General features: G+C 71.4%; 53 protein-coding genes (2 of these 53 only partly in view). 46 read left to right on the top strand and 7 right to left on the bottom strand.

Going from position 1 to position 57,671, the window contains the following annotated elements; all coding sequences use genetic code 11:
• From secD to NUT86_RS08100, 4 genes are all read left to right on the top strand, one after another.
• Positions 1-7, top strand: the end of a protein-coding gene (gene secD, locus NUT86_RS08115) for a protein translocase subunit SecD (protein ID WP_274734405.1). The gene continues 1,778 nt to the left of window position 1, outside the view; only the last 7 of its 1,785 coding nucleotides appear in the window; the start codon falls outside the window, past its left edge; its stop codon occupies positions 5-7.
• A 1-nt stretch (position 8) separates the two neighbouring features.
• Positions 9-1,124, top strand: coding sequence for a protein translocase subunit SecF (gene secF / locus NUT86_RS08110; protein ID WP_159489761.1), 1,116 nt, complete (start codon positions 9-11; stop codon positions 1,122-1,124).
• Positions 1,121-1,669, top strand: coding sequence for an adenine phosphoribosyltransferase (locus tag NUT86_RS08105; protein WP_274734402.1), 549 nt, complete (start codon positions 1,121-1,123; stop codon positions 1,667-1,669). Before secF ends, NUT86_RS08105 begins: the two co-directional genes overlap by 4 nt.
• 172 nt (positions 1,670-1,841) lie before the next feature.
• Positions 1,842-4,472 (top strand): RelA/SpoT family protein, encoded by a 2,631-nt coding sequence (locus NUT86_RS08100; RefSeq protein WP_018087629.1) that lies wholly within the window; start codon positions 1,842-1,844, stop codon positions 4,470-4,472.
• 86 nt (positions 4,473-4,558) lie between these two features.
• On the opposite strand, the gene NUT86_RS08095 is transcribed toward NUT86_RS08100, so the two are convergent.
• Entirely contained in the window at positions 4,559-5,788 is a 1,230-nt protein-coding gene (locus NUT86_RS08095) for a DUF349 domain-containing protein (protein WP_148589582.1), read from the bottom strand.
• Between the two features lie 251 nt (positions 5,789-6,039).
• Positions 6,040-6,870, bottom strand: coding sequence for a peptidylprolyl isomerase (locus NUT86_RS08090; RefSeq protein WP_159489757.1), 831 nt, complete (start codon positions 6,868-6,870; stop codon positions 6,040-6,042).
• Positions 6,871-7,033: 163 nt separating this feature from the next.
• On the opposite strand from NUT86_RS08090, the gene NUT86_RS08085 reads away from it, so the two are divergent.
• From NUT86_RS08085 to NUT86_RS08070, 4 genes are all read left to right on the top strand, one after another.
• Positions 7,034-7,747 (top strand): MBL fold metallo-hydrolase, encoded by a 714-nt coding sequence (locus NUT86_RS08085; protein WP_159489755.1) that lies wholly within the window; start codon positions 7,034-7,036, stop codon positions 7,745-7,747.
• 11 nt (positions 7,748-7,758) lie between these two features.
• On the top strand, positions 7,759-9,021 hold the full coding sequence (gene hisS, locus NUT86_RS08080; protein ID WP_093644759.1) for a histidine--tRNA ligase: 1,263 nt from the start codon (positions 7,759-7,761) through the stop codon (positions 9,019-9,021).
• A gap of 360 nt (positions 9,022-9,381) precedes the next feature.
• Positions 9,382-10,023 (top strand): vitamin K epoxide reductase family protein, encoded by a 642-nt coding sequence (locus NUT86_RS08075; protein WP_274734395.1) that lies wholly within the window; start codon positions 9,382-9,384, stop codon positions 10,021-10,023.
• Positions 10,024-10,107: 84 nt separating this feature from the next.
• Positions 10,108-11,478 carry a replication-associated recombination protein A gene (locus NUT86_RS08070; protein WP_037740679.1) on the top strand — a complete coding sequence of 457 codons (1,371 nt, stop codon included), beginning with the start codon at positions 10,108-10,110 and terminating at the stop codon, positions 11,476-11,478.
• Between the two features lie 75 nt (positions 11,479-11,553).
• On the opposite strand, the gene NUT86_RS08065 is transcribed toward NUT86_RS08070, so the two are convergent.
• Positions 11,554-12,306, bottom strand: coding sequence for a DUF2470 domain-containing protein (locus NUT86_RS08065; protein WP_274740411.1), 753 nt, complete (start codon positions 12,304-12,306; stop codon positions 11,554-11,556).
• Between the two features lie 182 nt (positions 12,307-12,488).
• Between NUT86_RS08065 and rpsD the strand changes: the two genes are divergently transcribed.
• Positions 12,489-13,100 carry a 30S ribosomal protein S4 gene (rpsD, locus tag NUT86_RS08060; RefSeq protein ID WP_018087621.1) on the top strand — a complete coding sequence of 204 codons (612 nt, stop codon included), beginning with the start codon at positions 12,489-12,491 and terminating at the stop codon, positions 13,098-13,100.
• 26 nt (positions 13,101-13,126) lie between these two features.
• On the opposite strand, the gene NUT86_RS08055 is transcribed toward rpsD, so the two are convergent.
• A complete protein-coding gene (locus NUT86_RS08055; protein WP_159489751.1) occupies positions 13,127-15,325 on the bottom strand; it encodes an ATP-binding protein in 2,199 nt (732 codons plus the stop codon).
• 179 nt (positions 15,326-15,504) lie between these two features.
• Between NUT86_RS08055 and NUT86_RS08050 the strand changes: the two genes are divergently transcribed.
• The 14 genes from NUT86_RS08050 to nusB all read left to right on the top strand — a co-directional run bounded on the left by NUT86_RS08050 (position 15,505) and on the right by nusB (position 28,895).
• Positions 15,505-15,939 carry a DUF948 domain-containing protein gene (locus NUT86_RS08050; protein ID WP_174876461.1) on the top strand — a complete coding sequence of 145 codons (435 nt, stop codon included), beginning with the start codon at positions 15,505-15,507 and terminating at the stop codon, positions 15,937-15,939.
• Between the two features lie 8 nt (positions 15,940-15,947).
• Positions 15,948-16,292, top strand: a complete 345-nt coding sequence (locus NUT86_RS08045; RefSeq protein ID WP_018087618.1) for a DUF6167 family protein — start codon at positions 15,948-15,950, stop codon at positions 16,290-16,292.
• Positions 16,292-18,961, top strand: a complete 2,670-nt coding sequence (alaS, locus tag NUT86_RS08040; RefSeq protein ID WP_018087617.1) for an alanine--tRNA ligase — start codon at positions 16,292-16,294, stop codon at positions 18,959-18,961. Before NUT86_RS08045 ends, alaS begins: the two co-directional genes overlap by 1 nt.
• Before the next feature lie 14 nt (positions 18,962-18,975).
• Positions 18,976-19,440 (top strand): Holliday junction resolvase RuvX, encoded by a 465-nt coding sequence (gene ruvX / locus NUT86_RS08035; protein WP_018087616.1) that lies wholly within the window; start codon positions 18,976-18,978, stop codon positions 19,438-19,440.
• 127 nt (positions 19,441-19,567) lie between these two features.
• Complete coding sequence (gene mltG, locus NUT86_RS08030) at positions 19,568-21,235, top strand: endolytic transglycosylase MltG (RefSeq protein ID WP_274734391.1); 1,668 nt, start codon at positions 19,568-19,570, stop codon at positions 21,233-21,235.
• Positions 21,232-22,059, top strand: coding sequence for a shikimate dehydrogenase (locus NUT86_RS08025; RefSeq protein ID WP_274734389.1), 828 nt, complete (start codon positions 21,232-21,234; stop codon positions 22,057-22,059). Before mltG ends, NUT86_RS08025 begins: the two co-directional genes overlap by 4 nt.
• Positions 22,060-22,207: 148 nt before the next feature.
• Positions 22,208-23,392 (top strand): chorismate synthase, encoded by a 1,185-nt coding sequence (aroC, locus tag NUT86_RS08020; protein WP_274734387.1) that lies wholly within the window; start codon positions 22,208-22,210, stop codon positions 23,390-23,392.
• A complete protein-coding gene (locus NUT86_RS08015) occupies positions 23,389-23,946 on the top strand; it encodes a shikimate kinase (protein ID WP_266447333.1) in 558 nt (185 codons plus the stop codon). The genes aroC and NUT86_RS08015 overlap by 4 nt, the downstream gene beginning before the upstream one ends.
• Entirely contained in the window at positions 23,943-25,034 is a 1,092-nt protein-coding gene (gene aroB / locus NUT86_RS08010) for a 3-dehydroquinate synthase (protein WP_018087611.1), read from the top strand. The genes NUT86_RS08015 and aroB overlap by 4 nt, the downstream gene beginning before the upstream one ends.
• 26 nt (positions 25,035-25,060) lie before the next feature.
• On the top strand, positions 25,061-25,510 hold the full coding sequence (aroQ, locus tag NUT86_RS08005; protein WP_018087610.1) for a type II 3-dehydroquinate dehydratase: 450 nt from the start codon (positions 25,061-25,063) through the stop codon (positions 25,508-25,510).
• A 260-nt stretch (positions 25,511-25,770) separates the two neighbouring features.
• On the top strand, positions 25,771-26,646 hold the full coding sequence (locus tag NUT86_RS08000; RefSeq protein WP_093644740.1) for a Pro-rich N-terminal domain-containing protein: 876 nt from the start codon (positions 25,771-25,773) through the stop codon (positions 26,644-26,646).
• Between the two features lie 73 nt (positions 26,647-26,719).
• On the top strand, positions 26,720-27,826 hold the full coding sequence (locus NUT86_RS07995; protein ID WP_148589804.1) for an aminopeptidase P family protein: 1,107 nt from the start codon (positions 26,720-26,722) through the stop codon (positions 27,824-27,826).
• 65 nt (positions 27,827-27,891) lie between these two features.
• Positions 27,892-28,458: an elongation factor P gene (gene efp / locus NUT86_RS07990; protein WP_127149914.1), complete on the top strand. Its 567-nt coding sequence runs from the start codon at positions 27,892-27,894 to the stop codon at positions 28,456-28,458.
• 2 nt (positions 28,459-28,460) lie between these two features.
• Positions 28,461-28,895, top strand: coding sequence for a transcription antitermination factor NusB (gene nusB, locus NUT86_RS07985; RefSeq protein ID WP_018087606.1), 435 nt, complete (start codon positions 28,461-28,463; stop codon positions 28,893-28,895).
• Between the two features lie 195 nt (positions 28,896-29,090).
• On the opposite strand, the gene bldD is transcribed toward nusB, so the two are convergent.
• Positions 29,091-29,591 (bottom strand): transcriptional regulator BldD, encoded by a 501-nt coding sequence (bldD, locus tag NUT86_RS07980; RefSeq protein ID WP_018087605.1) that lies wholly within the window; start codon positions 29,589-29,591, stop codon positions 29,091-29,093.
• 221 nt (positions 29,592-29,812) lie between these two features.
• On the opposite strand from bldD, the gene pyrR reads away from it, so the two are divergent.
• The 14 genes from pyrR (at position 29,813) to NUT86_RS07910 (ending at position 46,518) form a co-directional block, all read left to right on the top strand.
• Positions 29,813-30,403 carry a bifunctional pyr operon transcriptional regulator/uracil phosphoribosyltransferase PyrR gene (gene pyrR / locus NUT86_RS07975; RefSeq protein ID WP_018087604.1) on the top strand — a complete coding sequence of 197 codons (591 nt, stop codon included), beginning with the start codon at positions 29,813-29,815 and terminating at the stop codon, positions 30,401-30,403.
• 93 nt (positions 30,404-30,496) lie between these two features.
• Positions 30,497-31,492 (top strand): aspartate carbamoyltransferase catalytic subunit, encoded by a 996-nt coding sequence (locus NUT86_RS07970; protein WP_093644734.1) that lies wholly within the window; start codon positions 30,497-30,499, stop codon positions 31,490-31,492.
• Positions 31,493-31,494: 2 nt separating this feature from the next.
• On the top strand, positions 31,495-32,781 hold the full coding sequence (locus NUT86_RS07965) for a dihydroorotase (RefSeq protein WP_109888497.1): 1,287 nt from the start codon (positions 31,495-31,497) through the stop codon (positions 32,779-32,781).
• The gene (locus NUT86_RS07960; protein WP_159489743.1) at positions 32,778-33,458 is read left to right on the top strand and encodes a PH-like domain-containing protein; all 681 of its coding nucleotides are present in this window, start codon (positions 32,778-32,780) and stop codon (positions 33,456-33,458) included. Before NUT86_RS07965 ends, NUT86_RS07960 begins: the two co-directional genes overlap by 4 nt.
• The gene (carA, locus tag NUT86_RS07955) at positions 33,455-34,597 is read left to right on the top strand and encodes a glutamine-hydrolyzing carbamoyl-phosphate synthase small subunit (RefSeq protein ID WP_018087600.1); all 1,143 of its coding nucleotides are present in this window, start codon (positions 33,455-33,457) and stop codon (positions 34,595-34,597) included. Before NUT86_RS07960 ends, carA begins: the two co-directional genes overlap by 4 nt.
• A complete protein-coding gene (gene carB, locus NUT86_RS07950) occupies positions 34,590-37,901 on the top strand; it encodes a carbamoyl-phosphate synthase large subunit (RefSeq protein WP_266447315.1) in 3,312 nt (1,103 codons plus the stop codon). The genes carA and carB overlap by 8 nt, the downstream gene beginning before the upstream one ends.
• 85 nt (positions 37,902-37,986) lie before the next feature.
• On the top strand, positions 37,987-39,096 hold the full coding sequence (locus NUT86_RS07945) for a quinone-dependent dihydroorotate dehydrogenase (protein WP_159489739.1): 1,110 nt from the start codon (positions 37,987-37,989) through the stop codon (positions 39,094-39,096).
• Complete coding sequence (pyrF, locus tag NUT86_RS07940) at positions 39,093-39,926, top strand: orotidine-5'-phosphate decarboxylase (RefSeq protein WP_274734385.1); 834 nt, start codon at positions 39,093-39,095, stop codon at positions 39,924-39,926. Before NUT86_RS07945 ends, pyrF begins: the two co-directional genes overlap by 4 nt.
• A gap of 215 nt (positions 39,927-40,141) precedes the next feature.
• Positions 40,142-40,465 (top strand): integration host factor, encoded by a 324-nt coding sequence (locus NUT86_RS07935; protein WP_006607450.1) that lies wholly within the window; start codon positions 40,142-40,144, stop codon positions 40,463-40,465.
• A 38-nt stretch (positions 40,466-40,503) separates the two neighbouring features.
• The gene (gene gmk / locus NUT86_RS07930; protein ID WP_274734380.1) at positions 40,504-41,124 is read left to right on the top strand and encodes a guanylate kinase; all 621 of its coding nucleotides are present in this window, start codon (positions 40,504-40,506) and stop codon (positions 41,122-41,124) included.
• Positions 41,125-41,195: 71 nt separating this feature from the next.
• Complete coding sequence (rpoZ, locus tag NUT86_RS07925) at positions 41,196-41,468, top strand: DNA-directed RNA polymerase subunit omega (RefSeq protein ID WP_005319902.1); 273 nt, start codon at positions 41,196-41,198, stop codon at positions 41,466-41,468.
• Positions 41,469-41,568: 100 nt separating this feature from the next.
• Complete coding sequence (coaBC, locus tag NUT86_RS07920; protein WP_093644724.1) at positions 41,569-42,804, top strand: bifunctional phosphopantothenoylcysteine decarboxylase/phosphopantothenate--cysteine ligase CoaBC; 1,236 nt, start codon at positions 41,569-41,571, stop codon at positions 42,802-42,804.
• A gap of 253 nt (positions 42,805-43,057) precedes the next feature.
• Complete coding sequence (metK, locus tag NUT86_RS07915; protein ID WP_018087594.1) at positions 43,058-44,266, top strand: methionine adenosyltransferase; 1,209 nt, start codon at positions 43,058-43,060, stop codon at positions 44,264-44,266.
• A gap of 113 nt (positions 44,267-44,379) precedes the next feature.
• A complete protein-coding gene (locus tag NUT86_RS07910; protein ID WP_159489735.1) occupies positions 44,380-46,518 on the top strand; it encodes a primosomal protein N' in 2,139 nt (712 codons plus the stop codon).
• Positions 46,519-46,847: 329 nt separating this feature from the next.
• Here NUT86_RS07910 and NUT86_RS07905 read toward each other — a convergent pair whose 3' ends face one another.
• Positions 46,848-47,402: a hypothetical protein gene (locus NUT86_RS07905; protein ID WP_018087592.1), complete on the bottom strand. Its 555-nt coding sequence runs from the start codon at positions 47,400-47,402 to the stop codon at positions 46,848-46,850.
• A 248-nt stretch (positions 47,403-47,650) separates the two neighbouring features.
• Between NUT86_RS07905 and fmt the strand changes: the two genes are divergently transcribed.
• The 9 genes from fmt to NUT86_RS07860 all read left to right on the top strand — a co-directional run bounded on the left by fmt (position 47,651) and on the right by NUT86_RS07860 (position 57,278).
• Complete coding sequence (gene fmt, locus NUT86_RS07900; RefSeq protein WP_018087591.1) at positions 47,651-48,589, top strand: methionyl-tRNA formyltransferase; 939 nt, start codon at positions 47,651-47,653, stop codon at positions 48,587-48,589.
• Between the two features lie 129 nt (positions 48,590-48,718).
• Positions 48,719-50,152 (top strand): RsmB/NOP family class I SAM-dependent RNA methyltransferase, encoded by a 1,434-nt coding sequence (locus NUT86_RS07895; protein ID WP_018087590.1) that lies wholly within the window; start codon positions 48,719-48,721, stop codon positions 50,150-50,152.
• A 214-nt stretch (positions 50,153-50,366) separates the two neighbouring features.
• Positions 50,367-51,050: a ribulose-phosphate 3-epimerase gene (rpe, locus tag NUT86_RS07890; protein WP_018087589.1), complete on the top strand. Its 684-nt coding sequence runs from the start codon at positions 50,367-50,369 to the stop codon at positions 51,048-51,050.
• Between the two features lie 220 nt (positions 51,051-51,270).
• Positions 51,271-52,287, top strand: a complete 1,017-nt coding sequence (locus tag NUT86_RS07885; RefSeq protein WP_018087588.1) for a sugar-binding transcriptional regulator — start codon at positions 51,271-51,273, stop codon at positions 52,285-52,287.
• Positions 52,288-52,408: 121 nt separating this feature from the next.
• Positions 52,409-52,876 carry a ribonuclease domain-containing protein gene (locus NUT86_RS07880; RefSeq protein WP_159489733.1) on the top strand — a complete coding sequence of 156 codons (468 nt, stop codon included), beginning with the start codon at positions 52,409-52,411 and terminating at the stop codon, positions 52,874-52,876.
• The gene (locus NUT86_RS07875; protein ID WP_026169275.1) at positions 52,873-53,316 is read left to right on the top strand and encodes a barstar family protein; all 444 of its coding nucleotides are present in this window, start codon (positions 52,873-52,875) and stop codon (positions 53,314-53,316) included. The genes NUT86_RS07880 and NUT86_RS07875 overlap by 4 nt, the downstream gene beginning before the upstream one ends.
• A gap of 177 nt (positions 53,317-53,493) precedes the next feature.
• A complete protein-coding gene (locus NUT86_RS07870) occupies positions 53,494-54,957 on the top strand; it encodes a GuaB1 family IMP dehydrogenase-related protein (protein ID WP_274734359.1) in 1,464 nt (487 codons plus the stop codon).
• Between the two features lie 382 nt (positions 54,958-55,339).
• A complete protein-coding gene (locus NUT86_RS07865) occupies positions 55,340-56,812 on the top strand; it encodes an amino acid permease (RefSeq protein WP_274740408.1) in 1,473 nt (490 codons plus the stop codon).
• Positions 56,813-56,822: 10 nt separating this feature from the next.
• Positions 56,823-57,278, top strand: a complete 456-nt coding sequence (locus NUT86_RS07860; RefSeq protein ID WP_018087583.1) for an Lrp/AsnC family transcriptional regulator — start codon at positions 56,823-56,825, stop codon at positions 57,276-57,278.
• 5 nt (positions 57,279-57,283) lie between these two features.
• On the opposite strand, the gene NUT86_RS07855 is transcribed toward NUT86_RS07860, so the two are convergent.
• Positions 57,284-57,671 carry the 3' portion of a nuclear transport factor 2 family protein gene (locus NUT86_RS07855; RefSeq protein WP_274734356.1) on the bottom strand. It continues 86 nt past the right edge of the window, so the window shows 388 of its 474 coding nt (coding positions 87-474); its start codon lies beyond the right edge, outside the window — the gene reads right to left on this strand; the stop codon is at positions 57,284-57,286.

The raw sequence follows: 57,671 nt of genomic DNA, 5'->3' as shown, positions 1-57,671 counted from the left end.
GGCGTGAGATGTCCAAGCTCGGAAACATCGGCGCCCGGCTCTACCGCGGCGAGGTCGGCTACGACTTCATCGGCAAGCGGAAGATCTGGTACGGCATCTCGATCCTCATCACCATCACGGCCATCGTCGGCCTGGCGGTGCGCGGCCTGAACATGGGCATCGAGTTCTCCGGCGGCGCGGTCTTCACCACGCCGCCGACCTCCGTGTCCGCCCCGAAGGCCCAGCACGAGGCCGAGTCGGCGTCGGGCGGCCACCAGGCCGTGGTGCAGAAGCTCGGCAGCGGCGCACTGCGCATCCAGATCAGCGGTCTGGACACCAAGCAGGCGGTGCCGGTGCAGGAGGAGCTCGCCAAGGACCTGAACATCCCGGTCCAGGACGTCAACACCCAGCTGGTCGGCCCGAGCTGGGGTGAGGAGATCGCCAACAAGGCCTGGCTGGGCCTGGGGATCTTCATGGTCCTCGTGGTGATCTATCTGGCGATCGCCTTCGAGTGGCGGATGGCGCTCGCCGCCCTGATCGCGCTGATCCACGACCTCACGATCACGGTCGGTGTCTACGCCCTGGTCGGCTTCGAGGTCACCCCCGGCACGGTCATCGGTCTGCTGACGATCCTCGGTTACTCCCTGTACGACACGGTCGTCGTCTTCGACAGCCTCAAGGAAGCCTCCAAGGACCTCACCAAGCAGACCCGCTTCACGTACGGCGAGATCGCCAACCGCTCGATCAACAGCACCCTGGTGCGCTCCATCAACACCACGGTCGTGGCGCTGCTCCCGGTCGCCGGTCTGCTGTTCGTCGGCGGCGGTTTCCTGGGCGCGGGCATGCTCAACGACATCTCGCTGGCCCTGTTCGTCGGCCTCGCCGCCGGTGCGTACTCGTCGATCTTCATCGCGACCCCGCTGGTCGCCGATCTGAAGGGCCGCGAGCCGCAGATAAAGGCACTGGCCAAGCGGGTGAAGGCGAAGCGTGCCGCGGCCGCGGCCAAGGACGCGGGCCAGGAGGACACCGAGGAGCCTGCCCCCGCCACGGCGGACGCCGAGGACGGCACCGCGGTCGTCGGGCCGCGCCAGCAGCCCGCCTCCCGTAACCGCGGACGCGGCCGCCCGTCGGGCAAGCGCCGGTGAGCGCCCCCGCGGAATTGCGTGAGCTCCTGCTCAGCCGGATCATGGACATCCCGGACCACCCGCAGCCGGGTGTGGTGTTCAAGGACATCACCCCGCTGCTGGCGGACCCGGCGGCCTTCGGCGCGCTGACCGAGGCGTTCGCCGAGCTGTGCGGGCGGCACCGGGTGGACAAGATCGTGGGTCTGGAGGCGCGCGGGTTCATACTCGCCGCTCCGGTCGCGGTCCGGACCGGCGTCGGCTTCGTCCCCGTCCGCAAGGCGGGCAAGCTGCCCGGCACCACGCTCGGGCAGGCCTACGAGCTGGAGTACGGCACGGCCGAGATCGAGATCCACGCCGATGCGCTGGCCCCGGGCGACCGGGTGCTGGTGATCGACGACGTCCTCGCCACCGGCGGCACCGCCGACGCCTCGCTGCAGCTCATCCGCCGCGCGGGCGCCGAGGTCGCGGGCCTGGCCGTGCTGCTGGAGCTCGGCTTCCTCGCCGGGCGGCAGCGCCTGGAGCCGGGCCTGAAGGGCGCTCCGCTGGAGGCCCTGATCACGGTCTGAGGCGGTTGCGCACAGCACCCCGGCAGCGGGGGCATCCGGAAGAATCCGGGTGCCCCCGCTGCTGTGTCATGTACGGAACCCTGGCCGCGGGGGAGCTGCGGCGCCGGGGTCGATACCATGGCACCCCGACCCATACGAGGTCCTGGGGTCCGGAACCGCCTGAGGAGTGCTCTTGCCAGACGAGGCCCAGCCGCTCTCCCCCGGACTGCGTCCGACGGGATCCGACGCCGCGCGCCCGGACGAGCCGAAGCCCACGGACGTGGCTTCCTCGGACGCGCCCCAGCCCGAGCGGCAGGGCGCGCCCGACGGCACCGCCACGCCCCGGCCGCCGGCCGGCCCGACCTCCGCGTCCCCGGCGCCCGCCGAGCGGCCCCGTACGGCGCCCAAGCCGGGGCCCGCCTCCTCCTCGTCCCAGTCGGCCGCCGTGCCGTCCCGGGCGCCCAAGCCGCCCGCCAAGGCCGACCAGCCCGCCGCCGCCAAGCCGCTGCCGCCCGCCCCCGCCGGCCGCTCCGGCTCCCCCAACCGGGTACGCGCCCGCCTGGCCCGCCTCGGCGTCCAGCGCTCCAGCCCGTACAACCCGGTCCTGGAGCCGCTGCTGCGGGCCGTCCGCGGCAATGACCCCAAGATCGAGACCGCGACGCTGCGCCAGGTCGAGCGGGCCTACCAGGTCGCCGAGCGCTGGCACCGCGGCCAGAAGCGCAAGAGCGGCGACCCGTACATCACCCACCCGCTCGCGGTCACGACGATCCTCGCCGAGCTGGGCATGGACCCGGCCACGCTGATGGCGGGCCTGCTGCACGACACCGTCGAGGACACCGAGTACGGCCTGGACACCCTGCGCCGCGACTTCGGCGACCAGGTGGCGCTGCTGGTCGACGGTGTCACCAAGCTGGACAAGGTCAAGTTCGGCGAGGCGGCGCAGGCCGAGACCGTCCGCAAGATGGTCGTCGCGATGGCCAAGGACCCGCGCGTCCTGGTCATCAAGCTCGCCGACCGGCTGCACAACATGCGCACCATGCGCTACCTCAAGCGGGAGAAGCAGGAGAAGAAGGCCCGCGAGACGCTGGAGATCTACGCTCCGCTCGCCCACCGCCTGGGCATGAACACCATCAAGTGGGAGCTGGAGGACCTCGCCTTCGCGATCCTCTACCCCAAGATGTACGACGAGATCGTGCGGCTGGTCGCCGAGCGGGCGCCCAAGCGCGACGAGTATCTGGCGATAGTGACCGACGAGGTCCAGGCCGATCTGCGCGCCGCCCGCATCAAGGCCACCGTCACCGGCCGCCCCAAGCACTACTACAGCGTCTACCAGAAGATGATCGTGCGCGGCCGCGACTTCGCCGAGATCTACGACCTGGTGGGCATCCGCGTCCTCGTCGACACCGTCCGCGACTGCTACGCCGCGCTCGGCACCATCCACGCGCGATGGAACCCGGTCCCCGGCCGGTTCAAGGACTACATCGCGATGCCGAAGTTCAACATGTACCAGTCGCTGCACACGACCGTGATCGGCCCCAGCGGCAAGCCCGTTGAACTCCAGATCCGTACGTTCGACATGCACCGCCGCGCCGAGTACGGCATCGCCGCCCACTGGAAGTACAAGCAAGAGGCGGTAGCGGGCGCGTCCAAGATCCGTACGGACGTACCGAAGAACGCCGGCAAGGGCCAGGACACCGTCAACGACATGGCCTGGCTGCGGCAGTTGCTGGACTGGCAGAAGGAGACCGAGGACCCCGGCGAGTTCCTGGAGTCCCTGCGCTTCGACCTGTCCCGCAACGAGGTCTTCGTCTTCACGCCCAAGGGCGATGTCATAGCGCTGCCGGCCGGTGCCACCCCCGTCGACTTCGCGTATGCGGTGCACACCGAGGTCGGCCACCGCACGATAGGGGCGCGGGTCAACGGGCGCCTCGTTCCGCTCGAATCGACCCTGGACAACGGCGACTTGGTGGAGGTCTTCACCTCCAAGGCGGCGGGCGCCGGGCCGTCCCGCGACTGGCTCGGCTTCGTCAAGTCCCCGCGGGCCCGCAACAAGATCCGTGGCTGGTTCTCCAAGGAGCGCCGCGACGAGGCGATCGAGCAGGGCAAGGACGCCATCGCGCGCGCCATGCGCAAGCAGAACCTGCCGATCCAGCGGATCCTGACCGGCGACTCCCTGGTCACCCTCGCGCACGAGATGCGCTACCCCGACATCTCCTCGCTGTACGCCGCCATCGGTGAGGGTCATGTCGCCGCGCAGGGCGTCGTCCAGAAGCTGGTGCAGGCGCTCGGCGGCCAGGACGAGGCCACCGAGGACATCGCCGAGTCGACCCCGATCCGCCCGCGTTCCAAGCGCCGTTCCAGCGCCGACCCCGGGGTGGTCGTCAAGGGCGTCGACGATGTGTGGGTCAAGCTGGCCCGCTGCTGCACTCCGGTGCCGGGCGACCCCATCATCGGCTTCGTGACCCGCGGCAACGGCGTCTCGGTGCACCGCGCCGACTGCGTCAACGTCGACTCGCTGTCCCGGCAGCCGGAGCGGATACTCGAAGTCGAGTGGGCGCCCACCCAGTCCTCGGTCTTCCTGGTCGCCATCCAGGTCGAGGCCCTGGACCGCTCCCGGCTCCTGTCGGACGTCACCCGGATCCTGTCCGACCAGCACGTCAACATCCTCTCGGCGGCCGTCCAGACCTCCCGCGACCGCGTCGCCACCTCCCGCTTCACCTTCGAAATGGGCGACCCGAAGCATCTGGGCCATGTGCTGAAGGCCGTGCGCAGCGTGGAGGGCGTGTACGACGTCTATCGGGTGACATCGGCCCGCCGACCGTAACCGCACACGAAAGGGCCCCGGCACGGAATCCGTGCCGGGGCCCTTCTCAACCACCTCCGCGGGAGCGGCGGCGGCTCACCGCACCATCAACCGCCGAACTCCTCCAGGCCCTTGAGCGCCTGGTCCAGCAGCGCCTTGCGGCCCTCCAGCTCCCGGCCGAGCTTGTCGGCCTTGGCGTTGTTGCCGGCCGCCCGGGCCGTGTCGATCTGCTTCTGCAGCTTGTCGACGGCGTCCTGCAGCTGGCCGGTCAGCCCCGCGGCACGGGCCCGCGCCTCGGGGTTCGTCCGGCGCCACTCGGTCTCCTCGGCCTCCTGGATGGCCCGCTCGACGGCGTGCATCCGGCCCTCGATCTTCGGGCGGGCGTCCCGCGGGACATGGCCGATGGCCTCCCACCGCTCATTGATCGAGCGGAACGCCGCCCGCGCGGCCTTCAGGTCCGAGACGGGGAGCAGCTTCTCGGCCTCGACGGCGAGCTCCTCCTTGCGGGTCAGATTCTCCCGCTGCTCGGCATCGCGCTCCGCGAAGACCTCACCGCGTGCCTGGAAGAAGACGTCCTGGGCGCCGCGGAAGCGGTTCCACAGATCGTCCTCGTGCTCGCGCTGGGCGCGTCCGGCGGCCTTCCAGTCCGCCATCAGCTCGCGGTAGCGGGCCGCGGTGGCCCCCCAGTCCGTCGAGTTCGACAGCGCCTCGGCCTCGGCGACCAGCTTCTCCTTCGCCTTACGGGACTCCTCGCGCTGCGCGTCCAGCGACGCGAAGTGCGCCTTGCGCCGCTTGGAGAACGCCGATCGGGCGTGCGAGAAGCGGTGCCACAGCTCGTCGTCCGCCTTGCGGTCGAGCCGGGGCAGGCTCTTCCAGGTGTCGACCAGTGCGCGCAGCCGTTCCCCGGCCGCCCGCCACTGCTCGCTGGCCGCCAGCTCCTCGGCCTCGGCGACCAGCTTCTCCTTGGCCTGCCGGGCCTCGGTGCTCTGCCGCGCCTTCTGTGCCTTGCGCTCCTCGCGACGCGATTCGACGGCCTCGACGAGCTTGTCGAGCCGCTTGCGCAGCGCGTCCAGATCGCCCACCGCGTGGTGTTCGTCGACCTGGGTGCGCAGATGCTCGATCGCGGTCGTGGCGTCCTTCGCCGACAGGTCGGTGGTCTTGACCCGGCGCTCGAGGAGGCCGATCTCGACGACCAGGCCCTCATACTTGCGCTCGAAGTAGGCGAGGGCCTCCTCGGGAGTTCCCGCCTGCCACGATCCGACGACCTGCTCGCCATCGGCGGTACGCACGTACACGGTCCCCGTCTCGTCGACGCGGCCCCATGGGTCGCTGCTCACAGCGCCTCCTCCACATGATGCCGACGGGGGCGTGCGGCCCCCCGGCATCGTCCACAGTTTCTGTCCGGCAGAGCCGCGCCCTGACCGGTCCGACGGGCTGAATTGCGGGTGAGGGTGGCAGCCGTCGGAGCAGGCACCCTACACAACGCCAATCTAGGCGACCGGCGGTCGGCTGTCCGCATCCAGCACGACCGAAATTCCGCGGTTCGTACAGCGAGCGCCGATGCATCACCCCCAGGTCGACCGGCAGGTCAGGACTTTTTGACGGTCGCCTTGTCGATCACGACGGTGGCGTTCGGCGCGGTGTTGCCGGTCTGCGGGTCGGGCGTCGAACCGGCCTTGGCGATCTTCTTCAGCACGTCCATACCGCCGGTGACGGTGCCGAACGGTGTGTAGTTCGGGGGCAGCTTGCTGTCCTGGTAGACGAGGAAGAACTGGCTGCCGCCGGAGTTGCGGGTCTTGTCGCTCCGGCCGTCATAGCGGTTGGCCATCGCGACCGTGCCCGCCGGATAGACACCGCCCTTGAGCCGGGAGTCCTTGAGGTTCTCGTCCGGGATGGTGTAGCCGGGGGTGCCCTGGCCGGTGCCCTTCGGGTCGCCGCACTGCAGGACGTAGATGTTCTGGTCGACCAGGCGGTGGCACTTGCTGTGGTCGAAGTAGCCCTGGCCGGCCAGGAAGGCGAAGGAGTTGACCGTGTGCGGCGCCTTGGCGGCGTCCAGCTTCAGCTCGACCGTGCCGCAGGTCGTCGCCAGCTTCGCGGAGTAGGAGGCCGAGGTGTCGAGGGACATCGCCGGCTCCTTCTTCCAGGTCTTGGTGGAGGGCGTGCCCTTGGCGGGCCTGCCGCACGGGTCCGGGGCCTTGGAGGGGGGCGGGGTCGCCGCCGCCCGGTCGGAGTCCTGGTCGTTGCCGGCCAGCGCGGTGGAGGCATAGGCGGTGACACCGGCGGCCAGCGCGACGGCCACGACGGACGCGATGATCACATTGCGGCGTTTGGCCTTCCGCTGGTCCGCGGACCGCCGTTGCTGCTGGCGCTCGTACTTCTCCCTGGCGAGCTGCCGTCTCCGCTGATCTCTGCTGACCACCGGTCGTCTCCTTCGTCCGATCACCGATCGCTGTCGGCCGCCGTGGCCGTACCGTATACGGGTTCGCCCTGCCGGGAGTCCCGCCGGTAGGCTCTGGAGCTGCCGAGATGTCCGGGAGCGGTCCCCGCGGACCGACCCCCACCACCGACCTTTAAGGACGAACGTGCTGATTGCCGGGTTCCCCGCCGGGGCCTGGGGCACCAATTGCTACTTGGTCGCCCCCGCCGCCGGCGAGGAGTGCGTCATCATCGACCCGGGCCACCAGGCGGCCCAAGGAGTCGAGGACGCGGTCAAAAAGCATCGGCTCAAGCCCGTCGCGGTCGTCCTCACCCATGGCCACATCGACCATGTCGCCTCCGTGGTCCCGGTGTGCGGCGCGCACGATGTCCCGGCCTGGATCCACCCCTCGGACCGCTACATGATGAGCGACCCGGAGAAGGCCCTCGGTCGCTCCATCGGTCAGCAGCTCATGGGCGAACTCACCGTGGGGGAGCCGGACGACGTCAAGGAGCTGAGCGACGGTGCCGCCCTGGAACTCGCCGGGATGGAGTTCTCCGTCGCGCACGCCCCGGGCCATACCAAGGGGTCGGTGACGTTCAGGATGCCCGAGCAGGCCGACATTCCGCCGGTCTTCTTCTCTGGCGACCTGCTCTTCGCCGGCTCCATCGGACGCACCGATCTGCCGGGCGGCGACCACGCCGAGATCCTGCAGTCGCTGGCGCGTGTGTGCCTGCCGCTGGAGGACTCGACCGTCGTCCTGTCCGGCCACGGCCCCCAGACCACCATCGGCCGCGAGCGCGCCACCAACCCCTTCCTGCGGGAAGTGGCCGCCGGCCCCGGAGGCGGCTTCAGTCCGGCTCCACGACGAGGAATGTGACGAGACCTTCCGTGAGCACCTTCAAGGCCCCCAAGGGCACGTACGACCTGATTCCGCCGCAGTCCGCCACCTATCTCGCGGTGCGCGAGGCGATCGCCGCGCCGCTGAAGAACTCCGGGTACGGCTACATCGAGACGCCCGGTTTCGAGAGTGTCGAGCTGTTCGCGCGCGGCGTCGGTGAGTCCACCGACATCGTGACCAAGGAGATGTACGCCTTCGAGACCAAGGGCGGCGACCAGCTGGCGCTGCGCCCCGAGGGCACCGCGTCCGTGCTGCGCGCCGCACTGGAGGCCAGCCTCCACAAGGCGGGCAACCTCCCCGTCAAGCTCTGGTACTCCGGCTCGTACTACCGCTACGAGCGTCCGCAGAAGGGCCGTTACCGCCACTTCTCCCAGGTCGGCGCCGAGGCCATCGGTGCCGAGGACCCCGCGCTGGACGCCGAGTTGATCATCCTGGCCGACCAGGCCTACCGCGCGCTGGGGCTGCGGAACTTCCGCATCCTGCTCAACTCCCTGGGCGACAAGGAGTGCCGCCCCGTCTACCGCGCCGCGCTGCAGGACTTCCTGCGCGGGCTCGACCTGGACGAGGACACCCGGCGCCGGGTCGACATCAACCCGCTGCGCGTCCTGGACGACAAGCGCGAGTCCGTGCAGAAGCAGCTCGACGGGGCGCCCAAGCTCCGCGACTACCTCTGCGAGGCCTGCAAGGCGTACCACGAGCAGGTGCGTGAGCTGCTGACCGCGGCGGGAGTGGCCTTCGAGGACGACGAGAAGCTGGTCCGCGGCCTGGACTACTACACCCGCACCACCTTCGAGTTCGTCCACGACGGCCTCGGCTCGCAGTCCGCGGTGGGCGGCGGCGGCCGCTACGACGGTCTCTCCGAGATGATCGGCGGCCCCGCGCTGCCGTCCGTCGGCTGGGCGCTGGGCGTCGACCGCACGGTGCTGGCGCTGGAGGCGGAGGGCATCACGCTCGACATCCCCGCCGCCACGGCCGTGTACGCGGTGCCGCTCGGCGAGGAGGCCCGCCGGGTGCTGTTCGGTGTGGTCACCGAGCTGCGGCGGGCCGGTGTCGCCACCGACTTCGCGTTCGGCGGCAAGGGCCTGAAGAACGCCATGAAGTCCGCCAACCGCTCCGGCGCGCGGCTGGCGCTGGTGGCGGGTGAGCGGGACCTGGCCGAGGGCGTCGTCCAGCTCAAGGACCTGGAGAGCGGTGAGCAGACCGCGGTCGCGCTGGACACCGTGGCCGAGGAGGTCCGGCGCACGCTGGGCTGAGCTGCGGGACGGCGGACCCCGAGGGGCCCGGACGGCGATCGGCCGGCCGGGCCCCTCGTGTGTGCCGGTTCTTCCGCTGTGCCGTTTCTTCCGCGCCGCCGGACGCCCGGGGTCAACGCCTGCCGTGCGTTCATCCCGGCGAAGGGATTCCGGCCCGGCGGCACCCGCGGTGGCCGGCCGCCGGGCGGGCGGAGAGGGCAGGCGGGAGTGGAGCGAACCTGAGAGAACGCTGTGTGCGGAGGGCTCTTCTTTATGTTCGTCGCACAGTGGGTCATGGTGGAGTTGGGGCAGAATGAACGGCGTGCCCGTGACCGGGCCCGCGCTCAGCCCCAACTCCCGAGGGACCGACGGAACGGCGATATGACGACGACAGAGCTTGACGACGTGTCCACCGACGACGACCGCGTGAGCGGCAGGGGCACCATCGGCTCGGGTCGCGGCCTCGCGTTGCTCCTGGTGATCACCGGCGCGCTGGGTCTGCTCGCGGCCTGGGTCATCACCCTGGACAAGATCGAGTTGCTGAAGGACCCGAACTACAAGCCGGCCTGCAGCCTGAACCCGATCATCTCCTGCGGCAACATCATGCAGAGCAAGCAGGCGGAGGTCTTCGGCTTCCCGAACCCGGTCGCCGGTCTGGTCGCCTTCGGCGCGGTCATCGCGATCGGCATGGCCCTGCTGGCCGGAGCCCGCTTCCGCCGCTGGTACTGGATCGGACTGAACGTCGGCACGCTGCTCGGCACGGTCTTCTGCATGTGGCTGATGTCCCAGTCGCTGTACGTCATCAACTCGCTGTGCCTGTGGTGCACGCTGACGTGGCTGATCACGATCCTGATGTTCTGGTACACCACCGTGCACAACCTCAAGCACGGGATCATCCCGGCCCCCGACGGGCTGCGCCGGGCCGTGCTGGAGTTCCACTGGGTCGTGCCGGTGCTCTGGTACGGCGTGATCGCGCTGCTGATCCTCACCAAGTGGTGGACGTACTGGAGCAGCCTGATCTGAGTCCCGCCCCACGCGCTGCCCGCGCCCCGGCCCGTCCTGACGGCGGCCGGGGCGTTGTCAGTGGGGTGGCTTAGGCTCGTGATCGTGGAGCCCGACCTGTTCACCGCCGCTGCCGAAGACCGCCAGGAGAAGGACCCCGCGGGGTCCCCGCTCGCCGTCCGGATGCGTCCGCGCACCCTCGATGAAGTCGTGGGCCAGCAGCATCTGCTCAAGCCGGGCTCGCCCCTGCGCCGGCTGGTCGGCGAGGGAAGCGGCGGCCCCGCGGGGCCGTCCTCGGTGTTCCTGTGGGGACCGCCGGGCATCGGCAAGACGACCCTGGCGTATGTCGTCAGCCAGGCGACGAACAAGCGCTTCGTGGAGCTCTCGGCGATCACGGCCGGCGTCAAGGAGGTCCGCGCGGTCATCGACGGCGCGCGGCGCGCCTCGGGCGGCTACGGCAAGGAGACCGTCCTCTTCCTGGACGAGATCCACCGCTTCAGCAAGGCCCAGCAGGATTCCCTGCTGCCGGCCGTGGAGAACCGCTGGGTCACCCTGATCGCCGCGACGACCGAGAATCCGTATTTCTCGGTGATCTCGCCGCTGCTGTCCCGCTCGCTGCTGCTGACCCTCGAACCCCTCACGGACGACGATCTGCGCGGGCTGCTGCGGCGTGCGCTGACCGACGCGCGCGGGCTGGCGGGCGCGGTGACCCTCCCCGAGGACACCGAGGGGCATCTGCTGCGGATCGCGGGCGGCGATGCCCGGCGTGCGCTGACGGCCCTGGAGGCCGGTGCCGGTTCCGCGCTGGCCAAGGGCGAGAAGGAGATCACCCTCCAGACGCTGGAGGAGTCCGTCGACCGGGCGGCGGTCAAGTACGACCGGGACGGCGATCAGCACTACGACGTCGCCAGCGCGCTGATCAAGTCCATCCGGGGCTCGGACGTCGACGCCGCGCTGCACTACCTGGCGCGCATGATCGAGGCGGGGGAGGACCCGCGGTTCATCGCCCGCCGGCTGATGATCTCGGCGAGCGAGGACATCGGCCTGGCCGATCCGACGGCCCTGCAGACCGCGGTCGCCGCCGCCCAGGCCGTGGCGATGATCGGCTTCCCGGAGGCGCGGATCACGCTGAGCCAGGCCACCATCGCGCTCGCCCTGGCGCCGAAGTCGAACGCCGCGTATCTGGCCATCGACGCCGCGCTGGCGGACGTCCGGGCCGGTCAGGCCGGTGCGGTGCCGCCGCATCTGCGCGACGGCCACTACAAGGGCGCCCAGAAGCTCGGCCACGGCCAGGGCTATCGGTATCCGCACGACCTGCCGGGCGGTATCGCGGCCCAGCAGTACGCCCCGGACGAGGTGCACGGCAAGCGCTATTACGAGCCCACCCGCCATGGTGCCGAGGCGCGCTACGCCGATGTCGTCGAGCGGGTCCGGGTGCGCCTGCGCTCCGACTCCGGCGAGAGCGCCGCCGAGTAGCCCCTCCGCCGGCCGGGCCGGGGCCGGTGCGTCGGCCTCCCGGGCACCGCCGGCCGGCCGGGCGGCGGCCCCGGACTACTCGGCCGCCGCCTCGAAGAGGAGATGCATCGCCCGCCGCAGCTCCGCCACGTCCCGCACGGGCTCGGGGAAGTCGAACCGTGCGTCGAAGGAGTGCTGCTCGGCGTCCGTGAAGCGGACCCGCAGCCCGAAGCGGTCCAGGCCCACCGGCACGGCCCGGCCGCGCAGCCCGCAGACGTCCCCGCGGTCGCCCAGCAGGGCGCACAGCCCGCGCACCTGCTCGCTGTGCGCGGCGTGCAGATGCTGCAGCAGCTCCGCCTCATGGGCCGCCAGCGGATCGGGGGCGGCGTCGGCGAAGTCGTCCGGCTCGACGGACTCGGAGCCCCACAGATCGTCCACCGCGCCCTCACCGACCTCCAGGCGCAGCATCATCCAGGCGGTCCGCCCGTACAGGCCCGGAGCGGGGTCCAGCTGCAGCGCCTCGCCGATGCCGAGCAGCTCACCGACCGGGTGCCGCTCCGCGAGCAGCATCGCGGCCTCGGCGCGCCGCTCGTTGCGGACGGGGGTGAGCCAGCCGGCCACCCAGGCCCTTCCACGGATGCGATGAGGCACCGAAACCGGCGCGACATCCGTGATCTCCATCACGGCTGTCAGGTCGTCGTCCTGTGCGTGTGCCGCCGCCCGAGCCGCCGCGGAGTCGCCGGAAACCAGCAACAGCACGTCTCCGTCGGGTGTCACGGTCCGGCAGACCGGCGCCGAGAGGCCGGTCTCGTCGGGGTCCTCGACACCGGGGATGTTCAGAGACGCCATACCATTGGACTCGACGAGGGTTCGTACGCGCTCGGCGGCAGTGGGCTGCTGGGCGCCTTCCACGGGACGCGGCTGACCCGCCTCGGTGCGGTGTGCACCGGGCAGGGGGATCCCAGGTCGAAACATGCGTTCTCCTCGCGCTAAGGTAAGCCTCACCTAACTTACACGGAGGTCCGTTCCACGTGAACCAGTCGCGTCCCAAGGTCAAGAAGTCCCGTGCGCTCGGCATCGCGCTGACGCCGAAGGCCGTCAAGTACTTCGAGGCCCGTCCCTACCCGCCCGGCGAGCACGGCCGTGGCCGCAAGCAGAACAGTGACTACAAGGTCCGTCTGCTCGAGAAGCAGCGTCTGCGCGCGCAGTACGACATCAGCGAGCGCCAGATGGCGCGTGCCTACGACCGCGCTCGGAAGGTCGAAGGCAAGACCGGCGAAGCGCTGATCATCGAGCTTGAGCGCCGTCTGGACGCGCTCGTCCTGCGTTCGGGCATCGCCCGGACGATCTACCAGGCCCGCCAGATGGTCGTCCACGGCCACATCTCGGTGAACGACCGCAAGGTCGACAAGCCGTCCTTCCGCGTCCGCCCCGGCGACGTCGTGATGGTCCGCGAGCGCAGCCGCGAGAAGCACCCCTTCCAGGTCGCGCGTGAGGGTGGCTACGCCCCCGACGGCGAGACCCCGCGCTACATCGAGGTCAACCTGCAGGCTCTGGCGTTCCGCCTCGACCGGGACCCGAACCGCAAGGAGATCCCGGTGATCTGCGACGAGCAGCTCGTCGTCGAGTACTACGCCCGCTAAGCACCACAGCAGGCGCAGCACCGCGCTCAGCCCGCCGTCTCCCCGCCGCTCGCGGAGGGGGAGGCGGCGGGCTCGTTCGTGTCCGGCGGCACGATCCGTACCGTGCGGTGCGGGGCGGGCACCGGACCGGCGGGCCGCAGGACCCGGGCCACCGTCGCGTCCAGGCCGAGCCGCTCGCCGGTGCGCAGGGCACGCCCGTAGTGCTCGGCACCCAGCCGTTGCCGGGCCTGTTCCTCGCACAGCGCGTGCGGCCGGCGGAAGTAGCGCGAACCGAACAGCGGCAGCCCCACCGACGGCCAGATCCGCCCCGCGGCGCCCTGGAGCACCGCCGCCTCCTCCGCGTCCCCCTCGCCGAGCGTCACCATCGCCAGCAGCTCGATCGCCAGCACCACGCCCAGCAGGTCGTGGAAGGCGTGATGGACGGCCAGGGACTCCTCCAGCAGGGTCCGGGCCCGCTCGCCGTCGCCCCGCGACCAGGACGCGTACGCCAGCACGAACTGGGCGTAGGCCCGCGTCCAGCGCTCCCCGTGGTCCTCACACACCTCCAGGACGTCCTCGCACAGCCGCACCGCGTCCGCCGGCTCGCCCCGGAAGGCCACCGCCATCGCCAGCTCGACCTGCCCCAGCAGCACATTGCTGTTGAGCTCGCCGATCTCCCGGTAGCGCCGCAGCGCCCCGCGCAGCAGTTCCTCGGCGCGCGGCATGTCGTCGCAGACCAGCGCCAGACAGCCGGTGCGGTGCAGCGCGTAGGCGGCCGCGGTGGCGTTGCCGGTCCGCTCGGCCTCGTCGCGGCACTCCTGCAGGGCCCCCAGCGCGCCGACGGTGTCCCCCTGGAGCACCGCGACATAGCCGGCCACCCACAGCGCCTTCAGCCGTGCGTCGTCGTGGTCGCTCTCCAGCTCCAGGGCCCGGTCCAGCCAGTGCCGGCCCTCGGAGAGCCGGCCGCAGCCCACCCAGTAGAACCACAGGGTGCCCGCCAGGTACTGGCCCAGGTGCGTATCGGCGGGGCATTCCAGGCTCTGCTCCAGCGCCACCCGCAGATTGGGCAGCTCGGCCTCGATCCGGGCCGCGATCTCGGCCTGCCGGGAGCTGAACCAGTCCAGTTCGCACCAGGTGGCCAGCCCCAGATACCAGTCGCGGTGCCGGCGCCGCAGCCGGTCGCCGTCCGGGGTCGCCGCCAGCCAGCCCGCGCCGTAGGCCCGTACGGTGTCCAGCATCCGGTAGCGCACCCCGGCCGCGGTCTCCTCCCGCACCAGCACCGACTGGGCGACCAACTCCGCGATGACGTCGAGGAGTTCACCGGCCGGCAGCTCCGGGCCCGAGCAGACGTATTCGACCGCCTCCAGGTCGAACTGCCCGGCGAAGACCGACAGCCGCGCCCACAGCAGCCGCTCCTCGGGTGTGCACAGCTCATGGCTCCAGCCGATCGCGGTACGCAGCGTCTGGTGGCGCGGCAGGGCACCGCGGGCGGTGCCGGTCAGCAGCCGGAAGCGGTCGTCGAGCCGGTGGAGCACCTGGTCCACGGACAGCGCGCGCAGCCGTCCGGCGGCCAGCTCCAGCGCGAGCGGAATGCCGTCGAGCCGCTCGCAGAGCTCGGTGACCGCCGCCTCGTTGGCCGCCCCGACGGTGAAGCCGCCGAGCACGGCCGCTGCGCGGTCGGTGAACAGGGCGGTCGCATCGGCGGTGTTCAACGGCGCCAGCGCCACGTTCTGCTCGCCAGTGAGCCCGAGAGGCCGTCGTCCGGCGGCCAGCACCCGCAGCCCGGGGGCGCGGCGCAGCAGCTCCGCGGTCAGGTCGGCACAGGCGTCGACCAGATGCTCGTAGCCGTCCAGGATCAGCAGCAGTTCCCGGCCGGCGAGGTGGTCGCACAGCGCGGTGCGCACCGGACGGCCGCTGTGGTCGGCCGGCGCCAGTGCCTCGGCGACGGTGTGGTCCAGGAGATGCGGTTCGCGCAGGGACGACAGTTCGACCAGCCACACCCCATCGCAGAAGCGATCCTGCAAGATCGCTGCGCCATGGCCGGCGAGCCGGGACTTGCCGACGCCGCCGAGGCCGGTGAGCGTCACCAGCCGGGCCGATTCCAGATGCCGTGCCAGCGCGGCCAGTTCGTCGTCGCGGCCGATGAAGCGGTTGAGTTCCGCGGGAAGGTTCCCCTGCCTGCCCGGCGCCCGCAGACGCTCGGGAGAAGGGCGGGAGAGGGGACCGGGGCGCGTGAGGCGTCGCATGGCACACGGAGCGTACTCGGCAGGATGCGGACCGTACAATCACGCTGCCGGATTCCCCCGGCGGCCGCTGTGCGCCACCGGGAACGGGGTACGGACGGACAGTCACGGCGCGATAAGGTCAAGGTTGCCGTTCGAGCAGGACGAGAACCAGACCAAACCAGTCGGAGAGTGGTGCCAACGTGTCCGGTGGAGAGGTGGCCGGGATCCTCGTGGCCGTCTTCTGGGCGATCCTTGTGTCGTTCCTCGCCCTCGTGCTGGTGAGGCTCGCGCAGACGCTCAAGGCGACCACCAAGATGGTGGCCGAGGTGTCCGAGCAGGCCGTACCCCTCCTCGCCGACGCCTCCGCAACGGTCCGCTCCGCGCACACCCAGCTGGCCCGCGTCGATGCCATCGCCGCCGACGTCCAAGAGGTCACCGCCAACGCCTCCGCGCTCTCCTCGACCGTGTCCTCCGCCTTCGGCGGTCCGCTGGTCAAGGTGGCGGCGTTCGGCTACGGCGTGCGCCGCGCGATCGGCAAGAAGGGCGAACCGGAGCCGAAGCGCACCGTCGTCCTCGGCCGTACCCTGCCCGGCGCCCGCCGCGGCGGGCGCCGCAACCGTCGCTCCAAGGACTGATCACAGCGATGTTCCGCCGCGCATTCTGGTTCACCACCGGCGCCGCCGCCGGCGTGTGGGCCACCAACAAGGTCCACCGCAAGCTGCGCAAGCTGCAGCCCGACAGCCTCGCCGCACAGGCCGCGGACAAGGCCGTCGAGACCGGACACCGGCTGCGCCAATTTGCATTGGACGTACGAGCCGGAATGGCGGACCGTGAAGAACAGCTGCACGACGCCCTGGGGCTCGGCGAGCCGACCGAGGTGCGCGAGCTGCCGGCACCGCGCCGCGCGGTGCTCGAACCGCAGTACCGAACCACGAGAACAACCGGACACACCGGTCTGACCGGACCGACTGGAAAAGAGGACCACTGATGGAGTCGGCTGAAATCCGCCGCCGCTGGCTGCGCTTCTTCGAGGAGCGCGGGCACACCGTCGTGCCGTCGGCGTCGCTCATCGCGGACGACCCGACGCTGCTCCTCGTGAACGCGGGCATGGTCCCCTTCAAGCCGTACTTCCTCGGTGAGGTCAAGCCGCCCGCCCCGCGCGCCACCAGCGTCCAGAAGTGCGTCCGTACGCCGGACATCGAAGAGGTCGGCAAGACCACCCGGCACGGCACGTTCTTCCAGATGTGCGGCAACTTCTCCTTCGGCGACTACTTCAAGGAAGGCGCCATCAAGTACGCCTGGGAGCTGCTGACCGGCTCGCAGGCGGAGGGCGGCTACGGCCTGGACCCCGAGCGCCTCTGGATCACCGTCTACCTCGACGACGACGAGGCCGAGCGCATCTGGCACGAGGTCGTCGGGGTGCCCAAGGAGCGCATCCAGCGCCTGGGCAAGAAGGAGAACTACTGGTCCATGGGAGTACCGGGCCCCTGCGGTCCGTGCTCCGAGATCAACTACGACCGCGGTCCGGAGTTCGGCGTCGAGGGCGGCCCGGCCGTCAACGACGAGCGGTACGTGGAGATCTGGAACCTGGTCTTCATGCAGTACGAGCGGGGTGCGGGCACCGGCAAGGAGGACTTCGAGATCCTCGGCGAGCTGCCCAGCAAGAACATCGACACCGGCCTCGGCCTCGAGCGCCTGGCGATGATCCTGCAGGACGTCCCGAACATGTACGAGACGGACACCCTGCGCGTCGTCATCGACAAGGCCACCGAGCTCTCCGGTGTGCGCTACGGCGCCTCCGACGCCACCGATGTCTCGCTCCGCGTCGTCGCCGACCACATCCGTACCTCCACGATGCTCATCGGCGACGGTGTCACCCCCGGCAACGAAGGCCGCGGCTACGTCCTGCGCCGCATCATGCGCCGCGCCATCCGCAACATGCGGCTGCTCGGCGCCTCCGGCCTGGTCATCGGCGAGCTGATGGACGTGGTCATCAAGACCATGGGCCAGCAGTACCCGGAGCTGCTGGAGGACCGCCGCCGTATCGAGACGGTCGCCCTCGCCGAGGAGGCCGCCTTCGTCAAGACGCTGAAGGCCGGCACCAACATCCTCGACAGCGCCGTCACCGACACCAAGGCCGCGGGTTCCGCGGTCCTGCCCGGCGACAAGGCCTTCCTGCTCCACGACACCTGGGGCTTCCCGATCGACCTCACCCTCGAAATGGCCGCCGAGCAGGGCCTTTCGGTGGACGAGGACGGCTTCCGCCGTCTGATGAAGGAGCAGCGGGAGCGCGCCAAGGCCGACGCCCAGTCCAAGAAGAGCGGCCACGCCGACCTGTCCGCCTACCGTGAGGTCGCCGACAAGTCCGGCAGCACGGAGTTCACCGGCTACAGCGCCACCGAGGGCGAGTCCGCGATCGTCGGCCTCCTGGTCAACGGCGCCCCGGCCCCGGCCGCCCACGAGGGCGACGAGGTCGAGGTCGTCCTGGACCGCACCCCCTTCTACGCCGAGGGCGGCGGCCAGCTCGCCGACACCGGCCGGATCAAGCTGGACTCCGGCGCCGTCGTCGAGGTCCGTGACGTCCAGCAGCCGGTGCCCGGGGTCACGGTCCACAAGGGCGTCGTCCAGGTCGGCGAGGTGGTGCTCGGCTCGGCCGCGTACGCCACCATCGACGTCACCCGCCGGCGCGCCATCGCCCGCGCCCACAGCGCCACCCACCTCACCCACCAGGCGCTGCGCGACGCCCTCGGCCCCACGGCCGCGCAGGCCGGCTCGGAGAACTCCCCGGGCCGCTTCCGCTTCGACTTCGGCTCGCCGGCCGCCGTGCCCGGCGGGGTCCTCACGGACGTCGAGCAGAAGATCAACGAGGTGCTCTCCCGTGAGCTCGACGTCCATGCCGAGGTCATGAGCATGGAGGACGCCAAGAAGCAGGGCGCCATCGCCGAATTCGGCGAGAAGTACGGCGACCGCGTCCGCGTGGTCACCATCGGCGACTTCTCCAAGGAGCTGTGCGGCGGCACCCACGTCCACAACACCGCTCAGCTGGGCCTGGTGAAGCTGCTCGGCGAGTCCTCCATCGGCTCCGGTGTGCGCCGGGTCGAGGCCCTGGTCGGCGTGGACGCCTACAAGTTCCTGGCCCGTGAGCACACCGTCGTCTCCCAGCTCACCGAGCTGGTCAAGGGCCGCCCCGAGGAGCTGCCCGAGAAGATCTCCGGCGTCCTGGCCAAGCTGAAGGACGCCGAGAAGGAGATCGAGAAGTTCCGCGCCGAGAAGGTGCTGCAGGCCGCCGCGGGGCTGGCCGACGGCGCCAAGGACGTCCGCGGGGTGGCGCTGGCCGCCGGGCAGGTCCCGGACGGCACCTCCGCCGACGATCTGCGCAAGCTGGTGCTGGACGTACGCGGCCGGATCCAGGGCGACCGTGCCGTCGTCGTGGCGCTGTTCTCGGTCGCCAACGGCCGCCCGGTGACGGTCATCGCCACCAACGAGGCCGCCCGCGAGCGCGGCATCAAGGCCGGTGAGCTGGTCCGTACGGCCGCCAAGACGCTCGGCGGCGGTGGCGGCGGCAAGCCGGACGTCGCCCAGGGCGGCGGTCAGAACCCCGCCGCGGTGCCCGAGGCCATCGAGGCCGTCGAGCGCCTCGTCGGCGAGGCGGCCTGACGCGCGTGAGTGAGATGCGACGCGGCCGGCGCATCGCCGTGGATGTCGGGGACGCCCGTATCGGGGTCGCCTCGTGCGACCCCGACGGGGTCCTCGCCACCCCCGTCGAGACCGTGCCGGGACGTGACGTTCCGTCAGCACACCGCCGGCTCAAGGCGATCGTCGAGGAGTACGAGCCCCTCGAAGTCGTGGTCGGCCTGCCCCGCTCCCTCAGTGGGGGAGAGGGGCCGGCCGCGGCCAAGGTCCGGGCCTTCGCCCAGGAGATGGCCCGGAACATCGCCCCCGTAGGGGTCCGGCTGGTCGACGAGCGGATGTCGACGGTCACGGCCACCCAGGGCCTGCGGGCCTCGGGAGTCCGGAGCAAGAAGGGCCGCTCGGTGGTCGACCAGGCGGCCGCGGTGGTCATTCTGCAGAGCGCGCTGGAGACCGAACGCGTCTCCGGGGAACCTCCGGGCGAGAGCGTCGAAGTGGTCATCTGATCGCGGTACGGTAACGTTCCGCGCGATGTGCGGCGTTCGAACAGCCGCGCGTGCAAGTAGAGGCGGATCGGGTACAGCAAGCGCGCTGCCAGGCCGGAGTGCACCGCCTCTCGGCTCTAGGGGATCGATGACCGAGTATGGCCGGGGCTACGGCTCCGAACCGTGGCATCCCGAGGACCCGCTCTACGGAGACCAGGGTTCCTCCAGAGGCCAGGAGCAGCAGCCTCAGTGGGACGGACAGCAGGCCCACCGGTACCCCCAGCAGCAGGCTGACCCGTATGCCCAGCAGCACTACAACGGCGGCTGGGACGGTGCGCAGGGCGGGCAGCCGCCGTACGACCCGTACGACCCCTACGGGCAGCAGCCGCCGGCCGACCCGTACAGCGGGACGAACCCCGACTACTACGCCGCTCCGGACGCCTATCCGCCGCAGCACCAGCATCCGCACCCGCAGGCGATGCAGGGCCAGCAGGGAATGCAGCAGCAACAGCAGTACCAGCAGCCGCAGCACCCTCAGCACCCGGAGCCGCACTACAACGAGGGCACCGGCGCCGGCGACGACTGGCGGGCCGATCCGGGGCCGCGCGAGCCGGAGCCGGAGCATGCGTTCTTCGCGGACCACGGCGATGACGACGGCCGCGACGACCTCGACCCGCGCGAAGAGGGCCGGGGCGGCCGCGAGCGCCGCGGCAAGAAGAACAAGAAGAACAAGCGGCGCAGCGGCCGGGCCTGCCTGGTCGTGACCCTGCTCTTCGCCGGAGCCGTCGGCACCGTCGGCTATTTCGGCTACGACTTCATCATGAGCCACTTCGGCCCGGCCCCCGACTACGAGGGCGAGGGCACCGGCGAGGTCCAGGTCGACATCCCGGAGAATTCCACGATCCTGCAGATGGGGCTGGCCCTCAAACGGGCAGGCGTGGTCAAGAGCGCCGACGCGTTCTCCGAAGCCGCCACCGACAGCAAGAAGGACAAAGTCCTTCAGCCGGGGACATATTCCCTGCGCAAGCACATGTCCGCGGCCTCGGCCGTCGAGCTGATGGTGGACCCCAAGAGCCGCAACGGCCTCACGATCCGTGAGGGCCTGCGCTCCGGCGACGTCTACAAGCTCATCGACACGAAGCTCCACCTCAAGAAGGGCACGACCAAGGGCGTCGCCAAGACCGAGGCCAAGAGCCTCGGGCTGCCTTCCTGGGCCAAGAATGCGTCGAAGCTGAAGGACCCGCTGGAGGGCTTCCTCTATCCGTCGACCTACAGCGTCGGAGAGAAGGCCAAGCCGGCGGCGGTCCTCAAGCAGATGGTGGCGCGGGCGAACCAGGTCTACGAGCAGCACGACCTGGAGGGGAACGCGCAGAAGCTGCACCTCGAATCGCCGATGCAGCTGCTCACCGTCGCCAGCCTCACGCAGGCCGAGGGCAAGTACAAGCACGACTTCGACCGGGTCGCCCGGGTCGTCTACAACCGTCTCAAGCCGGACAACACCGAGACCTACGGCCTGCTCGACTTCGACTCGACGGTGAACTACGCCAGGTCCCAGAGCACGCTGGACACCGGATCCGTCGACGATCTGCGGAACTTCAACGATCCCTACAACACCTACAAGTTCAAGGGACTGCCGCCGGGGCCGATCGGCAACCCGGGCGAGGAAGCCATCAGGTCGGCGATCGACCCTGCCAAGGGCAACTGGTACTACTTCGTCTCGATCAACCCGGAAAAGACGCTGTTCGCCGAGACGAACGAAGAGCACGAACGAAACCGCCGCATTTACCTCAAGGAACAAGAGAAAGCCAAGCAATGAGCGCCACCCGTCGGGCTGCGGTACTCGGCTCCCCGATCGCCCACTCCCTCTCCCCGGTTCTGCACCGTGCCGCATACGCGGAACTGGGGCTGGAGGACTGGGCGTACGACCGCTTCGAGGTCGACGAGGCGGCGCTGCCCGGGTTTTTCGAGACGCTCGGTCCCGAGTGGGCGGGCCTGTCGCTGACCATGCCGCTCAAACGGGCGGTGATCCCACTGCTCGACGAGATCAGCTCCACCGCGGAGGCCGTCGAGGCGGTGAACACCGTCGTCCTCACCGCCGACGGGCGCCGCCTCGGCGACAACACCGACATCCCCGGCATGGTCGCCGCCCTGCGTGAGCGCGGGGTGCGGCAGGTCGAGCGGGCGTCGGTCCTGGGCGCGGGCGCCACCGCCTCCTCCGCGCTCGCCGCGCTCTCCCGGATCTGCACCGGCGAGGTCACCGCGTATGTCCGCAGCGAGGCGCGTGCCGAGGAGATGCGTGGCTGGGGCGAGCGGCTCGGGATCACGGTCCGCACCGCCGCCTGGGAGGACGCCGCCGCGGCCTTCGAGGCGCCGTTGACGATCGCCACCACCCCGGCGGGGACCACCGACGCGCTCGCCGCCGCCGTCCCCGACCGGCCCGGCACGCTCTTCGATGTGCTCTACGAGCCCTGGCCGACGGCGCTGGCCACGGCCTGGGCCGACCGCGGCGGTGCCGTGGTGGGCGGCCTGGATCTGCTGGTCCACCAGGCCGTGCTGCAGGTGGAGCAGATGACGGGCCGGTCACCGGCGCCGCTGGCCGCGATGCGCAAGGCCGGCGAGGTGGCGCTCGCCGCCCGCTGACCCGCCCTGCCGGGCCCGGTCCGCCCGGTCCGGCCCGTACGTCCCCGCGCGCCCGGTCCGCACCCTGGACTGGGCGCCGGTCGTCCCGCGCGACGTGGGAGGATCAGGGGAAGACCGTACGCGGATGAGCAGTACATGAGGAGCACCGTTGAGCAGGTTGCGCTGGCTGACGGCGGGGGAGTCGCACGGCCCCGCACTCGTGGCGACGCTGGAGGGCCTTCCGGCCGGAGTGCCGATCACCACGGAGATGGTGGCGGACGCGCTGGCCCGGCGCCGGCTCGGCTATGGCCGCGGTGCCCGGATGAAGTTCGAGCAGGACCAGGTGACCTTCCTGGGCGGCGTGCGGCACGGTCTGTCGCTGGGCTCGCCGGTGGCGATCATGGTCGGCAACACCGAGTGGCCCAAGTGGGAGCAGGTGATGGCGGCCGACCCGGTGGACCCGGAGGAGCTGGCCGCGCTGGCCCGTAACGCGCCGCTGACCCGTCCCCGCCCCGGCCACGCCGACCTCGCCGGTATGCAGAAGTACGGCTTCGACGAGGCCCGCCCGATCCTGGAGCGCGCCTCCGCCCGTGAGACCGCAGCCCGGGTCGCCCTCGGCACGGTCGCCCGTTCCTTCCTCAAGGAGACGGCCGGCATCGAGATCGTCTCGCATGTCGTCGAGCTGGCCGCGGCCAAGGCCCCGTACGGCGTCGTCCCCAAGCCTTCCGACGTCGAGAAGCTGGACGCCGACCCGGTGCGCTGCCTGGACGCGGACGCGAGCAAGGCGATGGTCGCCGAGATCGACCAGGCCCACAAGGACGGCGACACCCTCGGCGGGGTCGTCGAGGTGCTGGCCTACGGCGTGCCGGTGGGTCTCGGCTCGCATGTGCACTGGGACCGGCGTCTGGACGCACGGCTGGCCGCCGCCCTCATGGGCATCCAGGCCATCAAGGGCGTCGAGGTCGGCGACGGCTTCGACCTGGCACGGGTGCCGGGCTCGAAGGCGCACGACGAGATCGTCTCCACCGATGACGGGATCAAGCGCAGCTCCGGCCGCTCCGGCGGCACCGAGGGCGGGCTGACGACCGGCGAGCTGCTGCGGGTGCGCGCCGCGATGAAGCCGATCGCGACGGTGCCGAAGGCGCTGGCGACCATCGATGTGACCACCGGTGAGGCGGCCAAGGCGCACCACCAGCGCTCGGACGTCTGCGCCGTGCCGGCCGCCGGTATCGTCGCCGAGGCGATGGTGGCCCTCGTGCTGGCGGACGCGTTGGTGGAGAAGTTCGGCGGTGACAGCGTGCCGGAGACCCGCCGCAATGTGCAGACCTTCCTCGACAACCTGGCGATCCGATGACGTCGCCGGCCGTCGTGCTGATCGGCCCGCCCGGGGCCGGTAAGTCGACGGTGGGCGCGCTGCTGGCCGAGCGGCTGGGCGTCGGCTACCGGGACACCGACGCCGATATCGTCGAAACGGCCGGCCGGCCGATCGCCGAGATCTTCATCGACCAGGGCGAGCCGTACTTCCGCGACCTGGAACGGGCCGCGGTACGTGACGCGCTCGACGGCCACCCGGGCGTGCTCGCGCTCGGCGGCGGCGCGATCCTCGACGAGGGCACCCGCAAGCTGCTGACCGGACTGCCGGTGGTCTTCCTGGACGTCCAGCTCGCGGACGCCGTCAAGCGGGTGGGCCTCGACGCGCCCCGCCCGCTGCTGGCCGTCAATCCGCGCAAGCAGTGGCGCGAGCTGATGGAGCGGCGCCGTCCGCTGTACACCGAGGTCGCGCGCGCCGTGATCGCCACGGGGGAGCGGACCCCCGAGCAGGTCGTCGAGGCGATCCTGGACGCTTTGGAGCTACGCCAGGCCGCGGGAGACGCCCCGCAGGCCGCCCACAGGGAGGAACAGGCATGACGGAGCAGGCCACCCGTATCCAGGTCGGCGGCACGGCGGGCACCGATCCGTACGAGGTGCTCGTCGGGCGGCAGCTGCTCGGTGAACTGCCCGGCCTGATCGGCGACGGGGTCAAGCGGGTCGCGGTGCTGCACCCGGAGGCGCTGGCCGCCACCGGCGAGGCGCTGCGCGAGGACCTGGCCTCCCAGGGCTACGAGGCGATCGCCGTTCAGCTGCCGAACGCCGAGGAGTCCAAGACCGCCGAGGTCGCGGCCTACTGCTGGAAGGCGCTCGGCCAGTCCGGCTTCACCCGCAGCGATGTGATCGTCGGCGTCGGCGGCGGTGCCACCACCGACCTGGCCGGCTTCGTCGCCGCGACCTGGCTGCGCGGGGTGCGCTGGATCGCCGTACCGACCACCGTGCTCGGCATGGTGGACGCGGCGGTCGGCGGCAAGACCGGCATCAACACCGCCGAGGGCAAGAACCTCGTCGGCGCCTTCCACCCGCCGGCCGGTGTGCTCTGCGACCTGGCCGCGCTGGACTCGTTGCCGGTGCACGACTACGTCTCCGGTCTGGCCGAGGTCATCAAGGCCGGCTTCATCGCCGACCCGGCGATCCTCGACCTGATCGAGTCGGACCCGGAGGCCGCCAAGCGCCCGGACGGTGCGCACACCGCCGAGCTGATCGAGCGGGCGATCCGGGTCAAGGCCGAGGTGGTCTCCGCGGACCTCAAGGAGTCCGGTCTGCGCGAGATCCTCAACTACGGCCACACCCTCGCGCACGCCATCGAGAAGAACGAGCGCTACAACTGGCGGCACGGCGCCGCCGTTTCCGTCGGCATGGTCTTCGCCGCCGAACTCGGCCGGATCGCCGGCCGCCTGGACGACGCCACCGCCGACCGGCACCGCTCCGTTCTGGAGTCCGTCGGGCTGCCGCTGACCTACCGGGGCGACCAGTGGCCCAAGCTGCTGGAGACGATGAAGGTCGACAAGAAGTCCCGCGGTGACCGGCTGCGCTTCATCGTCCTGGACGGCCTCGCCAAGCCGACCGTCCTGGAGGGCCCGGACCCGGCCATGCTGCTCGCGGCACACGCGGAGATCGCGGCGTGAGCAAGGGTGAACGGAAGGGGCACGGCATGAGCGGCAAGACCCGGCGGGTGCTCGTCCTCAACGGGCCCAACCTCGGCCGGCTGGGCTCCCGTGAGCCCGATGTCTACGGCGCCACCTCCTACACCGGACTGGTCGAGGAGTGCACCCGGCTCGGCAAGGAGCTGGGGTTCGAGGCCGAGGTCCGGGAGACCAACGACGAGGGCGAGATGATCCGCTGGCTGCACGAGGCCGCCGACGGATCGATTCCGGTCATCATCAACCCCGGTGCCTTCACGCACTATTCGTACGGCATGCGGGACGCGGCAGCCCAGCGCACCGCCCCGCTGATCGAGGTGCACATCTCCAACCCGTACGCCCGCGAGGAGTTCCGCCACAATTCGGTCATCGCGGCCATCGCCAGCGGTACGGTCGCCGGCTTCGGCATCGGCTCGTACCGTCTGGCGCTCCGCGCGCTGGCCGAGGAGCTGGACGGCTGACGCACCCTCGGGCACACCACGGCGCCCCCGGCCGTTCCCGCAGCGAGCGCCGGGGGCAGGAGGCCCTCCGGCCGCGTCCGGGAGGGTACCGTTCGCAGCGGTAGCACCCACGCCGACGGCCGTGGGGCACAACGGCCCCTCCGGGCCGGTGGGTTACCGCACGACGCACCGGGCAGACGGCCCGGCGCCTGGGGGCTCCACCCGGCGTGAGCCGGGGGAGCACCGCACCACGTCGACCGCACGAGACGGAGAGCCACCGGATGCAGTACGCAGTGGGGGCTCCGCTGCCGCCGCCCCGCGGGCAGGCATCAGGACCCGGGGCCGCCATGCACTGGACGCCCAACCCGGGAGGGCACACCCCGCCCACCTCGCCGCAGGCCCCTTCGGCCCCGCCGCCGGCTCCCGCTGCCCCGCCGCCCGCGCAGCAGCCCGCCCCCGGCCAGGGCTGGCACGGGCCCGCACCCCAGCAGGCCCCGCCCACCCCGCACAGCACGGACATCACCGGCCATGTGCCGCTGCCCCCGGGCGCCCCCGTGCCGCTGCCCAGCCCGCCCACCGATGCCGCACCGGACGCCGCGCACACGGCCGTCGCGGTGCTGCTCATCGGCCCGGCCGGGGCCGGCAAGACCAGCGTGGCGCGCCACTGGGCCGACACCCGGCGGGTGCCGACCGCGCACATCAGCCTCGACGACGTCCGCGAATGGGTGCGCGCCGGCTTCGCCGACCCGCAGGCCGGCTGGAACGACCACTCCGAGGCCCAGTACCGCCTCGCCCGTCGTACCTGCGGCTTCGCGGCCCGTAACTTCCTCGCCAACGGCATCTCCTGCATCCTCGACGACGCCGTCTTCCCCGACCGGCCGGTCGTCGGCCTGGGCGGCTGGAAGCGCCATGTGGGCCCCGGTCTGCTGCCGATCGTGCTGCTGCCCGGCCTGGAGATCGTGCTGGAGCGCAACGCCCGGCGCAGCGGCAACCGCCGGCTCTCCGACGAAGAGGTGGCCAGGATCCACGGGCGGATGGCCGGCTGGTACGGCTCCGGCCTGCCGATCATCGACAACTCCCAGCACGACGTCGCCACGACGGTGCGGGTGCTGGACGACGTCGTCGCCCGCAGCATCGCCAGCCCGCCCAACTGGTAGACGGGACGGCACCGCTCCCCCGGGCGGCCCCGCTCGACCGGCCGCCTCGGAGGAGTCGCCGTACGCTCGTGATATGTCCGAGTTGTACGCGGCCCGACGCACGCGTCTGCGCGACCGCGTAGCCGGGGCCGGAAGTGCCGCCGCACTGATCTCGCGCCCCGCGAACGTCCGCTACCTCACCGGCTGTGCGCCGCCCGGCGCCGCGCTGCTGCTGGGACCGGCCGACGATGTGCTGCTGTGCGGCAACCCGCTCAGCGGTGATCCCTCCGAGGGGCGCCCGGCCGACGACGTCCGGGTCTCGGTGCTGCCGACACGGGGCGGCGACCCGGTCGTGGCCGGCGCCGACCTGGCCGCCAAGGCCGGCGCGGACATCCTGGCCGTCGAGGAACACCACCTCACCGTCACCCGGCACCGGGCGCTCTCGCAGGTCGCGCCGCGGCTGCGGCTGAGCGATCTGGCCTGCGCGGTCGAGGCGCAGCGGCTGGTGAAGGACGACGACGAGATCGCCTGTCTGCGGATCGCCGCCGAGATCGCCGACCAGGCCCTGGGGGAGCTCCTGGAATCGATCCTGGTCGGACGCACCGAGCGGCATCTCGCGCTCGAACTGGAGCGGCGGCTGGTCGACCACGGTGCGGACGGCCCGGCCTTTCCGACCTCCGTCGCGACCGGCCCGAACGCCGGCCGCCCCGGGCATCTGCCCACCGACCGGCGGGTCGAGGAGGGCGACTTCCTCAGCGTCGGGCTGGGCGCCAATTACCGCGGCTACCGCTGCGAGATCGGCCGGACCTTCGTCATCGGCACCACGCCCTCGGACTGGCAGATCGAGCTGTACGATCTCGTTTTCGCAGCCCAGCGGGCCGGGCGCGAGGCGCTGGCGCCGGGTGTGGAGTGCCGCGAGGTGGACCGGGTGGCCCGCCATGTACTGGATGCCGCGGGGTACGGGGAGCGGCTCGGACCGTGGACCGGGCACGGTGTGGGACTCGAAATCGATGAGGACCCTCAGTTGTCCCCTGCCGCCATGGGTAAACTGGACGCTTGCGTGCCGGTCACCGTCGAGCCGGGGGTTCACATCCCGGGCCGTGGGGGTGTCCGGATCGACGACACACTCGTCGTCCGCCCCGAGGCGGACGGCGGGCCCGAGCTACTCACGATCACGACCAAGGAGCTGCTCGCACTCTGAGCCGTAGGGTTTCGGCGTGCGCTTCTCCGGGGTCCCACACCTGCAGTCCAGGAGATTCCGCAACCGTGGCATCCACGAACGACCTCAAGAACGGCATGGTGCTCAAGCTCGAAGGCGGCCAGCTCTGGTCCGTCGTCGAGTTCCAGCACGTCAAGCCCGGCAAGGGCCCCGCCTTTGTCCGCACGAAGCTCAAGAACGTGCTGTCCGGCAAGGTGGTGGACAAGACCTTCAACGCCGGCGTGAAGGTCGAGACGGCCACCGTCGACAAGCGCGGAATGCAGTTCTCGTACATGGACGGCGACTACTTCGTCTTCATGGACATGGACACCTACGACCAGCTGCACGTCGACCGCAAGTCCGTCGGTGACGCCGCGAACTACCTCATCGAGGGCTTCGAGGCGGTCGTGGCGCAGCACGAGGGCGAGGTGCTCTACGTCGAGCTCCCCGCCGCGGTCGAGCTGACCATCAAGCACACCGAGCCCGGTGTGCAGGGCGACCGCTCCACCGGCGGCTCCAAGCCCGCCGAGCTGGAGACCGGCTACTCCATCCAGGTGCCGCTCTTCATCACCACCGGTGAGAAGATCAAGGTCGACACCCGCACGGGCGACTACCTCGGCCGGGTGAACAGCTAACCGTGGCTGCCCGTACCAAGGCCCGTAAGCGCGCCTTCCAGATTCTCTTCGAGGCCGACCAGCGCGGTGCCGATGTGCAGTCCGTGCTCGCGGACTGGATGCGGCACGCCCGGACCGATCCCCGGCAGCCGCCGGTGAACGAGTACACCCTGCAGCTGGTCGAGGGATACGCGGACCATGTCAACCGCATCGATGAGCTGATCTCCACCTACGCGGTCGACTGGGACCTGGACCGGATGCCCGCGGCCGACCGCAGCATCGTGCGCCTCGGCGCCTACGAACTGCTCTGGGTGGACGACACGCCGGACGCGGTGGCGATCGACGAAGCGGTGCAGCTCGCCAAGGAGTTCTCCACGGACGACTCCCCGGCCTTCGTCAACGGCCTCCTCGGCCGGTTCAAGGAGCTGAAGCCGAGTCTGCGGCGCGAGGCGCAGTAGGCGGTCGGCAGAGCGTGTGAACGGGCCCGGAGCGAGGGGCAGTGCTCCGGGCCCTTCGCATGCCCGCAGAACGCCGTCAGAGGCTCTCGTGGGGGTACCGGCGAGAGCCTCTGACGCCCGGGAAGGCCGCCGGAATGCAGAACCGCCGCCCCGGAAGCCCGGAGCGGCGGTACGTTTCTGCAGGTACGAGGGGGGTCAGAGTTCCTCGTGTGACACGGCGCGGCGTGCATCGGCGTCGAGCACGCCCCAGCTGATCAGCTGCTCGGTCAGCACCGAGGGCGACTGGTCGTAGATGACCGCGAGGGTGCGCAGGTCGTCCTGGCGGATCGAGAGCACCTTGCCGTTGTAGTCACCGCGCTGGCTCTGGATGGTGGCGGCGTAGCGCTGCAGCGGGCCGGCCTTCTCCTGCGGGACATGGGCGAGGCGCTCCAGGTCGAGCACCAGCTTCGGCGGCGGCTCGGCCGCTCCGCCCGGTGTCGTGCCCGGCAGCAGCTCCTGCACCGGGACGCCGTAGAAGTCCGCCAGCTCGGCGAGGCGCTGCACGGTCACTGCGCGGTCACCGCGCTCGTACGAACCGACCACCACGGCCTTCCAGCGGCCCTGGGACTTCTCCTCGACGCCGTGGAGAGAAAGGCCCTGCTGGGTGCGGATGGCGCGGAGCTTGGCCCCGAGCTGTTTGGCGTATTCGCTGGACATAAAACTCCCCAGACGGCTGTATCGACATGCGGCTCCGCCGCGGGCTGGTAACTCACTGTGAGGTTACGCAGCGTAATCTGACTTCGTCAAGCGGAACGGGGCAGACCCTCACCCGTCAGGGGTGCGGACGGGTCCTGGAGGGCCTCCTGGTAGCCTGGGGCGCGTAATTCCGACGTCCTTTAAGGTCCGTCCCGTGAGGCGGAGAAGGAGGTCCGTTTCATATGGACGCAAGCAGTTCCGACACGACGGCTCAGCTCCCCGCACGCCCGGTGCTCGAAGGCCCGGACATCGCGCGGATGCTCACCCGTATCGCCCACGAGATCGTCGAGCGCGCCAAGGGCGCGGACGATGTGGTGCTCCTGGGGATCCCCACCCGCGGCGTCTTCCTCGCCCGGCGACTGGCCGCCAAGCTCGAAGAGATCACCGGCCGTACGGTCCCGGTCGGCTCGCTCGACATCACGATGTACCGCGACGACCTGCGCCTGGGCCCCGCCCGCACGCTCGCCCGCACGGACATCCCCGCCGACGGCATCGAGGGCAGGGTCGTCCTGCTCGTCGACGACGTCCTCTTCTCCGGGCGCACGATCCGCGCCGCGCTGGACGCGCTGGGCGACATCGGCCGGCCGCGCGCCGTGCAGCTGGCGGTCCTCGTCGACCGGGGTCACCGCGAACTGCCGATCCGCGCCGACTACGTGGGCAAGAACCTCCCCACGTCGCTGCGGGAGACGGTCAAGGTCCAGCTCACCGAGGAGGACGGCCGGGACGCCGTGCTGCTCGGCGTGAAGCACACCGCCCCGGCCGGCGAGCGATAGCGCACCGCGCAGCGACCCGGTGACCCCGGGCCCGCAGGCATGCCCGCTCAACGGACATTCCCGTACACCTCCTTCACCCACGGAGAAAACCGGATGAAGCGTCACCTCATCTCGGCCGCCGACCTCACGCGCGACGACGCCGTCCTGATCCTCGACACCGCCGAGGAGATGGCCCGGGTCGCCGACCGGCCGATCAAGAAGCTCCCCACCCTGCGCGGACGCACCGTCGTCAACCTCTTCTTCGAGGACTCGACCCGCACCCGCATCTCGTTCGAAGCCGCCGCCAAGCGGCTCTCCGCCGACGTCATCAACTTCTCCGCCAAGGGTTCCTCGGTCTCCAAGGGCGAGTCGCTCAAGGACACTGCCCTCACCCTGGAGGCGATGGGCGCGGACGCCGTCGTCATCCGGCACCACGACTCCGGCGCCCCGCACCGCCTGGCGACCTCCGGCTGGATCGGCGGCTCCGTGGTGAACGCCGGTGACGGCACGCACGAGCACCCCACCCAGGCACTGCTGGACGCCTTCACGATGCGCCGCCGCCTCGTCGGCGCCGACGAGGGCCTGGGCCAGGACCTCGCCGGCCGCCGCATCACCATCGTCGGCGACATCCTGCACAGCCGGGTCGCCCGCTCCAACGTCCATCTGCTGCACACCCTGGGTGCCGAGGTCACCCTGGTCGCGCCGCCGACGCTGGTGCCGATCGGGGTCGAGCAGTGGCCCTGCGAGGTCTCGTACGACCTGGACGCCGTGGTTGCCAAGTCCGACGCGGTGATGATGCTGCGCGTCCAGCGCGAGCGGATGAACGCGGCGTTCTTCCCGACCGAGCGGGAGTACGCGCGGCGCTACGGCCTGGACGGCGACCGGATGTCCCGGATGCCGGAGCACGCGATCGTGATGCACCCCGGCCCGATGAACCGCGGTATGGAGATCACCGCCGAGGTCGCCGACTCGCCGCGCTGCACGGCCGTCGAGCAGGTCACCAACGGCGTCAGCATCCGGATGGCCGTCCTGTATCTGCTGCTGGGCGGCAACGAGCCCGCCCTGACCGCCGGCAACGGCACCAGCACTCGCACCGAGGAGAGCAAGTAACCATGAGCAAGATCCTTATTCGCGGCGCGAAGGTCCTCGGTGGCGAGCCGCAGGACGTGCTGATCGACGGTGAGACCATCGCCGAGGTCGGGACCGGGCTGAGCGCCGAGGGCGCCCAGGTCATCGAGGCCGACGGCAAGATCCTGCTGCCGGGCCTGGTCGACCTGCACACCCATCTGCGCGAGCCGGGCCGCGAGGACTCCGAGACCGTGCTGACCGGCACCAAGGCGGCCGCGGTCGGCGGCTTCACCGCCGTGCACGCCATGGCCAACACCTTCCCCGTCGCGGACACCGCGGGCGTCGTCGAGCAGGTCTGGCGGCTGGGCAAGGAGTCCGGCTACTGCGACGTTCAGCCCATCGGTGCGGTCACCGTCGGCCTGGAGGGCAAGAAGCTCGCCGAGCTCGGCGCGATGCACGACTCGGCGGCCGGGGTGCGGGTCTTCTCCGACGACGGCAAGTGCGTGGACGACGCCGTGATCATGCGGCGCGCCCTGGAGTACGTGAAGGCCTTCGACGGTGTCGTCGCCCAGCACGCCCAGGAGCCCCGGCTCACCGAGGGTGCCCAGATGAACGAGGGCATCGTCTCCGCCGAGCTGGGCCTCGGCGGCTGGCCCGCGGTCGCCGAGGAGTCGATCATCGCCCGCGATGTGCTGCTCGCCGCGCACGTCGGCTCCCGGGTGCACATCTGCCACCTGTCGACGGCCGGCTCGGTCGAGATCGTCCGCTGGGCCAAGTCCAAGGGCTGGAACGTCACCGCCGAGGTCACCCCGCACCACCTGCTGCTCACCGACGAGCTCGTCCGCAGCTACAACCCCGTCTACAAGGTGAACCCGCCGCTGCGCACCGAGGCCGATGTCCTGGCGCTGCGCGAGGCGCTCGCCGACGGCACCATCGACTGCGTCGCCACCGACCACGCCCCGCACCCGCACGAGGACAAGGACTGCGAGTGGGGCGCGGCGGCCATGGGCATGGTCGGCCTGGAGACCGCGCTCTCCGTCGTCCAGCACACGATGGTCGACAGCGGCCTGCTGGACTGGGCCGGCGTCGCCGACCGGATGTCCTTCCGCCCGGCGCACATCGGCCGCCTGGAAGGCCACGGCCGCCCCGTCTCGGCTGGTGAGCCCGCCAACCTCACACTGCTCGATTCCGCTTACCGTGGAGAGGTGGACCCCGCGGGCTTCGCCTCCCGCAGCCGCAACACCCCCTACGAGGGCCGTGAGCTGCCGGGACGCGTCACCCACACCTTCCTGCGGGGCCGGGCAACGGTCGTCGACGGGAAGCTGGCGTGACTCCTCCACTGATCCACTTGGCCGAAGCGCAGAAGTCCGCGCCGGTCACCGACTGGGCCGCACGGATCGGCTGGGTCGTCGGTCTGCTGGTCTTCGTCGTCTTCGTCTACTGGCTGATGCGCCAGGGCTGGAAGTGGCGCGGCACGCTCCAGGGCGATCTGCCCGAGCTGCCCACCGCCCCTGCCGACGCGGGCGAGCCGAAGCTCAGGGCCGGCCCCTCGCCCGCCACCACCCCGAGTGGAGGCGGCAAGCCGCCGCTGACCATGTCTGGCCGCTACCACGGGTCCACGACCGCCGGGCAGTGGCTCGACCGGATCGTGGCGCGCGGTCTGGGCACCCGTAGCCGCGCCGAGCTGACCCTGACCGACCAGGGCCTGGACGTCGTACGGCCGGGCGCCGAGGACTTCTTCGTGCCGGCCGCCGCACTGCGCGGCGCCCGCCTCGACAAGGGCATCGCCGGCAAGGTCCTGCCCGAGGGCGGCCTGCTGATCGTCACCTGGCGGCACGGGGACAAGGAGATCGACTCCGGTTTCCGCTCCGACCGGGCGGGCGAGCACCCGGCCTGGGTCGCGGCCATCGACCGGCTGAGCACCACGCAGCAGGGCACCACCGAGCACAGCACCACCGAGCACCACACCAGCACCACCGAGCACACCGAAACGGAAGGCGCACGATGACGACCTCCACCAGGGGGACTGCCAAGATCCCCGCCGTACTCGTCCTGGAGGACGGCCGCACCTTCCGCGGCCGTGCCTACGGGGCCGTGGGGGAGACCTTCGGCGAAGCGGTGTTCTCCACCGGCATGACCGGCTATCAGGAGACGCTGACCGACCCCTCGTACCACCGCCAGGTCGTCGTCATGACCGCCCCGCACATCGGCAACACCGGTGTGAACGACGAGGACCCCGAGTCCGGGAGGATCTGGGTCTCCGGCTACGTCGTCCGCGACCCCGCCCGGCTCCCCTCAAACTGGCGCTCGGTGCGCTCGCTGGACGACGAGCTGGTCGCCCAGGGCGTCGTCGGCATCAGCGGCGTCGACACCCGTGCGCTGACCCGGCATCTGCGGGAGAGCGGTGCCATGCGGGTCGGCATCTTCTCCGGCGACGCGCTGCCCGACGAGGGCACGATGCTGGCCAAGGTGCGCCAGGCCCCCGAGATGCAGGGCGCCGACCTGTCCACGCAGGTCGCCACCGAGGAGTCCTACGTCGTCCCGGCGATCGGTACGAAGAAGTTCACCGTCGCCGCGATCGACCTGGGCATCAAGGGCATGACCCCGCACCGGATGGCCGAGCGCGGCATCGAGGTGCACGTGCTGCCCGCCACCGCCACCGTCGAGGACGTCTACGCGGTGAACCCGGACGGCGTGTTCTTCTCCAACGGCCCCGGCGACCCGGCCACCGCCGACCACCCGGTCTCCGTCATGCGCGGAGTGCTGGAGCGCAAGACGCCGCTGTTCGGCATCTGCTTCGGCAACCAGATCCTGGGCCGCGCACTGGGCTTCGGCACCTTCAAGCTCAAGTACGGGCACCGCGGCATCAACCAGCCGGTGCAGGACCGTACGACCGGCAAGGTCGAGGTCACCGCGCACAACCACGGTTTCGCCGTCGACGCCCCGCTCGACAAGGTCTCCGACACCCCCTTCGGCCGCGCCGAGGTCTCCCACGTCTGCCTCAATGACAACGTGGTGGAGGGTCTGCACCTCCTCGACCAGCCGGCCTTCAGCGTCCAGTACCACCCCGAAGCCGCAGCGGGTCCGCACGACGCCGCGTACCTCTTCGACCGCTTCGTATCCCTGATGGAGGGCCAGCGTGCCTAAGCGCACCGATATCCAGTCCGTCCTGGTCATCGGCTCCGGCCCGATCGTCATCGGCCAGGCCGCCGAGTTCGACTACTCCGGCACCCAGGCCTGCCGGGTCCTCAAGTCCGAGGGCCTGCGCGTCATCCTGGTGAACTCCAACCCGGCGACGATCATGACCGACCCGGAGATCGCCGACGCCACCTACGTCGAGCCGATCACCCCCGAGTTCGTCGAGAAGATCATCGCGAAGGAGCGCCCGGACGCGCTCCTGCCGACCCTGGGCGGCCAGACCGCCCTCAACACCGCCATCTCCCTCCACGAGGCCGGCACCCTCGACAAGTACAACGTCGAGCTGATCGGCGCGAACGTCGAGGCGATCAACAAGGGCGAGGACCGCGACCTCTTCAAGGAGGTCGTCGAGGCCGTCAACCGCAAGATCGGCCACGGCGAGTCCGCCCGCTCGGTCATCTGCCACTCCATGGACGACGTCCTGGCGGGCGTCGACGAGCTCGGCGGCTACCCCGTCGTCGTCCGCCCCTCCTTCACCATGGGCGGCGCCGGCTCCGGCTTCGCCCACGACGAGGAGGAGCTGCGCCGGATCGCCGGCCAGGGCCTGACGCTCTCGCCGACCACCGAGGTGCTCCTGGAGGAGTCCATCCTCGGCTGGAAGGAGTACGAGCTGGAGCTGATGCGCGACAAGAACGACAACGTCGTGGTCGTCTGCTCCATCGAGAACTTCGACCCGATGGGTGTGCACACCGGCGACTCGATCACCGTCGCGCCGTCGATGACGCTCACCGACCGGGAGTACCAGACCCTGCGGGACATCGGCATCGCGGTGATCCGCGAGGTCGGCGTGGACACCGGCGGCTGCAACATCCAGTTCGCGGTCAACCCCGAGGACGGCCGGGTCATCGTCATCGAGATGAACCCGCGGGTCTCCCGCTCGTCGGCCCTGGCCTCCAAGGCCACCGGCTTCCCGATCGCGAAGATCGCCGCCCGGCTCGCCGTCGGCTACACCCTCGACGAGATCCCCAACGACATCACCGAGAAGACCCCGGCGTCCTTCGAGCCGACCCTCGACTATGTCGTCGTCAAGGTGCCGCGCTTCGCCTTCGAGAAGTTCCCGGCCGCCGACGCCACGCTCACCACGACCATGAAGTCGGTCGGCGAGGCCATGGCCATCGGCCGTAACTTCCCCGAGGCGCTCAACAAGGCCCTGCGCTCCCTGGAGAAGAAGGGCAGCCAGTTCGACTTCGTCACCGAGCCGGGCGACAAGGCCGCGCTGCTGGAGAAGGCCAAGGTCCCGACCGACGGCCGGATCAACACCGTCATGGCGGCGATCCGGGCCGGTGCCACGCCCCAGGAGGTCTTCGACGCCACGAAGATCGACCCCTGGTTCGTCGACCAGCTCTTCCTCGTCAAGGAGATCGCGGACGAGATCGCGGCCGCCGAGAAGCTCCATCCGGAGATCCTTGCGGACGCAAAGCGCTACGGCTTCTCCGACGCCCAGATCGCCGCGATCCGCGGGCTGCGCGAGGACGTCGTCCGCGAGGTCCGGCACGCCCTCGGTGTCCGCCCGGTCTACAAGACGGTCGACACCTGCGCCGCCGAATTCGCCGCGAAGACGCCGTACTTCTACTCCTCCTACGACGAGGAGACCGAGGTCGCGCCCCGCGAGAAGCCGGCCGTGATCATCCTCGGCTCCGGCCCCAACCGCATCGGCCAGGGCATCGAGTTCGACTACTCCTGCGTCCACGCCTCGTTCGCGCTCAGCGACGCCGGCTACGAGACCGTGATGGTCAACTGCAACCCGGAGACCGTCTCGACGGACTACGACACCTCCGACCGCCTGTACTTCGAGCCGCTGACGCTGGAAGACGTCCTGGAGATCGTGCACGCCGAGACCCAGGCCGGCCCGGTCGCCGGTGTCGTCGTCCAGCTCGGCGGGCAGACCCCGCTGGGCCTGGCGCAGGCGCTCAAGGACAACGGTGTGCCGATCGTCGGCACCTCGCCCGAGGCGATCGACCTCGCCGAGGAGCGCGGCGCCTTCGGCCGGGTGCTGACCGAGGCCGGACTGCCGGCCCCCAAGTACGGCACCGCCTTCTCCTTCGCCGAGGCCAAGCAGATCGCCACCGAGATCGGCTACCCGGTCATGGTCCGCCCGTCCTACGTGCTCGGCGGCCGCGGTATGGAGATCGTCTACGACGAGCCCTCACTGGGGGAGTACCTCACCCGGCACGCCGGCCTGATCGACCGGCACCCGGTCCTCATCGACCGGTTCCTCGACGACGCCATAGAGATCGACGTCGACGCGCTCTACGACGGCCACGAGCTCTACCTCGGCGGCGTCATGGAGCACATCGAGGAGGCCGGTATCCACTCCGGCGACTCCGCCTGCGCGCTGCCCCCGATCACCCTCGGCGGCTTCGACATCAAGCGGCTGCGGGCCTCGACGGAGGCCATCGCCAAGGGCGTCGGCGTCCGCGGACTGATCAACATCCAGTTCGCGATGGCCGGGGACATCCTCTACGTCCTGGAGGCCAACCCCCGCGCCTCTCGTACGGTGCCCTTCACCTCGAAGGCCACCGCCGTGCCGCTGGCCAAGGCCGCCGCCCGGATCTCGCTCGGCGCCACCATCGCCGAGCTGCGCGCCGAGGGCATGCTGCCCAAGGCGGGCGACGGCGGCACCCTGCCGCTGGACGCGCCGATCTCCGTCAAGGAGGCCGTGATGCCCTGGTCGCGGTTCCGCGACATCCACGGCCGCGGTGTGGACACCGTCCTGGGCCCGGAGATGCGCTCCACCGGCGAGGTCATGGGCATCGACTCGGTCTTCGGCACCGCCTACGCCAAGTCGCAGACCGGCGCCTACGGGGCGCTGCCCACCAAGGGCCGCGCGTTCGTCTCCGTCGCCAACCGCGACAAGCGCTCGATGATCTTCCCGGCCCGTGAGCTGGTCGCCCACGGCTTCGAGCTGCTCGCCACCTCCGGCACCGCCGAGGTGCTGCGCCGCAACGGCATCAACGCCACCGTGGTGCGCAAGCAGTCCGAGGGCGAGGGGCCGGACGGCGAGAGGACCATCGTCCAGCTGATCCACGACGGCCAGGTCGACCTGATCGTCAACACCCCCTACGGCACCGGCGGCCGGCTCGACGGCTACGACATCCGTACCGCCGCCGTCGCCCGCGGCGTCCCCTGCCTGACCACGGTCCAGGCGCTGGCCGCCGCCGTCCAGGGCATCGAGGCCGTGTCCCGCGGAGACGTGGGCGTGCGTTCCCTCCAGGAACACGCCGAACATCTCACCGCGGCCCGCGAGGAGTAGCGGCCAGGAGGGGGACACCGAAACGGTGTCCCCCTCTTCATGAGCCCCCCCAGTTCCTCCTCAGCGCGGAAGGCACCACCCGACGATGTACCGCCTCTTCTTCCAACTGATCTTCAAGCGTATGGACCCCGAGAAGGCCCACCACCTGGCCTTCCGCTGGATCCAGCTGGCCGTGCGCCTCCCCGTGCTGCGCACCTTCCTCGCGGCCGCCCTCGCGCCCCGCTACAAGGAGCTGCGCACCGAGGCCCTGGGCCGCCGGATGCACGGCCCCTTCGGCCTGGCCGCCGGCTTCGACAAGAACGCCGTCGCCGTCGACGGGATGACCATGCTCGGCTTTGACCACGTCGAGATCGGCACGGTCACCGCCGAGCCGCAGCCCGGCAACCCCAAGAAGCGCCTCTTCCGGCTCGTACCGGACCGCGCGCTGATCAACCGGATGGGGTTCAACAACGAGGGCTCCGCGTCCGTGGCGGCCCGTCTGGCGGCCCGTAACCCGGTCTTCCCGGCCACCGTCGGCGTCAACATCGGCAAGACCAAGGTCGTCCCGGAGGCTGAGGCGACCGCCGACTACGTCACCTCCACCGAGCGGCTCGCCCGGCACGCCGACTACCTGGTCGTCAATGTCTCCTCCCCGAACACCCCCGGGCTGCGCAACCTCCAGGCCGTCGAGCATCTGCGCCCGCTGCTGACCGCGGTCCGCGAGGCCGCCGACCGTACGGTCACCGACCGCCGGGTCCCGCTGCTGGTCAAGATCGCCCCGGACCTCGCCGACGCGGACGTGGACGCGGTCGCCGACCTCGCCGTCGAGCTCGGCCTGGACGGGATCATCGCCACCAACACCACCATCGCCCGCGACGGGCTCGGGCTGACCTCCGACCCGAAGCTGATCGCCGAGACCGGCGGACTGTCCGGCGCGCCCGTCAAGGAGCGCTCCCTGGAGGTCCTGCGCCGCCTCTACGCCCGTGTCGGCGACAAGATCACCCTCATCGGGGTCGGCGGCATCGAGAACGCCGAGGACGCCTGGCAGCGCATCCTCGCCGGCGCCACCCTCGTCCAGGGCTACAGCGCCTTCATCTACCAGGGCCCGTTCTGGTGCCGTGCGATCCACAAGGGGCTGGCCGCCCGTCTGCGCAACAGCCCCTACGCCACCCTCGCCGACGCCGTCGGCGCCGAGCACAAGAAGGTGACCGCATGACCCTGCCCTTCGGTACGCGCCTTCGGCAGGCCATGGACGAGCGCGGCCCGCTCTGCGTCGGGATCGACCCGCACGCCTCGCTGCTGGCCGACTGGGGCCTGAACGACGATGTCGCGGGCCTGGCGCGGTTCACGCGCACGGTCGTGGAGGCCCTCGGCGAGACGGTCGCCGTCTTCAAGCCGCAGTCCGCGTTCTTCGAGCGCTTCGGCTCGCGCGGCCTGGCCGTCCTGGAGACCGCCGTCGTCGAGGCGCGCGAGCGCGGTGCCCTGGTCCTGATGGACGCCAAGCGCGGCGACATCGGTTCCACCATGGCCGCCTACGCCGAGACCTTCCTGCGCAAGGACTCACCGCTGTTCTCGGACGCCCTGACGGTCTCCCCGTACCTCGGCTACGGCTCGCTCCGGCCGGCCGTCGACCTGGCCCGCGAGAGCGGCGCCGGACTCTTCGTCCTCGCCCTCACCTCCAACCCGGAGGGTGCGGAGGTCCAGCGGGCGGTGCGCGAGGACGGCAGGACCCTCGCGGCGACGATGCTCGGCCATCTTGCCGCCGAGAACGCCGGTGCCGAGCCGCTCGGCTCCTTCGGCGCTGTCGTCGGCGCCACGCTCGGCGATCTCTCCTCGTTCGATCTGGCGATCAACGGCCCGCTGCTCGCCCCTGGCATCGGCGCGCAGGGCGCCACCCCCGCCCACCTGCCGAAGGTGTTCGGGGACGCCGTACGCAATGTCGTCCCGAGCGTCAGCCGGGGTGTCCTTCGGCACGGTCCGGACGCCGCCGCACTGCGCGCCGCGGCGGACCGATTCGCCGACGAAGTGCGCACCGCGCTCGGCTGAAGCCCGTCAGACGGGGAATTTGGTCCCGAATTGTCCTGGTCAGCAGAGTCTGACCAGGACTTTTCGTCTGTTCTCGCTGACTCCGGCGCCCTCGGCCGCTAGTCTCCGTCGAGAGCACTGCACGTAAGCGCGTTGCTCGTTGCTCCGCACGTGTGGGGTGACTAGGTTCCACACTGGTCCGTATCCGACAGTTCGACATCCGAGGTGACGTAGGCGTGGCTCTTCCGCCCCTTACCCCTGAACAGCGCGCAGCCGCGCTCGAGAAGGCCGCCGCGGCTCGCCGGGAGCGCGCCGAGGTCAAGAATCGGCTCAAGCACTCCGGTGCTTCCCTCCATGAGGTCATCAAGCAGGGCCAGGAGAACGACGTCATCGGCAAGATGAAGGTCTCCGCCCTCTTGGAGTCCCTGCCGGGCGTCGGCAAGGTCCGCGCCAAGCAGATCATGGAGCGGCTCGGCATCTCCGAAAGCCGCCGTGTCCGGGGTCTTGGCTCCAACCAGATCGCGTCGCTGGAGCGCGAGTTCGGCAGCACCGCTTCCTGAATTTTCCGGCATCACCGGGAAGCTGGAATAATCGCTGCATGAGTTCTGCAGTCTCCCGGGGGACGACCCCCGCGCCCCCGGCCAGACAACCGCGACTGACCGTGCTCTCCGGCCCCTCCGGGGTCGGCAAGAGCACGGTCGTCGCGCATATGCGCAAGGTGCACCCCGAGGTCTGGCTTTCGGTTTCGGCCACCACCCGCAAGCCGCGCCCCGGGGAGCAGCACGGCGTCCATTACTTCTTCGTCGAGGACGAGGAGTTCGACAAGCTCATCGCCAACGGTGAGCTGCTCGAATGGGCCGAGTTCGCGGGCAACCGCTACGGCACCCCCCGCAAGGCGGTGCTGGACCGGCTGGAGTCCGGGGAGCCGGTCCTGCTGGAGATCGATCTGCAGGGCGCCCGCCAGGTCCGCGCCTCCATGGCGGAGGCCGAGCTGGTCTTCCTGGCCCCGCCGAGCTGGGACGAGCTGGTCCGCCGGCTCACCGGACGGGGCACGGAGGCGCCGGAGGTCATCGAGCGCCGGCTGGCCGCCGCCAGGGTCGAGCTGGCAGCGGAGAAAGAGTTCGATGTGACGCTTGTCAACACCTCCGTCGAGGACGTCAGCCGCGAGCTGCTAGCCTTGATGCTGAATCGATCCGGGGGCCGGAACACCAGCGGATGACCGCGCAGCTCCCCGGATCGTCCGAGACTTTTTGCTACACCCCCGCTTCATCCCCCTTCGGAAGGTAGAGAGTGTCCTCTTCCATCACTGCACCCGAGGGCATCATCAACCCGCCCATTGATGAGCTTCTCGAGGCCACCGATTCGAAGTACAGCCTTGTGATCTACGCCGCCAAGCGCGCGCGCCAGATCAACGCGTACTACTCGCAGCTCGGCGAGGGCCTGCTGGAGTACGTCGGCCCCCTCGTGGACACGCACGTCCACGAGAAGCCCCTGTCGATCGCGCTCCGCGAGATCAACGCGGGCCTGCTGACCTCCGAGGCCATCGAGGGCCCCGCCCAGTAAGCAGCTGAACAATTCACCAAGGGCCCGGCGGAGCGACCGCCGGGCCCTTGGTGTGTCATAGGGGCATACGGACGGACCTAGGTCGGGGAGCGGCGGAGCGATGGACAAGCGGGAGCGGGAGCGGCCCAGGGTCGTCCTGGGGGTCAGCGGCGGGATCGCCGCGTACAAGGCGTGCGAACTGCTGCGGCGGCTGACCGAGTCCGGGCACGACGTACGGGTGGTGCCGACTGCTTCGGCGCTGCACTTCGTCGGGGAGGCCACCTGGTCGGCGCTGTCCGGCAACCCGGCAGGCACCGAGGTCTGGGAGTCCGTCCACGAGGTCCCGCACGTCCGTATCGGCCAGGCCGCCGATCTCGTCGTGGTCGCCCCCGCCACCGCCGACCTGCTGGCCAAGGCCGCCCACGGCCTCGCCGACGATCTGCTGACCAACACCCTGCTCACCGCGCGCTGTCCGGTGATCTTCGCGCCCGCGATGCACACCGAGATGTGGGAGAACCCCGCCACCCAGGAGAACGTCGCCACGCTGCGCCGCCGCGGCGCGCTGGTCATCGAGCCCGCGGTCGGCCGGCTGACCGGCGTCGACACCGGTAAGGGCCGCTTCCCGGACCCGGTCGAGATCTTCGAGTTCTGCCGCCGGGTGCTGGCCCGCGGTGCCCGGGCGACGGAGCAGGATCTCGCCGGGCGCCATGTCGTCATCAGCGCGGGCGGTACCCGCGAGCCGCTGGATCCCGTCCGCTATCTGGGCAACCGCTCCTCCGGCAAGCAGGGCTACGCGCTCGCCCGTACGGCGGTGGCCCGCGGCGCCCGGGTCACCCTGGTCGCGGGCAACACCGAGCTGCCCGATCCGGCCGGTGTGGACGTGATCCACATCGGTACGGCCCGTCAGCTCCGTGAGGCCGTGCTGAAGGCCGCCGCGGAGGCCGACGCGGTGGTCATGGCCGCCGCGGTCGCCGATTTCCGCCCCGCCGTCTACGCCACCGGCAAGATCAAGAAGGTCGAGGGCCAGGAGCCGGAACCCATCGCCTTGGTGCGAAATCCGGACATCCTCGCCGAGCTCTCCGCCGAGCGGGCCCACCCGGGCCAGCTCGTGGTCGGCTTCGCCGCGGAGACCGACGAGGTGCTCGCCAACGGCCGCGCCAAGCTCGCCCGCAAGGGCTGTGACCTGCTGGTCGTCAACGAGGTCGGCGAGCACAAGGCCTTCGGCTCGGCGGAGAACGAAGCAGTGATCCTCGCCACCGACGGAACCGAGACACCGGTGCCGTACGGACCCAAGGAAACCCTGGCCGACACGGTCTGGGACCTGGTCGCACCCCGCCTGGCCGAGACTCGTCGCTGAGGCGCCGAATCGGCCGCGGAATCACTCCGTCGGCCCTGCAAAATCGGGCATGTCCCCTTGACCCGGCACATCCTCAAGGTGATCGTCACTACCGTAAGTCGCGGTGTCCCAGGTCACGAGGGGTCCATAAATCGAGACCGTGTGCCCGAACGCCGCATCCGACCGATAAACTGGCGAGTGGATCGGGCCGAGCGCAGCTCTCGGCCCTTCCGCCAATGATCAGCCAGCAGCCGCTGCAACCCCAGGGAGCGATGTGTCCCGCCGCCTGTTCACCTCGGAGTCCGTCACCGAGGGCCACCCCGACAAGATCGCTGACCAGATCAGCGACACCATCCTCGACGCTCTCCTCAAGGAAGACCCGACCTCCCGGGTCGCCGTGGAGACGTTGATCACCACCGGCCTGGTGCACGTGGCCGGCGAGGTGACGACGAAGGCGTACGCCGACATCCCCAACCTCGTCCGCAACAAGATCCTGGACATCGGTTACGACTCGTCCAAGAAGGGCTTCGACGGCGCTTCCTGTGGCGTCTCGGTGTCCATCGGCGCGCAGTCCCCGGACATCGCCCAGGGCGTCGACACCGCGTACGAGAACCGCGTCGAGGGCGATGACGACGAGCTGGACAGGCAGGGCGCCGGCGACCAGGGCCTGATGTTCGGCTACGCCTGCGACGAGACCCCGGAGCTGATGCCGCTCCCGATCAACCTCGCGCACCGGCTCTCCCGCCGTCTCTCCGAGGTCCGCAAGAACGGCACCATCCCCTACCTCCGCCCCGACGGCAAGACCCAGGTCACCATCGAGTACGACGGCCACAAGGCCGTCCGCCTCGACACCGTCGTGGTCTCCTCGCAGCACGCCAGCGACATCGACCTCGACTCGCTGCTCGCGCCCGACATCCGCGAGTTCGTCGTCGAGCACGTCCTCAACCAGCTGGTCGAGGACGGCATCAAGCTGGACACCGACGGCTACCGTCTGCTGGTCAACCCGACCGGGCGCTTCGAGATCGGCGGCCCCATGGGTGACGCCGGCCTGACCGGCCGCAAGATCATCATCGACACCTACGGCGGTATGGCCCGCCACGGTGGCGGCGCCTTCTCCGGCAAGGACCCGTCCAAGGTCGACCGCTCGGCCGCCTACGCGATGCGCTGGGTCGCCAAGAACGTCGTCGCCGCCGGCCTCGCGGCCCGCTGCGAGGTCCAGGTCGCCTACGCCATCGGCAAGGCCGAGCCGGTCGGTCTCTTCGTCGAGACCTTCGGCACCGCGACCGTCGACACCGACAAGATCGAGCAGGCCATCGGCGAGGTCTTCGACCTCCGTCCGGCGGCCATCATCCGCGACCTCGACCTGCTCCGTCCCATCTACGCGGAGACCGCCGCCTACGGCCACTTCGGCCGTGAGCTGGAGGACTTCACCTGGGAGCGCACGGACCGGGTGGAGGCGCTGAAGAAGGCCGCGGGGCTGTAAGTCCCGTATCGCCCGTGTGACGTGCCACGGCCCCGGACCGCTCGGCGGTCCGGGGCCGTCGGCTGTCCACAGCCCACCCGGCACTGTCCGTGCGGTCTGCTAAGACTGATGCTGTGAGCAGGGAGAACGGGCGACCGGAGGCGGGGGCGTCGGATGCGGGCGAGCAGTTGGCCCTCATCCGGGAGGCCGTGCGGGAGACCAAGGCCGAGCGGGCGAAACCGCGGACCTGGCGGGGGGCCGAGCTGGCCGCCGAGCTGCCGGTGGCGCGGGTGCTGGTCGACAAGGGGCTGGTGCACCTCGACCGGTATTTCGACTACGCGGTCCCGGCGGCGATGGATCACGAGGCGCAGCCCGGGGTGCGGGTCCGGGTGCGCTTCGGGGCGGGGGAGAAGGGCGGCCGGCGCGAGGGCGGCAAGCTGGTCAGCGGGTACATCGTGGAGCGGGTCGCCGAGAGCGAGTACCGGGGGGTGCTCGCCCCGATCGCGCAGGTGCTGTCCTCCGAGCGGGTGCTGACGCCCGAGCTGCTGGGGCTGTGCCGGTCGGTCGCGGACCGCTATGCCGGGACGCTCGCCGATGTGGTGCAGCTGGCGGTGCCCCCACGACGGGCGCGCGCGGAGGCCAAGCCGTCGCCCGCCCCCTTGCCGCCGAACTCGCCACCGGAACCGGGAAGTTGGGAGCGCTATGGCGCGGGCGCCGGATTTCTGGCGGCGCTGACCAGGGGAGACGCGCCGCGGGCGGTGTGGACGGCGCTGCCCGGGGCGACCTGGCCGCAGGAGCTGGCGCGGGCGGTGGCCGCGGCGCTGGCGGGCGGGCGTGGTGCGCTGGTGGTGGTGCCGGACGGGCGGGCCGCGGCCCGGGTGGACGCGGCGCTCGGCGAGCTGGTCGGAGCGGACCGGCATGTGCTGCTGACCGCCGACGCCGGGCCCGAGGAGCGCTATCGCCGCTGGCTGGCGGTCAGCCGTGGCGCGGTGCGCGCCGTGGTGGGGACCCGGGCGGCGATGTTCGCGCCGGTCGCCGATCTGGGCCTGGTCGCCCTCTGGGACGACGGGGACGCCAGCCACAGCGATCCGCATGCCCCACAGCCGCATGCCCGTGAGGTCCTCATCCAGCGGTCGGTCCATGAGCGCGCAGGATTCCTGCTCGGCGGGCTGAGCTGCACGGTCGAGGCGGCCCAGCTGGTCGAGACGGGCTGGGCCCGCCCGCTGACCGCCGAGCGCGAACAGGTGCGGGCCGCGGCGCCTCTGGTGCGTACGGTCAGCGACGGCGACGAAGCCCGGGACGCCGCCGCGCGCGCCGCCCGGCTGCCGACGATGGCCTGGCAGGTGGTGCGGGAGGGCCTCCAGCGCGGACCGGTGCTCATCCAGGTCCCGCGCCGCGGATATGCGCCCCGGCTGGCGTGCGAACGGTGCCGCACCCCCGCGCGCTGCCGGGCCTGCGCGGGCCCGCTGGAGTCGCAGGACGCCGGTGAGCTGTGCTGCGCATGGTGCGGACGGCCGGAGCCGGACTGGCACTGTTCCGAGTGCGGCGGTGCCCGGCTGCGGGCCCAGATCGTGGGGGCGCGGCGGACGGCGGAGGAGTTGGGCCGGGTGTTCCCGGCCGTTCCTGTGCGGACCTCGGGGCGGGACCATGTGCTGGCCACGGTGCCGGGAGCCCCGGCGCTCGTGGTGAGTACACCCGGCGCGGAGCCGGTGGCCGAGGGCGGCGGGTATGCGGCCGCGCTGCTGCTGGACGGCTGGGCGCTGCTGGGGCGGCCGGATCTGCGGGCGGGGGAGGAGGCGCTGCGCCGCTGGCTGGGCGCCGCCGCGCTGGTCCGCGGCCAGGCGGAGGGCGGCACTGTCGCGGTGATCGCGGAGCCGACGCTGCGGCCGGTGCAGGCGCTGGTGCGCTGGGACCCGGTCGGCCATGCGGTCCGTGAACTGGCCGAGCGGGCCGAGCTGGGCTTCCCTCCGGTGTCCCGGATGGCCTCCGTGGCCGGCCGCGTCGAGGACGTCACCGAGCTGCTGAGATCCGCCGAACTCCCCGCGGGAGCCGAGGTGTTGGGCCCCGTACCGCTGCCGGTTCCGGACCCCGCGCGCCCGCGCCGGCCGGGCGATCCGCCGCCGGGCGAGCAGTGGGAGCGCGCGCTGGTCCGGGTCCGCCCCGGCCAGGGCGCGGCCCTCGCCGCCGCGCTCAAGGCCGCCCGCGCGGCCCGGTTGGTCAAGCGGGAGGGCGAGGCCGTACGGGTCCGGATCGATCCGCCCGATCTGGGGTGAGCGTCCGCGGGGGCGGGCGCGGGCGGTCCGGCCGGGGTGCGAGCGCCTGGCGGTGCGAGGAGGCGGCGCTCTGGGCTGCGAACGGCCCCCGCGACGCTGCGGGTGACTGCCCGCCTGCCGGCCTGCCCGCCGCTGTGCCCGCCTGCCCGCTGCCGCAACCGCGCGTACCGCCACCGGACATGACGCATCCCGGCCATGGCGCTTCCCCGAACATGCCCCCGCCCCGGACACGACCCCGCCCCGGACATGGCGCCGCCCCGGGACCAGGTCGGCGTCCCGGGGCGTTGGCGAGCGGCGTGGGGGCGAAGGCGCCCGGTGTCGCGGGTGGTTCAGCCGTTGCGGGGGCCGGGGAAGGCGCCCGGCCGGGCCGGTTCGTCGCGGGCGGCCGCGGAGGGCTGCGCGGGCATGGACCGGGCGGCCGGGACGGAGGCGGGGCCGGGCAGCCCCGCGGCCACGGTCACCGCACGGGGCGCGGAGGGCTCGGGCGAACGCACCACCGGCTCGGCGCCGTTGGCCTCCGCTGCGGGCTGGGCAGCGGCTCTGCGGGCGCCGTAACGGCGGTGTACGGCCTGTTTGGTGACGCCGAGCGCCGAGCCCACCGCGTCCCAGGAGAATCCCAGCGAACGGTCGAAGTCGACGGCGGCCGTGACAAGGGTTTCGACGCTGTCCCGCAGCTCCTGGGCGAGGCGCACCGTCGGAGCGGGCGCGCGTCCGTAGACGACGAAGCCCGCGGAGGGGCCCGTGCGACGCGGCCGGTAGACGTTGCCGAGCTGAGCGGTCAGCGTGCGCAGTGCGTCCACCTGCCGGCGCACCCGCTCGATGTCCCGCACCAGGAGATGCAGGCTGGCGCGCGCCTGGGCGTCGTGGGTTGCGTGGTCGGCCATGAGCAAGCCTCTCGAACCGGCGTGGAAAAGGAAGGATGCAAGCGAGCGGGCCGCCAAAGCGGCCCGGTCGGGTCAATGCTGTTTGACCAACGCGACAGCAGCGGCTCTGGTCACGGTATGGGGGCGTACGAGCTTCCGTACGAGGCGCGGGAAATCGTGTACGCCCCCTGGATGCACCGCCCATGGCCTGCGGCGGACCCATAGACTGGTGCGTCGTTCCGTTGCGTGTGAGAGGTAGTTCGCCACCCATGAGGCTTGTCTTCGCCGGCACCCCCGAGGTCGCCGTACCCGCCCTCGATGCCCTGATCGCCTCGGACCGGCACGAGGTCGTGGCCGTGGTGACCCGGCCCGACGCCCCCGCCGGCCGCGGCCGGAAGCTGGTCGCCAGCCCCGTCGCGGAGCGTGCGGAGGAGGCGGGCATCGAGGTGCTCAAACCCGCCAAGCCGCGCGACGAGGACTTTCTGGCCCGGCTCCGGGAGATCGCGCCGGACTGCTGCCCCGTGGTCGCCTACGGGGCGCTGCTGCCGAAGGCCGCGCTCGACATTCCCGCGAAGGGGTGGGTCAATCTGCACTTCTCGCTGCTGCCCGCCTGGCGGGGCGCGGCGCCCGTGCAGCATGCGGTGCTCGCGGGCGACGAGGTGACCGGTGCCTCGACCTTCCAGATCGAGACCGGCCTGGACTCCGGCCCGGTCTTCGGGGTGCTGACCGAGGAGGTCCGGCCGACGGACACCAGCGGCGATCTGCTCACCCGGCTGGCGTTCGCCGGTTCCGGGCTGCTGGTGGCGACGATGGACGGCGTCGAGGACGGCACGCTGCAGGCGGTGCCGCAGCCTGCCGAGGGTGTCACGCTCGCCCCGAAGATCGAGGTCGAGGACGCGAAGGTGGACTGGGCGGCGCCCGCGCTCCGCGTCGACCGGGTGATCCGCGGCTGCGCGCCCGCGCCCGGCGCCTGGACGGTCTTCCGCGGCGAGCGCCTCAAGCTGATGTCGGCCGTCTCCGCCGCGGACCACGCGGAGTTGGACCTGGCGCCCGGCGCACTCGCCGTCACGAAGAAGGCGGTGTACGTCGGTACCGGCAGTCACCCCGTGGAACTCATCTGGGTCCAGCCGCAGGGCAAGAAGCCGATGAAGGCGGCGGACTGGGCACGCGGAGTGCGTATCGAGGGCGGGGAGCAGCTGGGGGACTGACCCCTCATCGTGGGCCCTCGGGCCGCCGCCCCCGGGCCCGGTCCGGGTCCCGCCGCCCCGCGCGCTCGGGCCGGCGGGCCCGCGTAGGCTGGGACGGACCCCTCATCTCGTATCCGGAGCACCTTTTCTGTGAGTCAGCAGCCGCGCCGTCGCCCCAGCAAGCCCTATCGCCGCCCGCAGAAGGACCCGGTCAGGATCCTCGCGTTCGAGGCGCTGCGGGCCGTCGACGAGCGCGACGCCTACGCGAATCTGGTCCTGCCGCCCTTGCTGCGCAAGGCGCGTGAGGGCGGCGACTTCGACGCCCGGGACGCGGCGCTGGCGACGGAGCTGGTCTACGGATCGCTGCGGCGGCAGGGGACCTATGACGCGATCATCGCGCAGTGCGTGGACCGGCCGCTGCGGGAGGTGGACCCACCGGTCCTGGACGTGCTGACCCTCGGGGCGCACCAGCTGCTCGGTACCCGTATCCCGACGCATGCCGCGGTGAGCGCCAGCGTCGAGCTGGCGCGGGTGGTGCTGGGCGACGGCCGGGCGAAGTTCGTCAACGCGGTACTGCGCAAGATCGCGGCCCATGATCTGGACGGCTGGCTGGAGCGGGTCGCCCCGGAGTACGACGAGGACCCCGAGGACCACCTGGGCATCGTGCATGCGCACCCCCGCTGGATCGTCTCGGCCCTCTGGGACGCGCTCGGCGGCGGCCGGGCCGGCATCGAGGACCTGCTGGAGGCGGACAACGAACGCCCCGAGGTGACGTTGGTGGCCCGGCCCGGCCGCTCCACCGCCGAGGAGCTGCTGGCGGTGGTGGGCGAGGAGAGCGCGCTCCCCGGGCGCTGGTCCCCGTACGCGGTGCGGCTCGCGGAGGGCGGTGAGCCCGGCGCACTGGACCCGGTCCGTGAGGGGCGCGCCGGGGTGCAGGACGAGGGCAGCCAGCTCGTCGCCCTGGCGCTGGCGAACGCTCCCGTCGAGGGCTCCGACCGCGCCTGGCTCGACGGCTGTGCCGGCCCCGGCGGCAAGGCGGCGCTGCTGGCGGCGCTCGCCGCGCAGCGCGGCGCCGCCCTGCTGGCGTCGGAGAAGCAGCCGCACCGCGCACGTCTCGTGGCCCGGGCCCTGGAGGGCAACCCCGGCCCGTACGCGGTCATCGCGGCCGACGGCACCCGCCCCGCCTGGCGGCCCGGCGCCTTCGACCGGGTCCTGGTGGACGTGCCGTGCACCGGTCTGGGCGCACTGCGCCGCCGGCCGGAGGCACGCTGGCGACGCCGCCCGGAGGACCTGGACGGTTTCGCCCCGCTCCAGCGCGAACTGCTGCGGCAGGCGCTCGCGGCGGTGCGGGTCGGCGGCGTCGTCGGCTATGCGACCTGCTCACCGCACCCCGCCGAGACCCGGGCCGTGGTGGACGACGTCCTCAAGGGCCGGGGCGGCGAGCCGGTCGAGGTGGAGTGGATCGACGCCCGCCCCCTGATGCCCGGCGTCCCGGCCCTCGGCGACGGCCCGGACGTCCAGCTGTGGCCACATCTGCACGGCACGGACGCGATGTACCTGGCCCTGCTGCGCCGGACGGCCTGAGGGGCCGCTGTCTCCTCTTCTCGCGCCCCCGGGTGAGCAACTTTCAGCCCGTCCCCGGTTCGTACCGGGGGCGGGCTCATTGCGGCGCCCGCCCTGCCGTGCGGACGAGGCGCTCCACGCCCGCCCGCCCGGCGTGCGGGAGTGGAGCCCCTCGTCCGCAGCCCGCGACCGTCCCGCCTCCGACGGCCCCCCGGCAGCACGCCATACTGGGGGCATGGCCTTGATCAACCCCAGCATCCTGTCCGCAGACTTCGCCCGGCTCGCCGAGGAGGCGAAGGCCGTGGAGGGCGCCGACTGGCTGCACGTCGACGTCATGGACAACCACTTCGTCCCGAACCTCACCCTCGGTGTGCCGGTCGTCGAGTCGCTGAGCAAGGCGACGGACACCCCGCTCGATCTGCACCTGATGATCGAGGACCCGGACCGTTGGGCACCCCAGTACATCGAGGCCGGGGCCGGGTCCGTGACCTTCCATGTGGAGGCGGCGGCCGCGCCGGTGCGGCTGGCGCGGGAGATCCGGGCCAAGGGGGCGCGGGCGTCGATGGCGCTGAAGCCGGCCACGCCGATCGAGCCGTACGAGGATCTGCTGCCCGAGCTCGACATGCTGCTGATCATGACCGTGGAGCCGGGCTTCGGCGGCCAGGCGTTCCTGGACATCATGCTGCCGAAGATCCGCCGTACTCGTGAGCTGATCTCCCGGCACGGTCTGGAGCTGGCGCTCCAGGTGGACGGCGGGGTCTCGGCGGAGACCATCGAGCGGTGCGCGGAGGCGGGCGCCGATGTGTTCGTGGCCGGCTCCGCGGTGTACGGCGCGGACGATCCGGCCAAGGCGGTCCGGGACCTGCGCGAAAAGGCCGAGACGGCGACCGCGGCGGCGGGCTGGGGCTGCGCGCACTGAATTCCGGAACGGGGGCGCGGGCGGACCGGCCGGTTCCGGCCAGGGAAATCCCGCCGTGGTGCGGCCGTGCCGCCCCTTGGCCGTGGCGCCACCGAGCGTTCACGAGGGTCGGGGCGGTGATGGTCCCCGTTGCCCCCGGGTTTCTGAAAGGATGAGCAAAGACTCGATCAGATGCGCAAAAGGGGAGAATTTCGTGGTAGCCAGCCGCCCACAGTCCGGAATGGGCCCTGCCGAGCTGGTGCAGGCCGCGGCCATGGCCCGCCGTTTCTATCTTGAGGGCAAGTCGAAGATTCAGATCGCGGAGGAATTCGGCGTCAGCCGGTTCAAGGTCGCACGGGTGCTGGAGACGGCGCTGGAGCGTGATCTCGTACGGATCGAGATCCGGGTGCCCTCCGAGCTGGACGCCGAACGCTCCGACGCCCTGCGGGCCCGCTACGGCCTGCGGCACGCGGTGGTCGTCGAGTCGCCCGCCGACGCTCCCCCCGCCTTCGGCGGCCAGACCCCGCCCGAGGACGCCGCCGACCCGGAGAACCTCGGCGAGGTCGCGGCCGACCTGCTGGGCGAGCTCGTCGCCGAGGGCGATGTGCTGGGGCTGGCCTGGGGCCGCTCGACCATCCATATGGCCGCCGCGCTGCACCGCCTCCCGCCGTGCACCGTCGTGCAGTTGACCGGTGTCTACGACGCGGGGACCGCCGACCGCGGCTCCGTCGAGGCGGTGCGCCGCGCGGCCGATGTCGCCGGGGGCGAGGCCCACCCGATCTATGCGCCGATGCTGCTGCCCGACTCGGCGACGGCCGAGGCGCTGCGCCGGCAGACCGGCATTGCCCGCGCCTTCGACTACTTCGACAAGGTCACCGTCGCCTGTGTCTCCATCGGCTCCTGGGAGCCGGGCGTCTCGACCGTCTACGACATGCTGACGGAGCAGGAGCGGGAGCACTACGCCTCGCTGGGTGCCGCCGCCGAGATGTCGGCGCACCTCTTCGACGCCGAGGGGCGGCGGATCGGCCGGGACCTCGGCGAGCGGTGCATCACGGTCGAGGCGGACCGGCTGCGCCGGATCCCGGAGGTCGTCGCCATCGCGGGCGGCCGGCGCAAGGCCGCCGCGATCGGTGCGGTGCTGCGCTCCGGGCTGGTGACGAGCCTGGTCACGGACACCGCGGCGGCCGACCATCTGCTGCTGGAGACCGGCCCCGGGCCGCGCCCCGCACTCGACCGGGCGGACCCTGACGGGGCGTGACATACGCCGGAGCCCGGCGTGGCGCGGGGCGCCCGCGGCAGGCCGGTGCCGTGCCGCCCGCGGGCACCCGGGGCGCGGTCATCGACGAGCAGCCTGCGCGGGCCTGTGACAGCATCGGCGCATGGTGATCCGCTTCTCCCCGCGCCGCGCCGCCGCCATCGTCGGCGCGCTGCTCGCCGGGCTGCTCCTGGTGCTGACCGGGTGTTCCACGGGCGGTGGTGACAACGGGAGTTCGCAGGGCGCGCCACGGTCCACCGCCACGGCCGTGGGCGGTACGCCGAGCGCCTCCGGCCTTCCGGACTGGGTGCAGGGCATGCCGGCCGTTCCGGTCGGCGCGCTGCCCTCCCAGGCACGGGACACCCTGCGCCTCATCGATGCCGGCGGACCCTTCCCGTACGCCCAGGACGGAACGGTCTTCGGCAACCGCGAGCGACTGCTGCCCCGTCACCCGCGCGGCTACTACCACGAGTACACGGTCCCCACGCCCGGCTCACCGGACCGCGGCGCCCGCCGGCTCGTCACCGGTGAAGGCCATGAGACCTACTACACCGACGATCACTACCGGTCCTTCAAGGCGGTGCTCCGATGACGGCTCCCGTGCCCCGGCCGCTCGCGGCGGTGCTCGACGGCAGCACGCCCCCGGGAGTGCTGCCCTGGCCCGCGGAGCGCGCGGTGGCGGATGCGCTGGCCGCCGGGCGGGACGCCGGCTGGACCGGTACGTCCCTGGATCTCGACGGGGTCGCGGACAAGGCCGCCTTCATGGAGCGGTGCGTCCGCGCGCTGCGGCTGCCGGACTGGTTCGGCCGCAACTGGGACGCGCTCGCCGACTGCCTCACCGATCTGTCCTGGTGCCCCGCCGACCGCGGCCGGCTGCTCGTGGTGACGGGCTGGCAGGGCTATGCGGCCGCGGCGCCCGATGAGTGGAGCATCGTCGAGGGTGTGCTGGCGGACGCGGTGGGTTACTGGCGTGACACGGACACCGGCCTGGCCGTGATCATGGCCAGGGGGCGGGCCCGGCAGGGCGCCTAGCGCCGGCCGCGGCGGCCCGACCAGCGGCGATGCCGTGTGGTCCGCCGCCGGGGCAGATCATCCCGGCGCGGCAGGGACACACCGGGTGCCACGGGGCCTCTTGGGGGATCGCACACACGGCCGGCGGAGTGCTCAGACAATCATATGACCCCTGGTCAGGGCCCGTATCCTGGCCATATGCGATTCCTGAACCCGAAGAACGGCGCGCTCGAAGAGAGTTCTTCGGTGCCCTACGACCTGACCTACGACGATGTGTTCATGGTGCCCGGCCGGTCCGCCGTCGGCTCCCGCCAGGGCGTGGACCTGTCCTCGCACGACGGGACCGGGACCACCATCCCGCTCGTGGTCGCCAACATGACGGCGATCGCCGGCCGCCGGATGGCCGAGACCGTTGCCCGCCGTGGTGGCCTGGTCGTCATTCCGCAGGACATCCCGCTCGATGTCGTCACCGACGTCGTGACCTGGATCAAGCGCCGTCATCTGGTACTGGACACACCGATCGTGCTGTCCCCGGTCGCGACGGTGGCCGACGCCCTGTCGCTGCTGCCCAAGCGGGCGCACGGCGCGGGCATCGTCGTCGAGGGCGGCCGCCCGGTCGGCGTCGTCACCGAGCACGACCTGGCCGGGGTGGACCGCTTCACCCAGGTGGCCGAGGTCATGACCAAGGACCTGCTGGTCCTGGACGCGGACATCGACCCGCGGGAGGCCTTCAACCGCCTCGACGCCGCCAACCGCAAGCTCGCGCCCGCGGTCGACGCGGACGGCATGCTGGTCGGCATCCTCACCCGTAAGGGCGCCCTCCGCGCCACCCTGTACACCCCCGCCACGGACGCCGACGGCAAGCTGCGGATCGCGGCCGCCGTCGGCATCAACGGCGATGTGGCAGGCCACGCCAAGGCCCTGCTGGCCGCCGGTGTGGACACGCTCGTCGTGGACACCGCGCACGGCCACCAGGAGTCCATGATCAGCGCGATCAAGGCGGTCCGGGCGCTGGACCCGCAGGTCCCGATCGTGGCGGGCAACATCGTCTCCGCCGACGGCGTCCGCGATCTGATCGAGGCCGGCGCGGACATCATCAAGGTCGGCGTCGGACCGGGCGCGATGTGCACCACCCGGATGATGACCGGCGTCGGCCGGCCGCAGTTCTCCGCGGTGCTGGAGTGCGCCGCCGAGGCCAAGAAGTTCGGCAAGCACGTCTGGGCCGACGGCGGTATCCGCCACCCCCGCGATGTCGCCATGGCGCTGGCCGCGGGCGCGTCCAACGTCATGATCGGCTCCTGGTTCGCCGGCACCCTCGAATCGCCCGGTGACCTCCAGCACACCGCCGACGGCCGGCCGTACAAGGAGAGCTTCGGTATGGCCTCCGCCCGTGCCGTGCGCAACCGCACGAGCGACGAGTCGGCCTACGACCGGGCCCGCAAGGGGCTCTTCGAGGAGGGCATCTCCACCTCGCGGATGTTCGTCGACCAGGCGCGCCCCGGTGTCGAGGACCTGATCGACTCGATCATCGCGGGTGTCCGCAGCTCCTGCACCTACGCGGGCGCGGCCTCCCTGGCGGAGTTCGCCGAGAAGGCCGTGGTCGGTGTGCAGAGCGCCGCCGGCTACGCCGAGGGCAAGCCGCTGCACGACAGCTGGAACTGACGCGTCACGGGGCCGTTCACCGGCCCCGCCACTGCCGCGTGAACGGCCCCGCACCGACCCGGTGCGGGGCCGTTCGGGTAAGTGGAACCCGGGGCCCCGGTCCGTACCACTCCGCGGGAACCCGTACGATCGGACGCCGGCGCGCAACGAACGACCGCCCGCCGCGCGGGTGCGCAACGATCGTGCACTGTTGCGCAAGGAACCTGCATTACGGCAGGTCAGCGGCGGGCCGTAAGGTCAAGCGCTGTACGTGGAGTGGCGGAGACCGCCTGCTCGGCGGTCTCCTGCTGCGGGGTGCTCCGGCATGCCCGTGTACCGACCGCTGCTGGTCGCCGCCATCCGTACCCGTCATCTGATCGGCAGCGATAAAGGAGCCACCCCAGTGTTGGAGCACGGCGCATCCCCACCCGTAGGGGACAGCGACCCCCGGCCCCCCTCCTCCGGAGGTATCGGCACCCGGCTGATGCGGCGCAAGCCCGTCGAGCGGCTGGTCGCCGAGGGCGGCAAGGGGGAGGGGGGAACGCTCCGGCGCTCGATGGGCATGTGGCAGCTGACCATGATCAGCATCGGGGCCACGCTCGGCACCGGCATCTTCGTGGTCCTCGGCGAGGCCGTCCCGGACGCCGGACCCGCGGTCATCGTCGCCTTCGTGATCGCCGGTGTCACCGCCCTGTTCTCCGCACTGTCCTACGCGGAGCTGGCCGGCAGCATCCCGGTCTCCGGATCGTCGTACTCCTACGCCTACGCCACCCTCGGTGAGCTGGTCGCCTGGGTCTGCGGCTGGTGTCTGATCCTGGAGTACGGCGTCTCGGTCGCGGCCGTCGCCGTGGGCTGGGGCCAGTACCTGAACGAGCTGCTCGACGGCGTCTTCGGCTTCACCATCCCGGACGCGCTGTCCCAGCCGCCCGGTGACGGCGGTGTCTTCAACCTGCCGGCCCTGCTGGTCGTGCTGCTCGCGATGGTGTTCCTGCTGGGCGGGGCCAAGGAGAGCGCCCGTGCCAACACGTTCATGGTCGTCGTCAAGATCGCCGCGCTGCTGCTGTTCTGCGGTGTCGCCATCCAGGGCGTGCGCTCCGGCAACTACGCGAACTTCTTCCCGATGGGCATGGCGGGCGTCAGCGCCGCCGGCGCGACCCTGTTCTTCTCGTACATCGGCTTCGACGCCGCCTCCACCGCCGGTGAGGAGGCCAAGGACCCGCAGCGCGACCTGCCGCGGGCGATCATGCTCTCGCTGGTGATCGTCACCGCGCTGTACTGCCTGGTCGCGGCGATCGCCGTGGGCGCGATGCCCTGGCAGAAGTTCGAGGGCTCCGAGGCCGCGCTGGCCGGGATCATGAAGACGGTCACCGGCCAGAGCTGGTGGGCCGTGCTGCTCGCCTTCGGCGCGGTCATCGCCATCGCCAGCGTCGTGCTGACCGTGCTCTACGGCCAGACCCGCATCCTGTTCGCGATGTCCCGGGACGGGCTGGTGCCGAAGGTGTTCTCCAAGGTGCACCCGAAGAGCGGTGCGCCGCGCGCCAACACCGTGATCGTCTCGCTGTTCTGCGGAGTGCTCGCCGCGGCGGTCCCGCTGGGCGAGCTGGCCGACGCCACCAGCATCGGCACCCTGTTCGCCTTCGCGCTGGTCAATGTCGCGGTGATCGTGCTGCGCCGCACCCGGCCCGACATGCCGCGCAGTTTCCGCACCCCGCTCTCGCCGCTCTTCCCGGCGATCGGCTTTGTGCTGTGCCTGTACATGATGGGCAGCCTCGGCGCCGTGACCTGGGTGGTCTTCGGTGTCTGGATGGCCGTGGGCCTTGTGGTCTACTTCGGATACGGCTTGCGCCGCTCCCGATTGGCCACCGCAGAGAAGTGATCCACCCGCAGTGCGACTGAACGATCTCGACGAACGCATCGTCCACGCCCTCGCCGAGGACGCCCGCCGCAGCTATGCCGACATCGGCCAGGAGGTCGGGCTGTCCGCACCGGCCGTCAAACGCCGGGTGGACCGGCTGCGGGCGGACGGCGCGATCACCGGATTCACCGTACGGGTCGATCCGGCCGCGCTCGGCTGGGAGACCGAGGGGTTCGTCGAGCTCTACTGCCGCCGCAACACCTCGCCCGAGGCGATCCACCGCGGTCTGTCGCGCTACCCGGAAGTGGCGTCCGCCTCCACCGTCACCGGTGAGGCGGACGCCGTCGTCCAGGTCTTCGCCGCCGACATGCGGCACTTCGAGCGGGTGCTGGAGCGGATCGCGGGCGAGCCGTTCGTGGAGCGGACGAAGTCCGTGCTGGTGCTCTCGCCGCTGCTGCGGCGCTACAGCTCGGGCGCACCGGGCTGACCCGCTCAGCCCTCCGCCGCCGGGCCGGCCGGCCGCCCCGGCGGCGTCCCCTGCGTCCAGGCGATGCGCAGGGACATACGAGCGATCCGCCAGCCGTCCGCGGTCCTGACCAGTTCGTTGTCGGCATGCCCGGCCGAGACGAAGACCTCCCCGGAGCCGTCCGCGAGGACATGGGTGCTCAGCTGGGCGCCGCGGGCGGTGGCCCGGTCGCCGTCGGTCTCGATGACGGCGTTGGTGCCCAGGTGCACGGTCCGCTCGAACAGCGCCATCGCGGCGCCGACGTGCCGCAGCAGGGCCTCCCGTCCGTGGACGGTGCCGATGGGGAGCTCGGCGGTGACGTCCTCGGTGTGGAAGGCGCGGGCCCAGGCCTCGTCGAACCGCCCCTCGTCCAGG

The sequence above is a fragment of the Streptomyces sp. G7(2002) genome (assembly GCF_028870195.1).
GTDB classification, from domain to species: domain Bacteria; phylum Actinomycetota; class Actinomycetes; order Streptomycetales; family Streptomycetaceae; genus Streptomyces; species Streptomyces nigrescens.
This window is presented reverse-complemented; position numbering and strand designations above follow the sequence as displayed.

Bases quoted from the DNA above. Each gene is read 5' to 3' on its own strand.
- gmk (WP_274734380.1), top strand. From the start codon at position 40,504: ATGAGTTCTGCAGTCTCCCGGGGGACGACCCCCGCGCCCCCGGCCAGA.
- rpe (WP_018087589.1), top strand. From the start codon at position 50,367: ATGGCCTTGATCAACCCCAGCATCCTGTCCGCAGACTTCGCCCGGCTC.
- alaS (WP_018087617.1), top strand. From the start codon at position 16,292: ATGGAGTCGGCTGAAATCCGCCGCCGCTGGCTGCGCTTCTTCGAGGAG.
- NUT86_RS08000 (WP_093644740.1), top strand. From the start codon at position 25,771: ATGCAGTACGCAGTGGGGGCTCCGCTGCCGCCGCCCCGCGGGCAGGCA.
- aroB (WP_018087611.1), top strand. From the start codon at position 23,943: ATGACGGAGCAGGCCACCCGTATCCAGGTCGGCGGCACGGCGGGCACC.
- fmt (WP_018087591.1), top strand. From the start codon at position 47,651: ATGAGGCTTGTCTTCGCCGGCACCCCCGAGGTCGCCGTACCCGCCCTC.
- carA (WP_018087600.1), top strand. From the start codon at position 33,455: ATGACGACCTCCACCAGGGGGACTGCCAAGATCCCCGCCGTACTCGTC.
- NUT86_RS08055 (WP_159489751.1), bottom strand. From the start codon at position 15,325: ATGCGACGCCTCACGCGCCCCGGTCCCCTCTCCCGCCCTTCTCCCGAG.
- NUT86_RS08065 (WP_274740411.1), bottom strand. From the start codon at position 12,306: ATGGCGTCTCTGAACATCCCCGGTGTCGAGGACCCCGACGAGACCGGC.
- bldD (WP_018087605.1), bottom strand. From the start codon at position 29,591: ATGTCCAGCGAATACGCCAAACAGCTCGGGGCCAAGCTCCGCGCCATC.
- mltG (WP_274734391.1), top strand. From the start codon at position 19,568: ATGACCGAGTATGGCCGGGGCTACGGCTCCGAACCGTGGCATCCCGAG.
- aroQ (WP_018087610.1), top strand. From the start codon at position 25,061: ATGAGCGGCAAGACCCGGCGGGTGCTCGTCCTCAACGGGCCCAACCTC.
- NUT86_RS08015 (WP_266447333.1), top strand. From the start codon at position 23,389: ATGACGTCGCCGGCCGTCGTGCTGATCGGCCCGCCCGGGGCCGGTAAG.
- NUT86_RS07945 (WP_159489739.1), top strand. From the start codon at position 37,987: ATGTACCGCCTCTTCTTCCAACTGATCTTCAAGCGTATGGACCCCGAG.
- NUT86_RS07995 (WP_148589804.1), top strand. From the start codon at position 26,720: ATGTCCGAGTTGTACGCGGCCCGACGCACGCGTCTGCGCGACCGCGTA.
- pyrR (WP_018087604.1), top strand. From the start codon at position 29,813: ATGGACGCAAGCAGTTCCGACACGACGGCTCAGCTCCCCGCACGCCCG.
- NUT86_RS08025 (WP_274734389.1), top strand. From the start codon at position 21,232: ATGAGCGCCACCCGTCGGGCTGCGGTACTCGGCTCCCCGATCGCCCAC.
- secF (WP_159489761.1), top strand. From the start codon at position 9: ATGTCCAAGCTCGGAAACATCGGCGCCCGGCTCTACCGCGGCGAGGTC.
- coaBC (WP_093644724.1), top strand. From the start codon at position 41,569: ATGGACAAGCGGGAGCGGGAGCGGCCCAGGGTCGTCCTGGGGGTCAGC.
- NUT86_RS08045 (WP_018087618.1), top strand. From the start codon at position 15,948: ATGTTCCGCCGCGCATTCTGGTTCACCACCGGCGCCGCCGCCGGCGTG.
- NUT86_RS07970 (WP_093644734.1), top strand. From the start codon at position 30,497: ATGAAGCGTCACCTCATCTCGGCCGCCGACCTCACGCGCGACGACGCC.
- NUT86_RS07870 (WP_274734359.1), top strand. From the start codon at position 53,494: ATGCGATTCCTGAACCCGAAGAACGGCGCGCTCGAAGAGAGTTCTTCG.
- NUT86_RS07885 (WP_018087588.1), top strand. From the start codon at position 51,271: ATGGGCCCTGCCGAGCTGGTGCAGGCCGCGGCCATGGCCCGCCGTTTC.
- NUT86_RS07875 (WP_026169275.1), top strand. From the start codon at position 52,873: ATGACGGCTCCCGTGCCCCGGCCGCTCGCGGCGGTGCTCGACGGCAGC.
- ruvX (WP_018087616.1), top strand. From the start codon at position 18,976: ATGCGACGCGGCCGGCGCATCGCCGTGGATGTCGGGGACGCCCGTATC.
- NUT86_RS07905 (WP_018087592.1), bottom strand. From the start codon at position 47,402: ATGGCCGACCACGCAACCCACGACGCCCAGGCGCGCGCCAGCCTGCAT.
- NUT86_RS07880 (WP_159489733.1), top strand. From the start codon at position 52,409: ATGGTGATCCGCTTCTCCCCGCGCCGCGCCGCCGCCATCGTCGGCGCG.
- NUT86_RS07965 (WP_109888497.1), top strand. From the start codon at position 31,495: ATGAGCAAGATCCTTATTCGCGGCGCGAAGGTCCTCGGTGGCGAGCCG.
- pyrF (WP_274734385.1), top strand. From the start codon at position 39,093: ATGACCCTGCCCTTCGGTACGCGCCTTCGGCAGGCCATGGACGAGCGC.
- NUT86_RS08075 (WP_274734395.1), top strand. From the start codon at position 9,382: ATGACGACGACAGAGCTTGACGACGTGTCCACCGACGACGACCGCGTG.